Below are 57,671 nucleotides of genomic sequence, written 5' to 3'. Positions count from 1 at the left end.
TGCGGCTGCGCCTCGGGACCGGCGTGACCGCGCTGCACGGCGAAGGCGCGGTGACGGGCGTCGAACTCTCCGACGGCACGGTGCTGCCGGCAGACGTCGTGCTGGTGGCGATCGGCGCGCGGCCCGCCACCGGCTGGCTCGACGGCTCCGGGGTGCCGGTGGACGACGGCGTGGTCTGCGACGCCACCTGCCGGGCCGCCGACGGCGTGTACGCGGCAGGCGACGTGGCCCGGTGGTTCAACCCGCACTTCGGTGGCCTGATGCGGGTCGAGCACCGGATGAACGCCACCGAGCAGGGCATGGCGGTGGCCCGGAACCTGCTCGGCGCGCAGGTCCCGTTCGCCCCGGTGCCGTACTTCTGGACCGACCAGTTCGACGCCAGGATCCAGGCGTACGGCGTCTTCCCGGCCGAAGCGGAGATGGTGGTGGCGCACGGCGGCATCGCCGAAAGGAAGTTCGTGGCGCACTACCACGCGGACGGCCGGGTCGTCGGTGTGCTCGGGTGGAACATGGCCAGGCAGCTGCGGATGGACCGGCAACTGATCCGTTCGGCCGCCTGAACTCGTCGCCGGCACCTGCTCCCCCGCGTCACCGGGACCTGCGGCCCGCACCGGCCGAAGGTCTTCGCGGAACCACCGCCATGTCGCCGTGGTGGGCGCGGTCGCCATCGCGACGATGCTCCTCGCCGCGCGCCTCATCGGGCGAAGAAGGGCTGAGTTCGGCCGGTCGCGGCCGCCCCGTGCAGGGCGGCCGCGACCGCCGTCAGACGGCCCGCGCGATGGCGATGTTGCCCGCCAGCCGGTCCCCGGCCTCGTAGATCATGTACTCGCGGCCCTGGTACGTGCCGAACGAGGGCGCGGCCGCCCTGCCGTTGTCCGGTGAGCCGGACACGGAGTCGTGGAAGACGCCCAGGTGCCTGCGCAGGGAGAAGTCGCGGCCCACCTCGGTGATGAGGATGTTGCCACCGCTGCCGATGTCGGTGTTGTAGACGACGTAGACGCTGTTGTTGCGGAAGAGCAGGTGCGGGCCGCCGACGTTGACCGCGCCGACGTCCTGGTGGCGGATCAGCGGGGTCTGGGAGAAGGTCCAGTCGCGGGCGTTCGGTGACCAGCCCCAGCCGATGTCGCGGTGGTTGGAGCGGTTGTTGAGCATGAACACCATGACGTAGCGGGCGCCGCGGGCCGTCAGGTCGTGCCGGAACACCCTGGCGTAGGAGGTCTCCGTGGTCCCTTCGGGCTGCAGGCGCGTGGAGAGGACCTCCTTCTCGTAGGTGAAGTTGATGCCGTCGGCGGAGCTGGCCAGGCGGGTCACCGTGTTCTCGCCGTGGAAGTAGAGGTACATGCGCTTGACGTCGTCGTTCCACATCGCGTGCGGCGACGACACGTGCGACACGCTGTACTCGCCGGGCCAGTTCCTGGTGATGATGGGATTTCCCGGGTATTCGGTGAATTCCTCGTCGAGGGTGTTCGCATAGGCCAGGCAGATGCCGCCCGGTGCGTCGTGCGGCGCGTAATAGAGGTAATAGGCGGCACGCGCGCCGGGAATCCGGTCTTTCGTGCCCCGGATGGTGGGGAAGATCAGTTCGTTCGTGGGGTTGTAGCGGAGTTTGCTCTTGACGAGCGCGAGCCTCTGGTACCGGTAGTCCGGGAAGCCCGCGGGGGCCGCGGCGGCGGGGGCGGCCGTGCCCGCTGTGCCCGCCAGCAGTGCCGCGCTGCCGAGCAGCAGCCGGCGACGGTTGAACGACATGGGAATGCTCCTCGGCGCTGGGGAACTCCTTGGTGGACGGACCGGGCCACCGTGGCGGCCCGGTCAGGTGGTGCTCAGTAGATGGCCACGCCGTAGGCCCGGAGGGCCTCGGTGACCGGCTGGTAGAACGACCGCCCGCCGCTCGTGCAGTCACCGCTGCCGCCGGAGGTCAGGCCGAGCGCGGTGTCGTCGGCGAACAGCGGTCCTCCGCTGTCGCCGCCCTGCACGCAGACAGTCGTGCCGATCATGCCGGTCACCGTCGTGCCGTCGACGTAGTTCACGGTCACGTTCAGACCGGTGACCTTGCCGCGGTGGAAACCCGTGGTGCTGCCGCTGCGGCCGACGGTCTGGCCGACGACCGGGTCGCCGGCGCGGGCGATGTCGCGCTGGCTGCCGTTGTAGAGGTTGACCGAGCCCGGCCGGTTGATGCTGCTCGTGTAGCGGAACAGGGCGTAGTCGTTGCCGGGGAAGCTCGTTCCCACGCGGGACGCGATGACCTGACCACCGGAGGTGCTCCAGGTGGAGGTGGCGTTGCCGCAGTGGCCCGCGGTGAGCAGGAAGGCGGTGCTGGTGCCGGGCGTCTTCACGTTGAAGCCGAGCGAACACCGCACGCCGCCACCCAGGATGGCGTCGCCGCCCGTGATCGTCGGCCGGAACGAGCCGCCGACCTGCTCCAGCCTCGCGGTGTCGCCGAGTCCCGCGACCACGTTCCTCAACCGCGCGAGCGCGTCGCCGGTGACGGTCGTGTCGGCGGACACCACGACCTGGTTGGTGACCGGGTCGACTCCCCATGAGGTGCCGGGGATCTTGGCCGTGCGGTCCAGGACTTCCGTGGTGGCGTCGAGCGTCGCGGCGCTGTGCTCGACGACCCGAGCGCGTGCACCGGCCGCGGTCACGGCCTTCGCCGCGGTCGCGTCGGTGACGGTGACGACGAGCTGCCCGCTGTCGTCCACATAGGACCCGGCGCTCGCGGGCCCGAGCCTCGCGTGCAGGGTGCCGGCGAGTTGAGCCGGCTCGGCCCGGGCGATCGGCGCGCTCACGACGAGCCCCGCCGCCAGGGCTGTGACTGCGGCCAGGGTGAGGGTGGCAGTGCGACCCATCAATTCTCCTCGACTGTTCCGTGACGGAAGGCGGGGCGGCTCGCCTGGCTACGGACAGACAGAGTGCTCGTTTCCCAGAAATGCGTCCAGACGATAATTTTTATTTGTCGCGCATTGGCGTCTTGATTGGCTCGGAGAAAGCCCGTCGCTTTCGATTCGGAAGTTCGGCCGCACCGGCTGCGCGGCGGTGGCCAAGACGGCTAGCGTGTCTTCGGCCACTCGAGGACTGGAGCGCTCGGCGATGAAGTACACCGTCTCGTTGGAGATCGCCCTGCCGCGGGAGCGGGTAGTCCAACTGCTCGCCGACCCGCGGCACCTGCCCAAGTGGTTGCGGGGCCTGGTCGTGCACGAGCCGTTGAACGGGGTGCACGGGGAACTCGGCACCCGGTCGCGCGTCGTGCTGCGGACGGGCCGGCAGGAGTTCGAGGCCACCGAGACGATCACGCGCCGGGAACCGGTGGACCTGCACGCGATCCCGCAGGACGTGGTCGTCCACTTCGAACGCGAGACCGTCGCCGAGGGCATGTGGAGCGTCACGCGCGACCGCCTGACCGAGATCGGCCCGGAGGCGACGCTCTGGGTGAGCGAGAACGAGTACCGGTTCAGCGGCGTGCTCATGCGGGTGGTGGGGCTGGTGGTGCCCGGCACCTTCCGCAAGCAGTCGCTGCGGCACATGCGGGACTTCAAGGCGTTCGCCGAGGACGGCCGGGACGTGCGCGACACCGACGTGTGACGCGGCCCGTGTTTGCCTGCGCGCTGCCGGGCTAACTCCTCCGCACCGGAACGAGACCCAGCGGAGGCGACACGGGTGCGAACCATGCCTGCGGACGAGCAGCTCGTCGAAACGGCGGACGAGGTCTTCGGCTGGACCGAGCTGCGCCGGGAGCAACTGCTCGGCATGCGGCACCTCCTGGACGGCCGGGACGTGCTGCTCGTCATGCCGACCGGCGCCGGGAAGTCGGCCGTCTACCAGGTCCCGGCGATCCTGCTCGACGGTCCGGCCGTGGTCGTGTCGCCGCTGATCGCCCTGCAACGGGACCAGGTCGCCTCGCTGCGGCGGGCCGGCGCGCCACCGGCGGAGGCGGTCAACTCGGGTCAGTCCGCGGAGGACAACGAGCAGGCCTGGCAGGCGTTCGACGAAGGCGGCACGAAGTACCTCTTCCTGTCACCCGAACAACTCGCGGACGCCGGCACGCTCGAGCGGCTGCACCGGGCGAGACCCTCGTTGCTCGTCGTGGACGAGGCCCACTGCGTGTCGGCGTGGGGGCACGACTTCCGGCCCGACTACCTGCGGCTCCGGCACGTGGTCGAGCGGCTGGGCCATCCGCCCGTGCTCGCGCTCACGGCCACCGCCAGCGGTCCGGTCCGCGCGGACGTGATCGAGCACCTCGGTCTGCGCGATCCCGCGGTGCTCGTCGCCGGGTTCGACCGGCCCAACCTGCACCTGGCCGTGCGGTTCGGCACCGACGACGACCAGCGCCGGCGCATGGTGACCGACTGGGTGGCGGACCGTCCCGGACCGGGTCTGCTGTACGTGCCGACCCGCAAGGACGCCGAGCGGTACGCGGACGACCTGATCTCCCGGGGCGTGGCCGCGGCCGCCTTCCACGCAGGCATGAAGGCCGCTGACCGCAGGCGGGTGCAGGACGCGTTCATGCGGGGCGACGTGCGCGTGGTCGCGGCCACCTCCGCGTTCGGCATGGGCATCGACAAACCGGACGTGCGGTTCGTCGCGCACGCCGCGACGCCCGGCTCCCTCGACGCCTACTACCAGGAGATCGGCCGGGCGGGCCGCGACGGCGAGCCCGCGGACGCGGTGCTCTTCCACCGGCCGGAAGACCAGGGCCTGCAACGGTTCCTGACCGGGAGGACCCTGGACCGCGAGTGCGTGCGCGAGGTTGCGGCCTTCGTGCGCCGACGGCGGACCGGCGTCGCGATCACCGACCTGGCGCGGCGGCTGGACCGGTCGCGCCGCAAGGTCACCGCCGTCGTGAACCTGCTGGAGGGCGCGGGGGTCGTGCGGACCGGTCACGACCGGGTCCGGTACGAGGAGGGCGCTCCGCCGCCCGCGAAAGCCGTCGCGGCGGTGGCCGAGGAGGCGGAGAGGCAGGAGCACCGGGACCGTTCGCGGCTCGAGGTCATGCACCGCTACGCCGACACGCGCGACTGCCGCCGGCGGTTCCTGATCGGCTACTTCGGCGAGGAGCTCGACCGGCCCTGCGGCCACTGCGACACCTGCGACGAGGGCGTGGCCGACGACGACTCCGTGAGCACCGAGTACCCGCCGAACTCCCCCGTGCGGCACGACCAGTGGGGCCGGGGCACGGTCGTGCACCACGAGGCCGACCGGTTGATGGTGCTGTTCGACGACGTCGGCTACAAGACGCTCTCCCTCGCTGCGGTGCGCGAGACCGGAGTGCTCACCTCGGTGTGACGCGCGGTTGGGCGTCGTCCGCGTGGGAACACCTGCGGTTCCGGAGTCGACCCGTCGCGAGGTGACCGCACACATGTCCGCAGACCAGTACACCCGCCAGGACCCGCGCGAGCAGTACCCGCGCCCCGGCCGCCAGGAGGGCCGGGAGCAGCCGCATCCCGGCACCGGCAGCCGGATGGGCCCCGAGCCGGACCACGGCGAGCGCACCTACCGGGGTGCCGGCCGCCTGCCCGACACCAAGGCGGTGATCACCGGCGGGGACTCCGGCATCGGCCGCGCCACCGCGCTGGCGTTCGCCCGCGAAGGCGCGGACGTGCTGCTCTCCTACCTGCCCGAGGAACAGGCCGACGCCGAGCGGACCGCCGAGCTCGTGCGCGACGCGGGCCGCCAGGCCGTGCTCGTGCCGGGTGACCTGCGCACCGAGGACGCGTGCCGCGAGCTGGCCGGGCGCGCCGGGGAGGAGTTCGGGCGCATCGACGTGCTGGTGAACAACGCGGCCTTCCAGATGGCGCAGAGCGACGGCCTGCTGGGGATCAGCAGCGAGCAGTTCGACCAGGTCTTCAAGACCAACGTGTACGCGCTGTTCTGGCTGTGCAAGGCGGCGGTGCCGCTCATGCGACCCGGTTCCGCGATCATCAACACGTCGTCGATCCAGGCGTTCACGCCCTCGCCGGAGCTGATGGACTACGCCGCCACCAAGGCCGCGATCGTCAACCTCACCAAGTCGCTGTCCGCCGACCTCGTCGAGAAGGGGATCAGGGTCAACTCGGTCGCCCCCGGTCCGGTGTGGACACCTCTCATCCCGGCGACGATGCCCGCGGAGAAGGTCGACGAGTTCGGCGCTCAGACCCCGATGGGACGCGCCGGGCAACCGGCGGAGCTGGCGCCGGTGTTCGTGTTCCTGGCCTCGCAGGAGTCGAGCTACGTGACCGGGGAGGTCGTCGGCGTCACCGGGGGCCAGTTCCTCAACTGAGCACAGCGTCCACCACGTGGTACTTCCCGCTTGAGAAATACCTATCCGTGACCTACGGTCGAGCCGTGCACGGTGATCACGCCCCGGAGACGGCTGCGCCTGGTCCGGGGCGCAGGCTGTTCGCCCTGCTGCTCGTCAACGCCGTCCTGGCGCAGGTCGTCACGTTCGTCCTGCGCCCCGCCGCCACGTACCGCGCGATCGAGCTCGACGTCCCCAGCGGCTGGCTGGGGGCGCTGACCGCGCTGTTCGCCGTCGTTCCGCTGGTGCTCGCCGTCCCCTCGGGGCAGGCCACCGACCGCTTCAGCGAACGGCGCGTGATGATCGCCGGAGGGGTGCTGATGACGGCGTCCGCCGTCGTGCTGCTGCTCGCCGGGTCGACCACGGCCGGGCTGGCCGCCGGGATCATCGTCCTCGGCACCGGACACCTGCTCTGCGTCGTCGGGCAGCAGGCCGCCGTCGCCAACTCCGCCCCGGACGGCAGGTTCGACACCGCGTTCGGCCACTACACCTTCGCCGCCTCGCTCGGGCAGGCCGCCGGGCCGGGCCTGATCATCCTGGCAGGCGGTGGCCGGGCGGTCCCCGACACCGGCCTGCTGTTCGCCGGTTCGATCGGCATCGGCCTGGTGCTCACGCTGAGCGCGCTGTTCATCCGCACGCCCGCCAGGCCGCCCGGATCGCGGGAGCAGGAGGCAGGCGGGATGCGGACGCTGGTCCGGCTCCCCGGTCTGCCCCGCGCGCTGCTGGTCAGCTGCGTCGTGCTCGCCGCCGTCGACATCACCCTGGTCTACCTGCCCGCGCTCGGCACCGATCGCGATCTCAGCGCGGGGTTCATCGGATTGCTGCTGACCCTGCGGGCCGTCGCGTCGATGACGTCGCGCTTCTTCCTCGGCAAGCTCGTCACGCTCCTGGACCGCCGGCGGCTGATGGTGGTCACGACGGTGCTGTCGGCGTTGTCCATGGCCGCTCTCGCGTTGCCGCTGCCGCCCGCCGCCCTGGCGTGCCTGGTCGTTTTCCTGGGTCTGGGCCTCGGCGTCGGCCAGCCGCTCACCATGGCGTGGCTGGCGAGCTCCACGCCACCGGGCCTGCGGGGCCGCGCCATGTCCCTGCGCCTCACCGGAAACCGGCTCGGCCAGGTCGTGCTCCCCAGCGCGGTCGGCGCCCTCGCGATCACCACCGGGGCCGCGGGCGTCCTCTGCGCCACCGCCGCGGCCCTGGGTGCCGCCGCCGCGCTCGCCGGCCGCCGCACGGCGGAGACGGCAGGCACCTCCTGAACAGTCCGCCGACGTCTTCCCGATCGGCGGCAGGCGCGGCGTTCAGGGCGTCGCGGTCAGCGGGAAGGTCACCCCGGTGAGGCGCTCCGACGTCTCCCACAGCCTGCGCGCGAGCACCGGGTCGCTGGCCGCCGCCGACCGGCCGACCAGCGCGGGGTGGCCGTGCATCTCGAACCGCCCGTCCGGGCCGACGTAGCTGGCGCCCGGCAGGTCCTGCGTCGCCGCGTACAACGTGGGGAGCGCGCCTTGCAGCTCCGTCTGCGCAAGGTAGCGGCCGGCCACGTGCACGAGCTTGACCAGGTACTTGTTGCGCCCTTTGGTGCCGAGGTTGGACGCCGTGTAGCCGGGGTGGGCGGACAGCGCGCGCACGGACGTCCCGGCCTCGCGAAGGCGCCGCTCCAGCTCCAGGGTGAACAGCAGGTTCGCGAGCTTCGACCGGCCGTAGGCCTTCACCGCGGTGTAGCCGGAGCGGGCGAAGTCGAGGTCGTCGAGGTCGAGCACGCCCGCCTTGTGCGCGCCGGAGGCCACCGTCACCACGCGGCCGGTGATCGACGGCAGCAGCAGGTTGGTCAGCGCGAAGTGGCCGAGGTGGTTGGTGCCGAACTGCAGCTCGAACCCGTCCGCCGTGTGGCGGTGCGGGGTCATGGCGACACCGGCGTTGTTGACGAGGACGTCGAGCTCGCCGTGCCAGCCCTCGGCGAACGCGCGGACCGATGCCAGGTCCGCCAGGTCCAGTTCGCGGACCTCGGTGGTGCCGGACATGGCGGCCGCCGCCCGTTCCCCGGCGGCGACGTCGCGCACCGCGAGCACCGTGCGCGCCCCGGCCGCGGCGAAGGCGGTGGCCGTGCCCCGGCCCACCCCGCTCGCGGCACCGGTCACCACGACGGTGCGACCGGTGAGATCGGGCAGGTCGTCGGCGGTCCACCGGTTCTTGGCCATGATCGCCAGCTTATTCGCCCGTTGCGGGCTCGGCGTGACAGGTCGGCGCGCGTTTCAGAAGGCGTACCGGACGCGCAGGTACGGCGCGTGCGCCTGCACGAGCGCCAGGAACGAGTCGAGGAGCTCCCGCTTGAGCCCGCGCCGGTAGCGGACGTTGACCCCACCGCCCTCGCTGCGCTTGACCTCCTGCAGATCGGGACGCCACAGCAGGTCCTCGGCGCGCGGGTGCCAGCGCAGGTTCACCTCGTGCAGCGGCTGGTTGTGGGTGAGCATGATGACCTCGGCGGCCAGTTGCTCGCGGGTGGCCGCCGACGTGGCGTCCCCGAGCGACTCGAGCAGCTGCCGCCAGTCCTCGAGCCAGCCGTCGTGCACGACCACGGGGCTGAGGTTCACGTGCACCTCGTAGCCCGCCTCGCGGAAGTCGTCGAGCGCGGCGAGGCGTTCCGCGACCGGGGTGGTGCGGATGTCGAGCAGTTTCGCGGTGCGTTCGGGCATGAGCGAGAACCGGACGCGGGTGCGACCGCGCGGATCCCACTCCAGCAGGTCGCGATTGACGTACTTGGTCGCGAAGGAGGCCTTCGCGCTCGGCAGACCGCGGAACAGCTCCACCAGGTCCCGCACGTTGTCGCTGACCAGCGCGTCCGCCGAGCAGTCCGAGTTCTCCCCGATGTCGTAGACCCACGCCCGGTCGTCGATCTGGCCCGGCTCGGCCATCGGCCCCTGCCGCGCGACGTGGCGGCTCAGGTAGCCGGTGATCTGGTCGATGTTCGCGAACACCGTGATCGGGTTCGAGTAGCCCTTGCGCCGCGGCACGTAGCAGTAGGCGCAGGCCATCGCACACCCGTTGGCCGTGGACGGCGCGATGAAGTGCGCCGAGCGCCCGTTGGGCCGCGCGCTGAGGGACTTCTTCACCCCGAGCACCAGCGCCTCGCGCTTGATCCGCACCCAGCGGCGGGCGTTGGCCTCGTCCCCGTGCAGCTCGGGGATGCGCCAGTGGCTGTCGACCTCGACCCGCTCCGCGTCGGGGAACCTGTCCAGCACCTCACGGCCGCGCGGCAGCAGCGCGGCGGCGGGCTCGACGTAGATCCGGGTCGGGCTCAGCAAGGGCGTCGGCGTGCTCACCCTTGCAGTGTCCACACGACACCGACAAAAACGCGGCCACCGCCCACTGCGGTGTCGTACGCCACGCGGGTGCCGATGATTTCTGCGCGCCGCGCCGGTCCGTACACCTCGAACCGACTGACGGAAGGATGACGCCATGCGGAAACTGATCTACGGCATGAACCTGAGCCTGGACGGCTACGTCGCCGCGGCGGACGGTGACCTCGGCTGGAGCCAGCCGAGCGACGAACTGTTCGAGTGGTGGCTCGAACAGGAGAAGGCGATCGAGCTGTTCCTGTACGGGCGCGGGCTGTGGGAGACGATGAGCTCCCACTGGCCGACCGGCGACCAGCAGCCGGGCGCCACCCCGGCGGAGGTCGAGTTCGCGCGGAACTGGCGGGACACGCCGAAGGTGGTGTTCACCTCCGCGGCGATCGACGAGTCCCGCTGGAACACCCGCGTGGTGACCGGCGACGCGATCGCCGAGATCACCCGGCTCAAGGCCGGGGACGGCGGCCCGATGAGGGTCGGCGGCGCAAGGCTGGGCGGGGCGGCGGTGCGGGCCGGGCTGGTCGACGAGTTCGAGATCGTCACGCACCCGGTCCTGGTGGGCGGGGGCGCGCCTTTCCACACCGCGCTGGACGCGTGGGTGGGGTTGAGCCTGGTGGAGACCCGGACGTTCCCCGGTGGGGTGGTGGTGACCAGGTACCGGAGGCGGTGAGGCGGCTCGGGCAGGCGGTGGGCCAGGCAGGCGGTGGGCTGAGCGGTCAGGGAAGGCGGAAGCGATCGGGCCGGCGGAGGTGGTCGGGCACACCCGGCACACGCGGCGCTGCCCCCGCCGAACGCGTCATCCGCCAAGCCGCCGCACCGCCCTGCGCAACCCCTCGTCCCTCCGCACCCACTCAGAATTCGCGGCGCACGCCGCGTTCGCCTGCCGGCACTAGTGCAGGAGGCCGCGCAGCGCCGTGGCCGCCTTGGTCAGCGCGGCGCTCACCACCGCCCAGTCGGCGTCCTGGCTCCAGGAGCTCAGCAGCGTCACGGCGTAGGTGTCACCGACCTCGACGAACCCCGTGCTGTTGAGCACGCGCCGGCCGTTCGCGCTGCCCCAGCCCTGCTTGACCGCCCACGTCGCGTCCGGCAGGCCGCTGGGGATGCCGAAGTACTGGTCGAACCCGTCCGCGGCGGCGCGCGGTGCGTCGGCCATCGCCGACGTGAGCAGTTCACGGTCCTCGGGTTCGAGGCGGCCGGCGATGTGGCGGTAGACGAGCGAGACGTCCGACGCGGACATCGTCGTGCTCCCCCACTGGCCCGCGGTCGCCGGTGGCCGGGTGTGGCGCAGGCCCAGTGCTGTGGCCTGGCGGGTGACGATCGCCGGCCCGCCTCCGCTCTGCCACAACCGGCTCGCCACACCGTCGTCGCTGCGCGCCAGCATCGCGGTGACGTCGTTCTCCACGCTGCCGGAGTTCGTGGACGTCCGCTGCAGCAGGTCCAGCGCGATGAGCAGCTTCACCACCGACGCCGTGGGCTGGGCGAGGTCGGCCTTCCAGGACAGGGCGGTGGTGCAGGTGTCGAGGTCCACGACCTCCATCGACAGCACGGGGTCGTGCCCGACGCTCAGCAACTCCTGGCGCGCCTTCTCCAGGACGGGCACCGGTCCTGCCACCGGTGTGAACTCCGTGCACTCGGTACGCCAGTCGTCCGAGCCGGATCGGCCGACCACCACGGCGAGGACCGCGACCAGCACGATCGTCAGTCCTATCGGGACAGTCCACTTCCTCCGCCTGCGCCGCTTCGGCAGTCGGCGGGTCACCATCTCCGGCACCAGGTCGAGCGTCGGCGAATTCGGGTCATCTCGGATGGTCATTTTTCGTCCACGTCAAATAGAACTCGTCACGGCGAGTTGGCTTTTCGGGTTCGGCGAAGCCGGAGGAGATCGGTGAGGCGGTCGTCAGCTCTGCCTGCGCAGGGCCCAGGCGGTGGCGGCCAGCAACAGCACCGCGAGGCCCCCGAAGATCGCGAAGTCGTACAGGTGCGCCAGCGGGGCACTGCTCTCGGGGATGACGGACGCGTACCTCTTCACCAGGCCGGCGTCCGAGGTGCAGGCCAGGTATCCCTCGGTGGTGTTCAGCGTTCCCGCCGGCGTCAGCTTGCAGGAGTCGGCCAGGGCGACGGCCTTGTCGGAGGGCACCGGCCGGCCGGCTCCGTCGAGCCAGCCCGAGTCGAGCACGACGCCGTCCGCGCGCAGGTCCGCGTTCTCGCTGGCCCCGGACTCCCTGCGCTGCGAGGGCACCAGCCGGTACGCCACCCCGGACAGGGCGAAGCGCACGACCACGAACGCGGCGAGCCCCGCGGTCATCGCCACCAGGGTGCGGCGGAACACCGCGCCGAGGAAGGTGCCGAGCGTGAACGCGAAGAGCGCGTACGCGACCGGCGAGACGTGGTCGATGCCGAAGTTCAAGGTGTACAGCGGACCGTTCATCCGCGGCCCCAGCGTGCCGGCCGCGCTCAGCCACCACCAGACCAGGTACTGCAGCACCACCAGCACGACCAACGCCGGCACCAGCGCCACGACCAGCTTGCTGAACATCCACCGGGTGCGGCTCACCGACTGCGTGAACGCCAGCACGTGCGTGCCCTGCTCGAGCTCCTGCGCGTACAGCGGAGCCGCGACGAACACGCCGATCAGCGCCGGCAGGACGATGATCAGGGCGCGCGCGGACTCGAACGCGGTGCTCCAGTCCGTCCGGAACGCCTTCTGCGCCCCGGGCGGAGCCGCACACTCCTCGATGGACAGCGCCACGCACCGGGCGAGCTGCGACGAGTTCAGGACGTCGATCATGTCGTACCGCAGCAGCACGATGACACCCGAGCCGACGACCAGCACTCCGAGGAGGATGAGCAGTTGCAGGCGCTGCAACCGGAACGCCGCCCAGATCATGCCGCCACCTCCGCCGGCACGTGCGGGGGACAACACCCGCACCCCCTCCGGTGCACGGTCAGAGTTCCTTCGCGTGGTCACGGCCGCCTCCTCTCACCATCGACCACGCCAAGGTAACACATTTCACTATTTAAATAGTGAACTAGGTGAGGTTCGCGACCCCGAGGCAACTCCGGAGCGGCTGCGACGTCCTGCGACGGCACTCAGGACGGACCTGGGACGGTCCACGAGCTTCTCACTCGGCCGGACGACGCCGCGAAGGCCTGGACGAGCAGGTCCGGCCGGGGTCGGTGGGGAGCGCTCTCGCCCTACCTCCGCCGCTCCCCACCCAGGTGGCCGAGACGTCTCCGAGCATTCTGTCCTCAGTGGACGGAAGCGCGGACGCGGGGAGTCCGCCCGGTGATCATGTTCGGCACCATCGGCTGCACAGGTCCGGGCGCGAGCGGAGGGTACACGCACCCAGGCGCACCACGGACCGCCAGGTTTCCTCCGCTGCGCGCGGGGTAGCCGGTCGCTCATGGTGACTCGCGCGGACGACGAGATCCGCGGCACGAGGACGATGCAGGCGGAAGCCGACATCGTCCTCAACACGGCGGCGGACCCGTCCCAGGAGGCGGCGTGGCTGCCGGACTGGCTGCGGGACTGCGAACTGGACCTGAACGCGGACGAACGCACCCTGCGCTGGGTCCGGGACGACGAGCCGCAGGGCTTCCTCGCGGCCCAGCCCCGCGGCGCGGGGTCGAGCGAGGTCGAGATGGTGACGTACCAGGACGTCGCCGGCATCGACGCGGTGCAGGCCGCTCTGGGCGCCCTGGAAGCCGCGGTCGCGGAGAAGCTCACGGCCGGCTGACCGGGCGTGCGCGACCGCCGCGCCGGGTATCCGGCGCGGGACGACCGGGCGCCGACCTGCCCGGCCGGACGTCCCAGATCTGGAGGTGCGGTCGTTGCCCGCCGACCGACGACGCTCTCCCGCCCGGCTGCCGATCGCCGCCGCCGTCACCCTCCCCGGCGCCTACCTGGGGGCCGCGGACTACCTGGGCGGACCGCACCCCGACCTCCCTCCCGCCGTGGCCGCGGCGGTGTTCGGCATCGCGATCGTCGGCGCGGCGTTCGTGCTCGCCTGGGCGGCCGAAGCCGCTCAGGTCGACGTCAGCGCGGGTCTGGCCATCGCCGTGCTGGCGCTGGTGGCGGTGCTGCCGGAGTACGCGGTGGACCTCGTGTTCACGTTCGAGGCCGGCCAGGAGTTCGCGGCGAACGGCACCTGCGCGCCGCCACCCGGTGAGGCGGACCCGTGTTCGCTCGCGCTCGCGAACATGACCGGCGCGAACCGGGTGCTCGTCGGGTTCGGCTGGCCGCTGGTCGTGCTCGTCGGCACCATCGCCGTGCGGCGGGCGCAGCGGGAGAGCAGGTCGACCCACGAAGGACGGATCGCGCTCGCGCCGGTCATGTCGGTCGAGGTGGTGTTCCTCGCCCTCGCCACGCTCTACTCCCTGACGCTGCCGCTGCGCTCCTCCCTCACGATGGTCGACGCGGCGGTGTTCCTGGCGATCTTCGGCGGCTACGCCTGGCGGCTGTCGAAGGCACCGGTCGAGGAACCGACCCTGCTCGGGGTGTCCGAGTGGGTCGGCCGGCAGGAGCGCCGGCCCCGGCGGTGGTGGGTGATCGGCATGTTCGCCTTCGCCGGGATCGTCATCCTCGCCACCGCCGAGCACTTCGCGCAGAACCTCGTGGACACCGGCACGAGCCTCGGCGTGGACCAGTTCGTGCTCGTGCAGTGGGTCGCGCCGCTGGCGAGCGAGTCGCCGGAGCTGATCGTGGCCTGCCTGTACGCCGCCCGCCTGATGGCCTCGCACTCGCTCGGCACGCTGCTGTCCAGCAAGGTCAACCAGTGGACGCTGCTCGTCGGCACGATCCCGATCATGTTCGCGATCTCGAGCGCCAGCACCCACGGGCTCCCGCTCGACGGCCACCAGCGCCTCGAACTGCTCATCACCGCCGCCCAGTCGTTGTTCGCGGTCAGCATCCTCGCCGACCTCGGCCTCACGACCCCCGGCGCCGCGACCCTGTTCGGGCTGTTCGCGGCGCAGTTCACCGCCAGCGTCACGCTGCCCGACAGCGCGAACCGGGTCGTGATCCTCGTGCTGTCAGCGCTCTACGTCGTGCTGGCGGCCGCGCAACTCCTGCGCCGCAGGCGGATCGGCGTGCGCACCGCACGGGACGGCGTCGCGACCCCGTTCCCCGAACTCGTCCGGCGAGCGGAGAAGTGACCGCGGCACGCACGGCCGGGATCACGTCACCGTCGTGGCGACCACGGCCACCGTCACCGCGGCGGTGGACGCCGCGATCGCCGCCGCCGTCCTCGTCACCGCGGCGCTCACCGCCTCCGCGCCCCAGTTTCCGCGCTCCAGCTCCTTCGCGCGCCGGGCGACGTCGCCGGACCACGCGAGCTTCGGCCGCAGGGCGGGGAGGGCGCCGCTCGCCGACAGCAGGGCCGTCAGCGCGGCCGTGCGGGGATCCGGGGTCTCGCCGTCGACCAGCACCGCGCGGATGCGCTGCCGGACCTCCTCCTCGTGACGGGTGTCGGTCGCGGGCAGCGTGGTCATCCGGAAGATGCCCAGCACCCGCTTCTCCTCCCTGGCGATGAGGCCGCGCTCGACGAGGCGGTCGACGACCCGGGACCACATGTCGGCGCCGATCCGCGCGAGGAGCGAGTCGACGGACCGGGGCTTCTCGGCCACCTTCTCGTAGCCCGACCTCAGCAGCGGGTCGTCCGGTGCGGTGCCGGCGGCGACGACCTTCTTGTCCCGCACCTCGACCAGGCCGGCGAGGGCCAGTTCGACCAGCACGGCGCCGCCCATCGTGTAGTGCAGCGTGCCGGCGGCGGCCGGGGTGCCCGACTCGTCGTCCATCAGGAGCAGGGCGAGGTCCTCGACGATCAGCATGTCTTCCTCTCTCAGAGCCAGTCGTGTTCTCGTGCGTAGCGGGCGGCTTCGTGCCGCGTCCTGGTCTGCGTCTTCTGCATCGCGTTGGACAGGTAGTTGCGGACGGTGCCGTCGGCGAGGTGGAGCTGCCGGGCCGTGTCGGCGACCGAGTAGCCCTCCGCGGTGGCGCGCAGCACGTCGATCTCGCGGTCGGTGAGCGGGCAGTCGTCGGCCACGGCGAGCGCGGAGACGTCCGGGTCGATCCACCTCCTGCCGCCGTGCAGCGCGGCGATCACCGACGTGATGTGGGCGGGGTCCGCGGACTTGCTCACGAACCCCTGCACGCCGAGCTTGAGGGCCTTGCGCAGCACGCCGGGGCGCGCGTGCCTGGTCAGCATGAGCACCACCTGGTCCGGGAGCACGCGGCGGATCTCCGCCACGGCACCCAGACCGTCCACACCGGGCATCTCGAGGTCGATCACGAGCACGTCGGGCCGGTGGTCGAGCGTGGCCGCGACGGCCTGCGCGCCGTCCTCGGCCTCGGCGAGCACGGTGATGTCGCCCTCCATCGGCAGCAGGGCCGCCATCGCCTTGCGCAGCAGGGCCTCGTCGTCGGCCAGCACCACCGTCGTCATCGCGCCACTCCCGCCGGGACGGTCGCGGCCGTCGTGAACTCACCGTTCTCCTGCTTCACCTTCAGCTCTCCCCCGAACCCCGCGAGCCGGTCCCTCAACGTGGACAGTCCCCTCAGCTCGGGCGGGCCGTCGCCGGACGCGCCGTCGTTGACGATCGTGATGCCGGACTCGGTGAGCGTGATCCGCACCTGCGCCGCCTGCGCGTGCCGCAGGATGTTCGTGGTCGTCTCCCGCAGCACCTGGCCGAGCAGTTCCCCTTCGGCCACGGGCGCCGAGCGCACGATCCGCACGCGGATGCCCGCCGCCTCGAACAGGTTCTTCGCGTTCTCCAGCTCCCCCGCGAGGTTGAGCCGCCGCTGCGCGTACGCGAGCTCCTTGGTCTGCCTGATCGTGTCGCCGACGAGAGCGTGGATCTCCCGCAGCTCCTCCTCCGCGCGCTCGGCGTCGCGTCGCACCAGTTTCCCGGCCAGCGCGGTCTTGAGCTTCACCACGTGCAGCGTGTGGCCCTGGATGTCGTGCAGCTCGCTCGCGAAGCGGATCCGCTCTCGCGCGACAGCCAGCTCCGCCTCGTGCTCGCGTGCCTCGTCCAGTTCGTCCAGGACGCGGTAGAAGGCGTCGTTGGCGAACATGAACGCAAGCGTGACCACCATGACGGCACCGGGGACCAGCACGAAGTGGAACGCGGTCGAGCCCGCGCTCGCCGGCGCCAGCGGGATCCTCGCCGCGCCGGCCGCCGCGACGAAGACGACGACCCCCGCCGCGGCCGGGATCCGGTGCCGCCGCATCTGCGGCACGATGAGCGGAGCCACGACCGTGATGCTGTAGAACGCCGTGGTGCTCCCGCTGACCAGCGCTCCGAAGACCCACACGGCGGCGCCGGTGGCCAGCAGGGGGACGGCGTGGGCGTTGATCTCGTCCCTCGCCCAGAGCACGATGGCGACGACGGACGTGAGCAGGCCGAGGACGAGCACGGCCGCCTCCCACCAGACCTGGGAGTCGAACACGACCAGCACCGTCCCGACCGGAATGATCACCGCGAGCTGCGTGGTGATGTTCAGCCTGCTCATCCGTCCCCGTGCGGACGCGGCGTAGCTGGGCGGTGCGGGCGTTGTCACCCGACCAGTATTTCGCCGGGTCCCGGACGGCACCAGTGACGCCACGTCATGCCTTCGGGGGCACGAATGTCACGGCCAGGTGGTGACGTGGTGACACTGCCCGCCGCGAGCCACGACCGGTGGAATCGACGCATGCCGACCACACCAGTCATCGAAGTGGACAGTCTCAACGTCGTCTACGGCGACTTCCACGCCGTGCAGGACCTGTCCTTCCACGTGCGGCGAGGCGAGCTCTACGCCCTGCTCGGCACGAACGGTGCGGGGAAGACCTCGACCCTGGAGACCGTCGAGGGCCACCGCAAGGCCACCTCGGGCACCGTGCGCGTCTTCGGGCACGACCCGGCCGACCGCGCCGCCGTGCGTCCAAGGATGGGGATCATGTTGCAGGACAGCGGTTTCACACCGGACCTTACGGTCGCGGAGTCCGTCCGGCTGGTCGGGTCCCTCACCCGGCGCACCGACGAGGTGGGTCGCGTGCTCGACGTCGTCGACCTCACCCGCAAGGCGGACACGCGGGTGTCGCAGCTGTCCGGTGGCGAGAAGCGGCGCCTCGACTTCGCCACCGCCGTGTACGGCACGCCCGAGCTGGTGTTCCTCGACGAGCCCACCACGGGCCTCGACATCCAGTCGCGCGACGACCTGTGGTCCACAGTGGACCGGATGCGCGAGAGCGGCACCACCGTCGTGCTGACGACGCACTACCTCGAAGAGGCGCAGCAGCACGCCGACCGCATCGGTCTCATGCACCGCGGCCGGTTCCACCGCGAGGGCACCGTCGCCGAGCTGACCAGGACGCTGCCGTCCGTCATCCGCTTCGGGCTCGCCGCGCCCGCTCCCGCGCCGCCCGCCGCCACGCGCGAGGAGGACGGCCGGTACCTCGTCGAGACGTTCGAACTGCAGCGGTCGCTGGCGGCACTGCTGCGCTGGGCCGAGGACCACCGCCTCGAACTGCGCGAGCTGGAGGCCGGACCGACCCGGCTCGACGACGTTTTCCGCGCCATCGGTTCCTGACTCCCACCTCCGTCCGGAAAGGACACTGCTGTGCTCCCGATCTTCCTCAGCGAACTGACCCAGATCTTCCGCAACCGGTCGGTGCTCGTCACGAGCTTCGTCATGCCCATCGCGGTCAGCGCGTTCTTCCTCTACCAGCACGACGTCTTCGCCCAGATCGGCAGCCTGGGCTACATCGCGGCGATCGTGATGTTCACGGTCTGCGCGTTCGGCCTCTACGCGAGCTCGGTCACCACGCTGGCCTCGCGGCGCCAGAACCTGTTCCTCAAGCGGCTGCGCTCCACCGCCGCGGGCGACGCGGGCATCCTCGCCGGGCTCGTGCTGCCCGCCACGGCGGTCGCGCTGGTCCAGGTCGTCGCGATCATGGCCGTGCTGGCCGCCGTCACCACGGCACCGGACAACATCGTCCTGCTGGCGCTCGCCGTCCTCACGACCACGCTCATGATGGTCGGCCTGGCGCTCGCCACCGCCGGGCTCACGAACTCGCCGGAGCACGCGCAGGTCACGACCCTGCCCGTCTGCCTCGGTGTCATCGCCGTCGCCAGCTGGGTCGGCATCTCCGGCACCGAGGAGCTGACGCTGCTCAAGCGGCTCCTGCCGGGAGGGTCGGCGACCGAGCTCGTCGTGAACGCGTGGTCCGGCGGTGTCGCGGTGACGGACTCCCTGCTCCTGCTGGCGCCGACGCTCGCGTGGGTGGTCGTGGCGGCGGCGCTCGCCTCCCGGCTGTTCCGCTGGGAACCGCGGCGGTGAGGTCCGGGCTATCCGGCGCCGTAGCAGACCAGGGGCACCATCGGGCCGGCGGCGCAGGCGTCCGCGAGCGCCCGCGCCGGTTCGCTCCCGGCGACGATCGCCCGGTGGTACTCGTGCATGACGGTGACCGCGACGTCGTCCGGCACGCGCGCGACGCTGGACACGACCGTGGTGGTCCCCACGTACAGCATGGCGGCGGTCAGGCCGAGGATCTCGTCACCGGCGCGGACCTCGGCCTGCCCGACGTCGCAGGCGGACAGCACGACGTGCCTCGGTGCCCGTTGCAGGCCCTGCAGCTCGTAGGCCAGCAGAGGGCCGTCGGCCAGGTCGAGGCGGGAGAACAGCACGTTCTCCGGCTCGTGGTGCCCGTGTGCCGCGAGGTGCGCGACGGTGGCGCCGTTCAGCGAACGCAGCGTCGCCTCGACGGTCGCCGCGGCCCCGGTCAGCCGCGTGCTGTGCGGGTACAGCCCGGCCAGCGCGGTGACCTCCGCCTCGGCCTGGTCGAGCTCGGGACCCGCGACCAGCAGCTCGCCGCCGTCGTGCGCGGGTCCGGCCGGCTGCCGGGCCGTCGCCCACACCGACGCCGACGGGGAGACGGAGATCGCGCGGCCGCGGAACGCGGGCAGCAGGCCCCACGGCACCGTCGTGAGACCGGCGCACGGCACCACCACGACAGCGTTGTCGTTGCCCAGCAACGACCGCAGCGGTGTCAGCAGCGCGTCCTGCAGCTGGTCGAGGTGCCAGCGCGCGGACTCCCGGAAGAGCCGGGTCAGGTCCGCGGGCAGCTGCCAGCTCGACATCGCGTCGAGGTCGCTGATCAGCCGCCGCACGGTCTCCGCCGCGGCCTCGCGCGAGCCGAGCTCGGTCAGCGTCGTGGTGCCGTTCCTGAGCACCAACGCGAACAACCGCCCGGCGCGGTGCACGTAGCTCACCATCACGTGGGTGCCGCCCAGCTGCTGGTGGACCGCGCCCAGCTGCACGAGGGTGAGGTGGCCCCCGGTGCCCTCCTGCTGCCAGCCACGCTCACGCAACGAGCGTTCCAGCTCGGCCACGCGGTGGCGCTGGTCGGCGCGGTGGAGCTGGCGCAGTTCCGCGATCATCTCCCGCGTGCTCTCCTCGGCGGGCGGCAGCACCGGCCGCGCGCGGAAGGCCTGCGCCCGGCAGCGTTCGGACCAGTCGAAGACCCGGCGGGCCGAGCCGCCGCGCAGGGCCGTGCCGAGCCCGGTGTCGGCGAGTTCCCCGCCCAGCAGGGACACCCCCGCGCGGAGCTCGACGCTGCCGAACCGGCGGCGGTGCCGGTCGAGCATCGCCAGACCGGCGCGCACGTGGGACAGCGCGGCCTCGCGCCGGCCCCGCGCACCCTGCAGTTCCGCCTGGGTGAGCTGGCGCAGCAGCCGCGTCTCGATCGGGGCTCCCGCACCGGGACGGGCGACGCGCGCCACCACCCGGCCCGCTTCGAGCACGCGACCGGCGGCGAGCAACGCGCGCGCCGAGAGCAACAGGGCCTGATCACCGTCGTAGCGCAAACCCAAGGCGTGCAGGCGACTCGCGAGTTCTTCCGCGCGCACGGCCAGTGCGCCCGGACGTCGTCCCCGCATCAGTTCCGCGCGCAGCGTCGTCATCTCCGCGACGGCCGCCCAGGCCGCGTCGCCGTGCCCGCGGAACCGGCGGGCCGCACGCCGTGACCAGGCGAGCGCGGTTGCGTGGTCTCCCATGGCGAGCGCGGCCTGCGCCCTGGTCAGTTCGGCCCACGCGTAGTCGACGCTGAAGCGGTCGCGCCGGAACAGCCCGAACGCGTCGGTGAGCTCGCGGTCGGCCTCGCGGGCGAGCCCGGCCGCGAGCAGAGTCCTCGCCTTGTCCATCACGACGACCGGGAGGTAGTCGGCGCCGTGCAGCCGGTACTGGCGCGACGCCTCGTCGAGCGACCGCAGCGCGAGCGGGATGTCGCCCGCCAGCAGGTGGCAGTAGCCGAGGTCGTGGTCCACCTTGGCGATCAGCAGGTGGTACCGGTTCGCCTCGGCGATCTGACGGCAGCGCCGGAGGTCGTCACGCGCGAGGCGCACCCGTCCGACGCCGAGCCGCAGGGTGGCCCGGTTCAGCAACGCGGTCGCGAGGGTGAAGTGGTCGTGGGCGCTCGCCAGCAACGGGATGGCGGCGTCGAACAACGGCACCGCCTCGTCCGTGCGACCGGCCCGTTGCAGCACAACTCCCCTGTTCTGCAACAGGATTCCCCGGTGCTCGGGGGCGATCATGCGCGCGGCCTCGTCGAGCAGCCGCAATCCCGCCTCCGTGTCGCCCTGCTCGGCCTCCGCGAGCCCGAGACTGATCAGCACGCGCCCGGCCAGCCAGTTCTCGTCGCCGGGCCAGCCGCTCAGCCGCAGCGCCGCGCGGAGCGTGCGCGCCCCCGCGGCGGGACGTCCGCTGTTGGTGAGACCGGATCCGTCCTCACGCATCCGCAGCACCCGGTCGACGGTCTGCTGCGGCAGCGGTTTCCGCTCCATCACAGGGCGAACGTCGGTGTCGTCACGGCGCGCAGCGCGGTGACGGGCTTCGCCAGCCGCACGGTCAGGTGGACCGGGGTGCGCGCCACCCCTTCCACCGCGAACCTGCCCCGCTCGTCCGCCCGCGTGACGATCACACCGGTCTGCGCGTGCAGTTCCACGCGGTGTTCCCCCGGCGGGGTGAGCCACCCGTCCAGCCGGACGGTGCCGTCCCCGTTGGGCTTCACGCCCAACGCGATCTTCATTCCCGGACTCTCGAACGCGAGCAGCCTGCGGCTTTCCTCGCCGCGTGTCACGGCGGCCGCGAGGTCCGGCACCGCGCGCGCGATCTCGGTCTCGAGGTGTCGCAGCGCCAGGGAGAACCGGATCTCCTCCAGCACCTCCGCGGGCATCGGGTCGATCGCCTCGTACAGCTCCCGCACCCCCGCGAGGATCAGGAAGTCCCTGTCGTCCAACGGTTCCGCCACGCCGTCGGGGTTCATCGCCAACTCCCGCCCTGGTCGGCGTCCAGCACCGACCTCAGCTGCGCCAGGCACCTGCCGCGCGTCGGCCCCACGCTGCCGCGCGCCATGCCCAGCGACCTCGCCACCGCGGTGTAGTCCGGCCGCTGGACGAACGCCACGATCCGCAGCAGGGCCTGACACCGTTCGGACAGCTGGGAAACGGCCTCCCACAACCGCCGCTGCCGGTCGGAGGACAGCGCGGTCTCCTCCGGCGAAGGCGAGTCGTCCACGACGTCGTGCCCGTCGAGCGGTTCTCCCGCGTGCGCCTTGCGCTGGGCCCGCCACGCCTCCCGTTTGGTGGTGGTGATCAGCCACCCGACGACGGCGGCCGGCTCGCGAATGTTCTCCACGTCCCGAAGGAAGTTGAGCCACGTCGTCTGCACGACGTCCTGGCTGGTGGCCCGGTCGAGGCCCTGCCCGCGGGCCACCTGCCACAGCAACGGACTCAGCTCGGCGACGAGCTCGTCCACGTGCTCGTGCGCTCCGGCGCGGACCGCGCGGACGAGGTCGGTGATCCTGGTACGTCTGGACGTCGGTGCTTCGCTGTCGTGCATGGCACACCACCCGCTGCGGTCGCTACATCTGAAGAACCGTCTTCACCGCCGCCCTTGCCCGGTCGAGCGTAGCCGCAGGGCCGATGTCGGACAGGCCGTTCGACCTGAGCAATCGGGCGATCTGCGCGGCCACCGCCGGAGCGGCGAACGAGGTTCCCGCCCAGATCGCATAACCCGACCGGAAGTCGTCCACCTCCAGCGACTCCCTCGTGCCCAGTTCGTCGACGGCGTTCGGCGCCACCACCTGGTAACTCGGTGATCCGCTGCCGTCGGTGTTCTCCGGGAACGTGCTGACGACCCCGGCGCCCAGCGCCCACGTCGTCACCCAGAGACCGTCGTTGGCGAACAACGCCTTCGTGCCGTTGGGGTTGCGCGCGCCGACGCTGACGACCGGCGTGTCCTCGTCCCGCTTCGCGAGCGCGGCCGGCATGAAGGGCCTGGAGCTGGCGTAGTTCCCCGCGGAGGCGACGACCACGACCCCGCGGGCGTGCAGGTCCTGGATCCTCCGGGTGATCTTGTCGTAGCCGGCGCCGAGCTCACCCTCCTCCTGGTATCCGCCCAGCGACAGGGACACGACGTCCACCATCCGCCCGGCCCACTCGGGTTTGTCCTCGTCGCTCGCGGTCTTCCACCTGTCCTGCGCCTGCGTCACCCTCGCCAGCAGGGCGGCGAGGGCGTCGTGCAGCACGTCCTCGTAGACCACCCCGTCGTTGTGCATCACGCGGATGGACAACACGTCGGCGTCGGGCTCGACCTGGTGGACGATTCCCATGATGAACGTGCCGTGGCCGGTGTGGGAGCTGAGGTACCCGGTCAGCGGCTCGCCGGTCGGCGGGTGGTCGACGGAGTCGTCGAGAAGTCCGTCGGAAACGGGGCTGTGCACCACTTTCTGGATGTCCTGGTCGATGTGCACGAACGGGCCGAGGTCGTTCTCGTCGACGACACCGAGCCAGCTGTTCTTCCCGATGCCGGTGTCCAGCACCGCGATCACCGGGCGCCGGGACGAGCTGACCGACCGCCGGGTGGCGGGGAACTGGACGGCGACGGGGATCCGCCAGTAGCCGAGGTTCCCGGGGTCCTTCCCGGGATCGGGGTTGCCTCCGATGGCGCCGGGCACGCCGTTGAGCACGCTCACGCCACCGATGCCGCCCATGGCGGAGCCGATCAGCAGGTGGTTGAGCGAGATCGCGTCGATCGCCGACTTGTGCGCCGCCAGCCTGTTGTCCCCCTCGAGCGTCGCGGACCGCAGCGTCTGCATCGCCGTCCACGCGTCGACCCTGACGGCGGACGCGGTGCCCTTCTCCCTGCGCTGCGCCCTGCGCTCCGGGTCCTTGTCCGGGACCAGCCGGTGGCGCAGCCCCGAGACCCCCTCGAGCATGAGGCCCAGGTCGAGGCCGAGCACGTTGTTGATGTCCTCCACCGGCGAGTCGGCGGGCAGGAGCAGTTCCGCCGCGCGGTAGGCGGTCGGCTGCGTCGCCACGTACCCGTCGACCCGCGCCGCCGTGGCGGGGTCGAGCATCAGGGCGCCGTGGTAGGACAGCACGCTTTCGGGCAGCGTCGTGAGGCCCTTCGACGAGTTGTCCGGCACCAGGTTCTTCCGCGCCGTCTCCTCGTCCTGAGATCTGATCTTGAAGTAGTTCTGGTCGTCGGAGGTCATGGTGTTCTGGGGTGGCGCGCGGCCGCGTTGAGTACGTTCCGGGGATAACGAGTCGGACACAGGACCTCCGCACCGCGATGAGTCCGGACCCGGCCGGCGGTCTGCCACCCCGTCCCCTGCCGCGCGTTCCGGAGGAAAGCCTTGAAACTGTTGCTCACCTCAGGAGGCGTGACGAACCCGAGCATCCGCTCGGCGCTCGTCCGCCTCCTGGGCAAGCCGATCTCCGAGTGCCACGCCCTGTGCGTCCCGACCGCGCAGTGGGGTCACCCGATGTGCGGCCCGGCATCGGTGCGGGGGTTCGTCGCCGCCCAGCCCTCGTGGCGGCACTTCTCCGGCCTGGGCTGGGCGTCGCTCGGTGTCCTGGAGCTGACCGCGCTGCCCTCCGTCGGCGCGCAGAGGTGGGTTCCGTGGGTCGAGGAGGCGGACGTGCTGCTGGTCGACGGCGGCGACGCGACCTACCTGTGCCACTGGATGCGGGAGTCCGGACTCGCCGACCTGCTGCCTTCCCTGTCCGGCAAGGTGTGGCTGGGCGTGAGCGCCGGCAGCATGGTCATGACACCGAGGATCGGGACGTACTTCGTGGAGTGGCCGTCCGCGCCCGACGACCGCGCTCTGGGGATCGTCGACTTCTCGATCTTCCCGCACCTCGGCGCCTTCCCCACGAACACGATGGCCGACGCGGAGCGGTGGGCCGCCGAGATCGGGGGCCCGGCCTACGTCATCGACGAGCAGACGGCGATCCAGGTCGCCGGCGGGGTCGTCGAGGTCGTCTCGGAGGGGTTCTGGACGAAGCTCGGGTCATAGCCGGACGTGCTCCTGGGCGGCGAGGCGCGCGAAGTCCTCGTCGGACAGCTCGACGCCGACGGCGTCGACGTTCTCCTGGAGGTGCTGCGGCGACGACGTGCCCGGGATGGGGAGCATCACCTCCGACCGGCGCAGCAACCACGCCAGCGCGACCTGGGCCGGCGTGACGCCGAGCCGGCGCGCCACCTCCGCCACCGGTGAGTCCGCGCGCAGGCTGGGCGCGATCGGCAGCCACGGCAGGAAGGCGATTCCGTGCCGTTCGCAGTGCGCCAGCACGTCCTCCGAGCGCCGGTCCGCGAGGTTGTACCGGTTCTGCACGCTCACGATCGGCGTGATCCGCTCCGCCTCGGTGATCTGGGCGGCGGTGACCTCGGAGAGCCCGACGTGCCGCACCTTCCCCTCGTCCTGCAACCGGCGCAACGCCCCGACCTGGTCCGCGAGCGGGACCGCGGGGTCGACCCGGTGCAGCTGGAACAGGTCGATGCGCTCGACCCGCAGCCGGCGCAGGCTCAGTTCGGCCTGCTGGCGCAGGTACTCCGGCCGGCCGAGCGGGATCCACTCGTCACCGGGGTGGCACTGACCGGCCTTGGTCGCCACCACGACGCCGTCGGGGTACGGGTGGAGGGCCTCCGCCAGCAGCTCCTCGTTGCGGCCGAGGTCGTAGGAGTCGGCCGTGTCGAAGAAGGTGACGCCGAGGTCGGCGGCGCGGCGGGCCAGCGCGTGCGCCGCGGCGGGGTCGTTCGCGGGCAGTCTCATGGCGCCGAAGCCCAGGCGGTGGACGGGCAGGTCGCCGCCGAGGACGAGGGTGTGCACGGGTTCTCCTTGTGTGGTCTGGTGCCTCCACACTGCCGAGGAGCAACCACTAAGACAATCGAAACATTCTTAGACCAACCGCGTAGCATCGCTAATGTGTTGAACCTGGAACGCCTGCGGACGCTCCACGCGGTGTCCACGACGGGATCGGTCCGCGGTGCCGCCGAAGCCCTGCACGTGACGACCTCCGCGGTGTCGCAACAACTGTCCAGACTGGAACGCGAGGTGGGCCAACGCCTGCTCGAACGCCAGGGCCGCGGCATCCGGCTCACCGACGTCGGCGACCTCCTCGCCGAGCACGCGGGCAGACTGCTGCGGCAGGTCGAGCTCGTCGAGACAGACCTCGCCGACCACCGCGGCGCCGTAGCGGGAGCGTTGTCGGTGGCCGCGTTCGCCACCGCGGCCCGCGGCCTCCTCCCACCGATGCTGCAATCGCTGCGGCACCGGCACCCGGACCTGTCGGCGCGGCTGGTCGAACTGGAGCCCCACGAGTCGATCGCTCAGCTGCGCCACGCCGACATCGACATCGCCGTCGTGCAGGACTGGCCGGAGGAACCGCTCACCATCCCGGACGGCATCTCGAGCGCCCCACTGCTAGAGGACGTCCTCGACGTGGCACTCCCCGCCCGGCACCCCCTCGCCGACCGGTCCGAGGTCACCCTGGACGCGCTGCGCGACGAGGACTGGGTGGCGTGGCCCAGCGACGAGATCTGCCACGGCTGGCTCGAGAACACCCTGCGCCGCAACGGGATCGAGCGCCGGATCAGGCACACCGCCTCGGAGCACTCCACCCAGCTCGCCCTGGTGGCGGCGGGCCTCGGTGCCGCGCTCCTGCCCCGGCTCGGCCGCGGACCCGCACCGGAGGGCGTCCGCTTCGTGCCGCTGCTGCCGGCGCCCCGACGGCGGGTGTTCGCGTTGTGGCGCGACAGCAGCACGAACCGCCCCGCGTGCCGGGCCGCGCTGCGCGCTTTGCAGGAGGCCGCTCGGCAGTGCGACACGGCGGGATCGTAGGTCGGCGAGCGGATCTACTGGGCCGCGCAGGAGTGCGACGCCACCGCCCCCGCGGTCCGGCGAGCACCCTGCCGCCAGGCCGCACAGCGATGGCGCGAGACCGGCCTCCGTCCCCTCGTGCGGCGCCGAGGCGACCACCCCGCCGCAGCCCCGCCCCCAGCCTGCTCAGCCCTCCCCCAAGCCGCCCCACAACGCCACCTGACCTGCCCAAACCACTATTCGATTTGACGGAGTGAGCACTCACTCCGCACCATGGGTGCATGACACCAGCATCCGAGGCCCGGCGACGAGCGCCGGGCATGAGCGCCGAGGACCGGCGCGCCATGATCGTGCACGCCGTGCTGCCACTCCTGGTCGAGCACGGCGCCAACGTGACCAGCAGCCAGATCGCCCGCGCCGCCGGCATCGGCGAGGGCACCGTCTTCCGCGCGTTCAAGGACAAGGACGAGCTGTTCGACGCCTGCACGGCCGAGGCGCTGCGGCCGGACCACGTGCTCGACGCGATCGCCGAGATCCCCCTCGACCAGCCGTTGGAGGACCGGCTCGTCGAAGCCGCCGAGGCCCTCGGCGCGCACCTCGAGCGGATGGGCGCGCTGATGAGCGCCCTGCACGCGTCCGGTCGTGCCAAGCGCCGCGACCCCGAGAACCGCACCGGCTCGTGGCGGAGCGGGCGGCGCGAGTCGATGGCCGCCATCCGAAGCGCGATGGTCGAGCTGTTCGCCCCGGAGCGCGACCGGCTGCGGCTGCCTCCCGAGCAGCTGGCCGGCCTCTTCCTGACCCTGTTGTTCGGCGGCCGCAGGCTGCCCGACGTCGACGCGCCCACCACGCGCCAGGTGGTCGACTTCTTCCTGCACGGCGCCGTGGAGGCTGGATGATGCCGGGCGGCATGGAGTTCGCGCTGGGCAGGCGCGGTCGCCGGCGGACTCCCACGACGGTGCCGGACAGCGGGCTCACCGGGCCGGTCGACATCCCGGAACCGAAGCCCGCCGACGAACCGAAGGACCTGCGCTCGCGGCTGAAGCGGGTGAGGACGTCCGTGGCGGGCACGGTCCGCGGGCTGCCGAAGGTCGCGAAGCTGACGTGGCAGGCCAGCCCGGTCCTGACCGTCCTGCTGGTGCTGATCACGCTCCTGTCCGGGCTGCTGCCGACCGCGACCGCGTACATCGCCAAGCTGCTGCTGGACTCCGTCGTCGCGGCGATCCAGAACCGCGGCACCACGGGCCACATCGCGAACATCGCACTGCTCCAGTTCGGCGTGCTCGCCGCGACCGCGATCAGCAGCGCGCTGACGTCGATCGCGCAGTCGCTGCTGCAGGAGCGCATGACGCTGACCATCCGCCACCGGGTGATGGCGCACGCCAGCGACCTGCACCTCGCCTACTTCGAGGGCTCCGCGTCGTACGACATGCTGCGCCAGGCGGCGCAGGAGGCACCGACGCGCCCGCTGTCGATGATGAACTCCGCGCTGGGGCTCCTGCGGACGCTGATCACGTTCACCAGCATGATCGCGCTGCTCGTCTCGATCAGCCCGCTGCTGGCCCTGGTGGCGCTCGTGGCGCCCATCCCGGCGTTCATCTCGCAGTCGAAGTACGGTTCGCGCGCGTTCTGGCTGACGCTCGTGATGTCGCCGATCAAACGCCGGATGGACTACCTGTCCTCTTTGGTCACGACGGACACCTACGCCAAGGAGACGAAGCTGTTCGGGCTCGGCCCGTACTTCGTCGACCGGTTCCGCCGGCTCGGCACCGTCTCCTACGAGCGGCAACGCAAGCTCACCGTCAACCGCAACATCAGTTCGACCTCGTGGGGACTGCTGAGCACGCTCGCGGGGTCGGCGATCACGCTGTACATCGCACTGGAAGCGGTGGGAGGACGGCTCACGCTGGGAGACCTGGCGCTGTACACGGCCGCGGCGGCGTCCGTGCAGACGTCGGTGTCCGGCCTGTTCACCGCGTTCTCGGGGATGTACGAGAACAACCTCTACCTCGACACGTTGTACCGGTTCCTCGACACCAGGCCGGAGATCACGGCGCCGCCGTCGCCACGCCCGATGCCGTCCACAGTGGAGGGACACATCGAGTTCGACGCGGTGACCTTCAGCTACCCCGGCGCCGCGGAACCGGCGCTCGACGACGTCAGCTTCGAGATCCGCCCCGGCGAGACGGTCGCGGTGGTGGGCCGCAACGGCGCCGGCAAGTCGACGTTGTTCAAGCTGCTCTGCCGGCTCTACGACCCGACCGGCGGCCGCATCCTGCTCGACGGCGTGGACATCCGCGAGTACGACCCCGTCGACCTCCGCACGCGGATCAGCGCGATGTTCCAGGACTACGTGACGTACCAGGGCACGGCGGCCGAGAACATCGGCCTCGGCGACCTGACCCGACTGGAAGACCGTCCGCACGTCGAGGACTCGGCCCGCCGCGCGGGCGCCGCTGAACGGATCGAGCGACTCCCCCGCGGCTACGACACCCCGCTCGGCCGCTGGTTCGACCAGGGCGTCAGCCTGTCGGGCGGCGAGTGGCAGAAGATCGCGCTGGCCAGGGCGTTCCACCGCGAGGCACCGATCCTGGTGCTCGACGAACCGACGTCGGCGCTGGACGCGCAGGCCGAGCACGACCTGTTCGCGCGCCTGCGGGAGCTGTCCGAGGGCCGGACGACGCTGTACATCTCGCACCGGTTCTCCACCGTGCGGCAGGCGGAGCGGATCCTGTTGCTGGAGCACGGGAAGGTCGCCGAGTACGGGACGCACGAGGAGCTGATGGCGGCGGGGGCCGGGTACGCCGAGCTGTTCACGCTGCAGGCGAAGGCGTATCTGGACGAGGTGCCGGGCTGAGCCGTTCCGCCGCGACGACAGGTGTGCAACGGTGAGCGGTCCGCCTTACGTCCACCCGGTGACCGAAGAACGCGTTCCGGGGGGTGAGCGCACATGGCGCAGATGCTCAGAATGGCCGCGGCACTCGGATCAGTGCTCGTCGTCGTGACGGCGTGCGCGGCCGGTGGCCAGTCGGCGGGGTCGACGCAGTCCGCGAACTCGGGAGGTGACGTGGTGGAGCAGGCCTCGGTACCCGCGTGCGGGGACCGGATCGACACCCTGCCCGGCAGGGTCGAGGGCTTGTCGGTCACCGGCGAGTTCCCACCGCGCACGGGGCGGGACGGCGACGGGACGTTCGCCGGGACCGTGACCGTCACCAGTACCGGGGCCGAGATCGCGGGGGTGGCGACACCCGAGGCGGACGTGTACGTCGCACGGGGAGGGGAGGTCGTGGCCACGCCGGTCGCCAAGGACTCGGTGGGGCAGGTGGTCGACCTCCGCGCCGGCACCGGCCAGGTGTTCACCGCCCGGGGCACCATCGCGCGCTGCGCGGGCGGCGGGGTGCTGGCGGCCGGGCGGTACGAGGTGTTCGCGGTGGTCGTCGTGAACCGCGACGACGGGCCGCAGGTGGTCGTCGCCGGAGGCCCGTGGCCGCTCGAAGTGACCTGACGCGCGAGGACGGCCGGGGAAGCACGCTCCCCCGGCCGTGTTCACTCGATCACCGGGTGCGGGTCAGGTCACGATCGAGACGCCGAACCTGGCCTGGACGCGGCTCCACATCTCGGCGTACCTGGTGGTACCGCTGGAGGCGATGTGGTGTCCGCGGATGTGCTTGTCGTCCGCGGACACGCTGAGCGCGTAGAACGGTGCGCCGGAGTCGCCGCCCTGCGGCAGGGTTCCGCCGCTGTAGACGATGACGGGCGACTTGCAACCGCTGGAGGTGCAGACGGTGCCGGTGATGCTGCTGACGGTGTGACCGCAGTGCTCACCGGTCGTCCGCCCGCTGTGGCAGTAGTTGTTGAAGCCGACGATCGGGTTGGCCGCCGACGCCACGTGGTGTCCGGTGGAGCTGTCGACACCGCCGACGTAGACGAACGGGGCGTAGGACTGGCCGCCGAGCAGGACCATGTCCTCGCCGGGCAGGCCGTTGCCGCTCGCGACGCCGACGACGCGGCCGCCGAGTTCGGTGACGGCGGTGGCACCGTTGGCGAAGCAGTGGCCCGCGGTGACCATGAACCTGGTGCCGGCCGAGTTCTGCACGGTGTAACCGGCCGAGCAGTGGCCGTTCGGGGCGGCGAAGGTGATGCCGGAGCCACCCCAGAACGCCGGCACGTCGTCCCGCCGGGTGAAGTCGTCGGTGGCGGTCTGCTTGCGGACCTCGACGAGACCCTTGCTGTTGTCGCCCACCAAGGAGTCCACGACGTCGGACGGCGCGTCCGTCTCGACGACCACCTTGCCGGTGAGCGCGTCGGCGTACGCGCCGAAGGTGTACTTGGTGCCCTTGGCCCGGACGTGCTGGAGGATCCGCGACTGGATCGCCGCGGACGCCTGGGTGGCCTCCGCGCTGACGGTCAGGGCGGCCTTGCCGGCGGCCAGGTCGGCCGCGACCGGCCGCTGGTCCCCCAGCTTCGCGGGGGTGTCGGGCTTGCCGTCACCCAGCGCCGGACCGGCGACGAGCCCCAAGGCGACCGCCGCTATGACGATCGAGGTCGAAATTCTTCTTCTCGGACGCACGCGTTTTCCCTTCCTGGACGGGAATTTCGTGAGCGGGAGACGCCCCCTCCGGGTCTCCCAGGAAGCTAGTGCCGCAGCACGACGACCAGATACGGCATTGCTGTCTTCCATTTCGGGAAAACGCGGCCGCGTCAACTCAAGCGCAGGTCAGAGCATCACTCATACAGGCGTTTAGCCGACATAAAAGCACCGAATAGCAGCCCAAAAGATTTTCGCAGGGTCCAGACGGTCGCACACGAAAATACGTGAGGCCATCCGGATGGAAATATTCGCACTGAAAACATCAACCTCGATCTTGCCGCGACGCCAGGCGTCTCGCACAGACCGCCCGAAGAGCGGCTGCAGGACCTCGGTCGCCGCGCTCAACGCCACCGCGAGACCAGCACCACGAGCGGCCGTCGTGTCGCGAGCACCGCACACCACACGACCGGCACCGGCAGCAGTCCGTTGAACAGTTCCGACACCCCGACCGGCGAGAAGCCGTCGAGGAGGCGAACTGCGTACCGACCAACGCCCAGCCCGGTTGCGAGCGCGGAGGGAACCGGCTTTCACCCGAACGTCCGCGCCGCCCACCACGCGCCGGCGCCCAGCACCACCGCCCTTACGACCGCGCCGCCTGCGGTCAGCGGATCGAGAACACGAAGACGACGGCGTCGAGCACCTGCCTCACGTGATCCACCCCAGCGCACCCCCACAAAGGAATCCGATGCGGCGCGGCGCACTGGGCGACGGGGTTCCCGCCGGATCGGCGGACGACCGGGAGCGCGGCTACCGAGGCCCCACGGCGAACTCACCGCGACATGGCGCTCGCCTTCACCGGCTCCTTCTGCCGGGTGTTCGCCGAGAAGTGGGCGACCGCGATCGCTCCGGCGATCGCCACGACGAACCCCGTGGTGGCGGCGGCCACGTACCCGTCGCGGACGGTGTCGCCGAGGTAGACCAAGCCGACGAACGACGACAGCGTCGTGTTGGTGGTGAACATGATCGCGGTCACCCCGGTCGGGCCTCCCCGCTGCAGGGCCATCGCGAACAGCGCCGCCGCGACGAGTCCGTTGAGGACGATCGACCACGCCGCCGGTTCCAGGACGAGCCGCCACACGGCGTCGGGGAGGTGGAGCGTCCGAGCCGAGATGCCGACGACGCTGTAGGAGACACCGGAGCCGAACGCCAGCGCCACCGTCGCCCACACGTGCCTGTGACGTCGTGCGTAGAGGACGATCGACGCCACTGGGATCGCGATGGCGACGAGGCCCCACCGCCACTGCGGCGGGAGGGGTTGTGCGGGACCCGGCTGCGCGGACACGCCGAGCAGGACCAGACCGGCCGCACCGACACCCAGCGCCGCCCACACCTGCGCACGCAGGTGGGAGCCCATGAGAGCGCTGATCATGGCGGTCACGCCGACGCTGAACGCCAGCATCGACTGGACCAGGAACAGCGGCAACCGGTGCAGGGCCGCGGAAGCGCACACGAAGCCCAGCAGGTTCACGCCCAGACCGAGGAAGTACAGCCACTGGCCCCGGAGTGCGATCAGATCGAGAGACCTTCCGCCGTACGCACCCGCACGCCGCACACCCATGGACTCCAGGATTGAACCACTGCCCGACGCCAGGGTCGCCAGCACGGCGAAGAGGTAACCCAGTGCCATTCGTCCATTGTGTCAGCCGCTGTCCGCGGCGGTTGCAACATCCCCGGAAGCGGGTGCGGGGATGTTGCCGGGCCGTCTACACGACACGGCGCCGCACCCGCCACACCACCACCCCGATCGCGACCGCGGCGACGGTGGCGAACAGGGCCGCCTCGACGATCTGGAACGCCCAGAACCGGTCGGCCGGGTGGTAGACCTCGACCTGCTGGACGCCCCGCGCGTGCAGGAACTGGTGGAGGTTGGTCCCGGCCCGGTCGGCGGCGGCCTCCAGCTCGAGGTACTCGCTCGAGGTCAGCCTGCGCCCGGCGGCGTCGGCGTAGCCGTGGTCGATCGTCCAGTCGGCGAAGCCGGGCCGGTGGCCCGCCCGGTCCTCGGAGCCGCCGGCGGGAACCGGCTCCACGCTGGTCAGCGGTGTGGCGTAGGCCGGACGGGCCAGCAGCCCCACCGCCATCCGCGCGGCGAGGAACGCACCGAAGGCGACACCGAACGCGGGCAGGCCGCGCCGAAGGACCGCCCCGGCGGCGGTGGCGATCCCGAACGCGAACAGCGCGTACGCCACCGGAACGAGTCCTTGCAGGTCGAAGGCGTCGTACTGGAACCGTCCCTCCCACGCGTCGAACGGCTGGCGGAACCACGTGAGCACTGCGGTGAACGTCCCGGTGAGCGCGGCGGTGACGCCGGCCAGTGCCGCGAGCTTGGCCGCCAGCCAGCGCGTCCGCGGCACGGCCTGCGTCCAGGCGAGCTGCCAGGTGCCGTCCTCCAGTTCGCGCGCGAGCAGCGGCGCGCCGAGGAACGCACCGATGACGACAGGCATCAGGTAGAAGGCCGCCAGGAGGTTCTCGACGAACCCGTACTCGTCGTCGAGCCGGCGGAAGGAGGCCACGCAGGCCTCGTCGAGTCGGGCCTCCCCCGCACACCGGGCGGGACCGCCGGGGAACAGGTCGTGGGCCTGCGTCCCGAGCACGAGCAGGGCGATGCCGAACACTCCGACGAGCAATCCCAGGACGCAGACCTCGGTCCGGTGCTGGCGCCAGATCAACCAGGTCATGCCGCTCCCACCGCCGTGACGTCCGCGCCCTGCCGGCGCAGGTACGCGAGCACCAGGTCTTCGAGCGCGACCGGCTGCGCCTGCCACCCCGGCGCGACCGGGAGCGCGCCGTCACGCACCAGCAGGGTCGTGTGCCGCTCGCTGTGGACGGTCTCCACGACCGCGCCGGACCGCTCGGGGTCGGTGGCCGTGCGCGGGCCGACGAGCAGCCGGTGCTCGGTGAGCAGGGTGTCGATGTCGCCGGTGAGCCTGACCCGGCCGTTGTCGAGCACGACCAGGTGATCGCACACGCGCTCCAGCTCGTGCACGACGTGGGAGGAGAACAGGACGGTCACGTCCCCTTCGGCCACCGCGCCCATGAGGACCTGCATGAACTCGTGCCGGGCCAGCGGGTCGAGGCTCGCCACCGGCTCGTCGAGGACGAGCAGGTCCGGGCGCTTCGCCAGTGCCAGGGCGAGCGCGACCTGGGCCTGCTGCCCGCCGGAGAGCGTGCCGGTCCTGCGGTCGAGCGGGATGCCCAGCTTCGCCAGCCTGCGCTCGGCCAGGCCCTGGTCGAACCGGAGGTTGCAGGCGCGGCCGAAGCGGAGCATCTCGGCGACGGTGAAGCGCTTGTACAGCGGGTGGTCCTGGGCCAGGAACCCGATCCGCGACAGGGTGCGCGGGGTGCTGGCGGTGACGTCGTGGCCGAGGACCTCCACCGTGCCGGCGCTCGGGGCCAGCAACCCGACGACCAGGTGCAGCAGCGTGGTCTTGCCCGCGCCGTTCGGCCCGACCAAGGCGATCACGCCGCCCGCCGGCAGGGCCAGGGTGCAGTCGCGCAACGCCCAGCCCTTCCGATACCGCTTGCCCACTCCGTCGGTGCGCAGCGCGAACTCGCTCGTCGTCACGCCACGCCCTCGTTCCGCATCTCCTGGTGCACGGAGGCGAGGAGCGCGTCGACCGCCTGTTCGTCGAGACCGGCCGCGTAGGCGCGGCGCAGCCAGGTCGTCAGGCCGCGGCGCAGCGACGTGTACGTCGACGCCGGCACCACGGCCGACTGCCGCTCGTCGACGAACGTTCCCTGGCCGGGCCTGCCTGTGACCAGGTTCTCCTGCTCCATCTGCCGGTACGCCTTGGCGACGGTGTTCGGGTTGATCGCCAGCTCCTCCACCACCTCGCGGATGAGCGGGAGGCGGTCACCGGGCTGGAGGAAGCCGAGCAGCACCGCCTGGCGCACCTGCTGGACGAGCTGCAGGTACGGCGGCACGCCGGAGCGGGTGTCGAGCCGGAAGACGAACACGAGGTCTCCTCACTGCTTTACTAGTACCATAGTAAAGCAGTGAAAGGCTTCGGATCACAGCGGTTCGACGGTGCCGTTGCGGCACGGTCCCTCGCGTACCGGCTCGGGCGCGGGAGCGGTTCAGCACGGCGTCCGCGCTGGAGGAGCTGTGGGACCTGCTCGGTGTGCTGCGCGGCGATCCGGAACGACCCCAGTCCTCGCACGACCGCCTGCCCGGCCTGGTCGCCGACCTCCGCGCCTCCGGGATGGACGTCGTGTTCGCGACCACCGTGGCCGGCGAACCACCCGACCTCCTCGGGCGAACCGGCTCCGCGTCGTCCAAGAAGGACTGACCAGCGTCGCCGAACACTCCCCCGGTGCCGGCGTGCGGGTCACTCCGGAGGGAACGGCCGGCGACGAACTGCGCGTGAACGTCCGCAACTCGCCCGCCACGGCACGGGTGATAGCCGACGCCACCGGGGGCCGCGGTCCTCCGCCTCACGCCGCGAAAGCCGTGATGCCGCGCGTGCCAGACTGCCCACTTCGACCGAACCCGAGCTCGACACCGCGCGGGCCATCGCGGACGGGCTGAGCAACCCGGAGATCGCCGAACGGCTGCACATCAGCGTCGCGACGGTGAAAGCGCACACCGGGCGGTGACGACGATCCGCCGTTGCCCGGCCGGACGCGTGTCACGACCAGTTGCCGAGCTCCGCGTCGATGCGGGGATCGGAGCGGACCCACACCTCGCCGGTGGCGGCTCCCGGCGGGGCGTCGACGCGTTCGAGTCCGAGCGTCCGCACCAGCTCCAGCAGGTCGTCGCGGGCCGGACCCGCCTCCTCGACCGTGCGGCTGTCGAAGAGGACGTGGTGCACGTCCCAGCGGTCGTTGTACCCGGAGTCCGCCCAGATCTCGCAGAACCTGGTCAGCGCCTCGCGGTCGAGTGGCGCGGCCTGCTGCCCGTCCGGTGCGGGCGTCGCCGCGAAACCCCTCGCGACGTCCTCCTGGCCCCACCACTCCCCGGCCTCCGCGACCGCCGCCGGGGTGAAGTCCGGTGGCGCGAGGAAGGGTTCGAGGAGCCGGCCGACGCCGGTGGCCTCGATGCCCAGCCCGTCCTCCTCCAAACGCGCCACCAGGCCGTCGGCCATCGCGCACGGGCCGGAGAAGGTGAAGATCCCGGTGGCGGCCACCGGTGTGCCGCCCCCGGGGTGCGCGGAGCCGGGCGTCGTGGCCGTTTCCGGCACGTTTCCCACCAGGGCGAGCAGGTCCGCCGGTACGCCGTCGTACAGGGCCGCGTCCTGTGCGGCCGCAAGAGCGCTGGACCGGTCGAACGTCACCACGAGGCCCCGTCCGTCTGCGGTGAACCAGGCGTCGACGGTGTCACCTGTCCCGTAGGCGTAGTGGGTGACGCCGGAGACCGTGACGGGCTCGCGTCCGTCGACGCGGGTCAGGACGTCCAGCCGGCGGCGAAGCTCGCGCGGGTGGGTCCGGCGCAGCACGGACCGGTCGAACGCGGAGCGGAGCTCCCCGCCGCGGTCGCGTTCCCGCTCGCCTCGGGCGACTCGCCGCTCACGATGGGCCGACCGGGCCCGCAGGAAGCTCTCGACGTCCGGGAGCCAGGGTCCGTGCGGGTCGAGTGCGGCGACCCCGCCGCGGGCGAACTCGGCCGCCAGCCTCCGGTGGTCGCCGCTGGAAGTGACGACCCGGTACTCGGTGCGCGAGTCCTGGAACCCCTGGATGCGGCAGATGGCCCCGACGTCCAGCAAGAACACCAACGCTTCCTCGCTGTCCGAGTCCTCCACGCAGAACGACGTGTTGTCCGCACCCCGGTGCCGGGCGACGAACTCCAGGAAGGCGTCCACAGCGGACTGGTTCCCGCCTGGGAGCCACTGCTGCTCGTTGTCCCCGTCGTCGCTGAAGGTCAGCGGTCTCGCCATCCGCCCATTGTGACAGGCGGTGATCGCGACGCCTTCGACGTCCTCGCCCGGAGCGGCAGGCTCGGCCTCTGCCGTGGGAGCACCACCCCACCTCCGATGGGTTCACCTGGGCGATCGCACACGAATTCAGCGATTACCGCCCAATGGGCGTGAAATTTACATTCCTCAGTACTCTAACTCTGGGTAGTCACGCCGGAGAGAGGTGCAGTGAAATGCGCGAGGTCAGAGCAGATCTTGAATCGTTCATCCAGACCTCGGAATTCAGCTGCCTCGGCGCTCGCGCGGCGTTGAAGAAGGGCTCGATCGTCCATCACCACTACCGCGCCCTGGGGGATCCCGAGTCGGCGCGCGCCCACCACGGCGACCTGCTCGAGTACGCCCGTGACATCCGGCCCACGTTGTCGGACAGGAGTTTCCGCACCTTCGTGTCGACGTTCGACGAGCCGGGCGGGACTCTCGACGAGCACGAGCACGAGCGCCTGCTGTGGCGCCACCTCCAGCTCATCCACGACATCGACAGCCTGACCCACGGCCTGGACGAGAACACCACTTCCGATCCGAGCGCACCGAACTTCGGTTTCCACGTGGGCGGGCACGCGTTCTTCATCATCGGCCTGCATCCTGGCTCGTCCCGCGCCAGTCGTCGTTTTCGCCTGCCCGCCCTCGCGTTCAACTCGATCGCGCAGTTCGCCGCGATGGGCGAGAAGTTCTTCTCGATGCAGGGGGCGATCCGCAAACGCGAGGTGACCAACAACGGCTCGGTCAACCCGAGCTACAGCACCTACGAGTACCAGATGCCGGCGAGGCTGTTCGCAGGCCGTTTCAGCGAGGAGGACTGGAAGTGCCCGTTCACCTCGCGGCACGAGCCGTCGTCGGCGAAACCCACCGCGGACCTGGTGCGGCGCGCACTCGCGGATCTGCGTGACAGCGGTTCGTGATCATCGGCCGGACTCGACGACCGGCATCGGAAGACCCGCGGGAGCATCGCGGAAGACGACGGACAGGGCGTCGTCGAGCACGCCCTGTTCCTCGGTTCGGCGGCGGACTGTGCCGCGCCGATCGCTCCCTCCACCGCGAGCAGACCGGCCGACGGCACGGCCACGACCAGCACCACCGTGTCCGCCGGCACGGTCACCCCGAGCCGTAGCGACGACGCCGTGCCCGAGCGGATCCCCGCCGCTTCAGCGGCCCGGCTCACCGTGCGGTACCTCCGCACGGCCGTCTCCTCGGCCCGCGGGCCGGGCACGAACCGCAACCCGTCACCAGGTCCGTCGCCGGCGCGGACGCGGCGACCAGGGCTTCCTGCTGCCCGGCCACTCAGGCGTGCCGGCAGCGGCGAGAGGTCGTCACCACCCGCCGTCACGATCAGCAGCAGCCCGAGCCGCACCTCGACACCGACCAGCACCGCGCAGCGGACGCCCAGGGCGGCGAGCGATCCGGCCAGACCCGAGATCCACACCACCCGCTCGCGAGATCTGGTCCGCGTCCGACGACGCGATCGTCAGCAGCTCACCCCGGTGCCGCACGGCCGCCGAACCGCCCACGCGCAGGATCCGGGCCCGAGCTCGACGCGCAGCGCGTGCGCCTCGCCGATGACCGCCCCTGTGCCGACCGGGCGGACCAGCGGTAGCACGTGTTCAGCGCGGCGAACAGCACCACCAGTCCCCCGACGCACAGCACCAGCGCGGTGACCTCACCGCCGCGTGGAGTTGGTCGGCACGAGAGGGTGACCGGTTCGGCGACACCGCCCCCTGCCGCGCACCGCGGGCTCGCCCGAGGTCACACGCACCGGGCGGTGTCGGTCGTTCGACCGACTGCGGGCGGCAGCACCGCCGGATAGGTTGCGAAGGACGCCCGGAGCAGCTGGAGGAGCACCATGACGACCACGCGGCGGATCCTCACCGGTCTGGCCACCGCAGGTCTCTTCGTCTCCGTCGTCGGCGCGGGATCCGCCACCGCCGCGACCAAGGGCAAGATCTACATCTCCAACAACTGCGGCAAGGCCGTCGCCACGACGATCCACCGCACCAGCGGTGCGATGATCGCGGGCACCTCGGCCGCGCCGGCAGGCAGCTACTTCGGCTACCCGGTCGACCCCGGCACCTACGTGGTCCGCGTGCCCGCCGGGAACCGCACCGTGACGATCCTCGACCTCGGCGGCAAGGCGCACACGGCCGTCGTCAGAGCTTGCTGAACCGTTCTGCCACAACGCGATGGCCGTCACCGGCGTGGTGACGGCCATCGCGTCAGAACGAGGTGCAGCCGCCGACTTCCCAGTCCCGCAGCGAGACGTCCGCCATGGCGGACGCGGTCACCGCGACGGCGGTGTCGACCGGCACCGGGACCATCGACTCGATGATCAGGACCGTGCCCCGCGCGAGGTCGTCCATCCGCCCTGCCCAGCCCGGCGGCAGCAGCGAGATCAGCCGCGCCGCCGCTATCGAGGCGTGGGGGGCCACGTCCGGGTCCTTGGCCCGGAGCGTCACCTGGAACGTTCGCGTGTGCACGGTGCTCACCTGACTCTTCGAGCTGTCAGCGGTGGGTCAGAGGGAGGCGCACTGCCACCCGTTGCTGTCGGGGCACTCCGAACTGGTGGTGGTGGCGCCCACCGCCTGCCAGCCGTTGCTCTCCTCGCTGGCGACGAACGCGATCAGCAACAACGCCGCGCCGAGCAAGATACCGGACAAACCGAGCGAGAGTTCGCGGCGCAGGGCGAGGTGGAACGACATTTTCTTCCCCCGGTGCAGTGACGGGTGGTTGTTGGACACCAAGAGATTCGCATTCTCCTGCTCGGCGCCGACAGATCCGCCACCTTCATCATGCTGTCCGGGCGGTGCAGCTTGCTGCCGCGTGATTGCGATTGATCACAGCCAGCCGCGATCTTTGGCGAGCAGAGCTGCCTGAAAGCGGTTCGATGCGCCTAAACGGGTCATGAGTTCGGCGACGTGCCTGCGGAACGTGCGCACCGACATGCCCATCTCCCGCGCCGCGATCTCGTCTTTGCTGGAATTGCTGAGAACGGTGAGGATCTTCTTCTCCAGCAGCTGGAGGTGTTCCTCGGTGGAGGGAGGTGCCTCGCTGGCCACGACCGGCCGGGCATCGCTCCACACCCGTTCGAAGAGGGCGATCATGCTCGTCACCAGGCTGGGCTGGCGGATGATCAACGCGCCGCGCGCGCTGTTGCCGGGGTCGATCGGGACGACGGCGACCGTGCGGTCGTAGATGATCATCCGTTCCATCGAGTGCTCGACCGAACGAACGTTCGCACCCGATGCCACGAGCTCCTGGACGTACCTCTCGGTGCGGTCGTCGGCCACCGCCTCGTGCAACACGATCGTCCGCATCCGGACGCCACGGCGCAGGCAGCGCAGGTCGAGCGGCCGGGCGGCCTCGATGTACGCGGCGGACAGGGGGCCGTCGGGCTGCATCGCCATCACCTCGCGGTGAGCGAAGAAGGCGAGGTCGTCCAGGCGGGCGCGGATCTCGTCGAGTCCCTCGATGCGTTCGATGTCCGACGAGACCGGGCTCAGCCTGCCCGCCTGCTGGTCCTCGAGGAGCAACGGGATGGCGGTCCGCGCGGCCGAGACGTTGCGCAGTTCCTCGTTGAGGGCCTCGATGCGGCCCTCGATCAGCTTCTCGATTCCCACGACCGGGTCCATCGCCACCACACCCCGGTCGCGGTGGTGGCGCACGAGACCGAGTTCCTTCAGCCTCTCGAACGCCCGGTCGATGGAGTGGCGATCTGTGTCAAATGTTATTTCGTCGAGGTCCGGCGCGAAATTCGGATGTCGCAGAAAGAACCGGTACAACATCTCCTCGATGGCCGTTAATCCCAGTTTGGACAGTACCTGTTCACCGGCCATCTGGTTTCCCCCGAACTATTTTCGCCGTGTATACCACGACCCAGGCGGCATCAAACGTACCACCTGCCCTCCATCAGGGAAGCCTATAGGCAAAAGCGGCTCGGACGAGTTCGAAATTGCCGGTCGCCGGCTCACCACCGGGCAGGACGAGGGTGTCCTCCAGTCCGATCCGGGTGTCGAGGCCGCGGGCGAGCGCGATGCGCAGGACCTCCCACGCGGCGCCACCCTCGCCGTGCAGCAGCACGGGGCGGTCGAAGCCGGCCAGCTCCTCCAGCGCCGTCTCCACGGCGGCGGACGCCGTCGCCGGGTCCTCGTCGGTGATCTCGGCCAGCACGCGCGTCACGAGGTGCGCGTGCGGCCAGTCGAGGAACCTCTTGGCGCCCTCCGTGCCGGAGAACAGCCCGGCCTCGATGCCGACTCCCTTGTCCAGCAACGCTTCCGCGACGATCTCGGCGCCGTCCTCGTGCCAGTTGACCGAGGCGTGGTCGGGCAGGACGGTCCACGACCTGATCAGTTCCGCCCGGCGGTGCGGGGAGGGGTCGATCCAGTCGCCCGTCGTCACGCCGACCGGCACACCCGGCACGGCGGCGCGCACGGCCTCGACCGCGGCGCCGACGTGCTCGGGGGACAACGTGTCCTGGTCCTGCGAGTCCTTCGGGTGGATGTGGACGTCCTGCGCACCCGCCTCGACCGCGGCCCGTGCGGCCTCAGCCAGCTCGGCGGGGGTGAACGGCAGATGATCGGACGCGGAGCGGGGCAAGGCCCCGTTGAGGCACACCTGAAGCACTGCCCGATGTTGGCACATGAGCGCGTGGCTCGCAGAGTTGTTCCACGCGGGCGAACCGCGCCACGAGTTCCCGCGCCCACTTCGTGATCGTGGCCGCGTCGAACAGGTCGCTCGAGTACTCGACGTACAGGGCTTCATCCGGCACGACGGCGACGTAGAGGTCCGTACGCGCACACCCGTCCACGTGCAGTGGTGTCACACGCGTCCGCGCTCCTCCCAGGTCCACGCTCGCCGGCGGAGCCGTCATGACGCTGAACAGCACGTTCGGCAGGGTCGCGGGTTCGTCGTCGGGCAACGCGGCCGCGAGCACGTCGGGCAGCGGCACGTCCTGGTGGTCCAGCGCGGCGAACAGGCGCCGGCCGACGTCCCGGACGAGGTCCTCCGTTCCCAGCCGGACGCGGATCGGCACGACGTCGCCGAGCAGCCCGACGACCTCGGCGGTGGCCGTCGTGCGCCGTGCACTGGAGAGCGGGAGCACCAGATCGTCCGTGCCCATCAGCTCGCCCGCCCAGGTCGCGAACTCCGCCGCCAGCACCGCGACCGGGGTGGTCCCCGCCGCGTGGGCCGTCCGGGTGAGAGCCGCCCAGGTGGTCCCGGGCAACGCCTCCCGGTGGAGCGCGCCGCGCCCGGTCGCCCGTCCCGGCCGGTCGGCCGGCAGTGTCCACCGCACCTCGGCCCCGGACAGCTCGCGCCGCCAGAAGTCCAGGTCGCGCTCGGAGGGCTCGGGCCGGTTCCGCACCACGTCGAGGAAGCTCGCGGGGTCGTCGAGCTCCTCACCGGCGTAGAGCGCGGACAGGTCCCGCCACAGCAACGGCATCGAGGCACCGTCGGCGATCAGGTGGTGCACGACGAGCACGAACACCCAGCCGCCGGCCGTCCGGGCGAGCGCGCACCGCAGCAGCGGTGCCATTGAGAAATCGAATGGGCGGTTCGCCAGCTCGGTGCACCACGCGTCGACGTCGGCGGGCTCCTCGACCGGCAGGGCGATCTCACCGGCCTCCGCGGCCACCTGCCGCGGCGGTGTTCCGCACACCCGTACGCGCAGCGCGTCGTGGCGGTCCACGAGCGCGTTCACGGCCCGCCGCAACCGTTCCGGGTCCAGCTCACCGGTGACGTCCACCCGGTAGGCCATGTTGTAGACCGCGGTGCCGAACGCGGTCTGCTTGCGCCGCAAACGCTCCTGCGTCGCGGTGAGCGGTGCCAGGTCCAGGCGTCGTGCCATCGCGCGCACGGTCGGCTGGGCGAAGAAGTCCGCCATGGAGCACGTGACTCCCAGCTGGGCCGTCGCGCGGTCCACCAGCCGGATGGCCGCGAGCGAGTGTCCGCCCAGTTCGAAGAACGGCGTGGTCACCGGCACCTCCTCCACGCCGAGTTCGGCGCACCAGAGGTCGTGGACGGCCTGCTCCGCATCGGTGGTCGGCCGGGTGTTGACGTCCAGGGCCACGGACGCGGGCTCGGGCAGCGCGGCCCGGTCGACCTTGCCGCTCGCGGTCATCGGCAGCCGCTCCAGCGCGACCCAGCGCGTCGGGACCAGGTACGACGGCAGCACCCGGCGCAACGCGGCGGCGAGCCGCAGCCACAGGCCCGGTTCGCCGGAGGCACGCACGACGTACGCCACCAGTTCCGCCTCCCCGCGCTGGTCGCGCCGCACGACCACGGTGGCGTCGGTGACCTCGGGCAGCGCGCACAGCGCGTGCAGCGTCTCCCCCGGCTCCACCCTGTTGCCGCGGATCTTGGCCTGGTCGTCGACGCGCCCGAGGAACGCGAGCCGCCCGTCCGGCCGCCACCGCGCCAGGTCGCCGGTGCGGTACCAGACCTGGCCGGACTGATCGCGCACGAACGACGCGGCGGTCTCGGCGTCGCGGTTGCGGTACCCGCGGGCCAGCACGAACCCGCTGAGCCAGATCTCCCCGACCGCGCCGACGGGCACCGGCACACCGTCGTCGACCACGGCCACGCGCACCCCGTCGATCGGCCGCCCGATCGGCGGGGCGGCCGGTCCGGCGGCCGTGTCGACCGGGTGGTCGGTCACGATGATCGACGCTTCCGTCGGCCCGTACTGGTTGTGCAGCGCGCACTCCGGGTGCCGTGCGAAGAACGACCTGACCGCGGGGGTGAGCACCAGGGGCTCGCCGCAGCACAGCACGACCCGCAGCGACGGCGCGGACAGCCCGGACTCCAGCAGGGCGTTGAGCGGCGTGAACGGCATGAGCAGCCGCTCCACCCGGTGCCGCCGGACCACGTCGGCCAGCGCCGCGTGGTCGTGCCGCACCGAGTCGTCGACGAGCACGAGCGCGGCCCCGGAGGCGAGCGTCGAGAAGATCTCCTGCACGCTGATGTCGAAACCGGTGGACGTCCAGCCCAAGGTCCTCAGTGGACGGTGCTGGCGCTGCTGCCAGCGGACCACGTTCACCGGCCCGCGGTGCTCGACGAGCACACCCTTCGGCTGCCCGGTCGAGCCCGAGGTGTAGAGGCAGTAGGCGAGGTCGTCCGGCTTCACCGGGGGCAGCGGCACGGGATCGGCAGGGGCGGTGATGTCCTCGACCCGCAGCGTGGTTCCGGCGTCGAGCTCGGACCCGGCCGTGGTGAGCAGGACCCCGGCCCCGCTGTCGGAGATCAGGAACCTGCCGCGGGCGACCGGCAGCCTCGGTTCGACGGGCAGGTAGGCACCACCGCTCTTGAGCACCCCGAGCAGCGCCGCGACCAGCTCGGGTCCACGCGGCAACGACACCGCGACGATCTCGCCCGGTCGCGGGCCCAGCGCCTGCGCGATCTCGTCGGAACGCCGCTGCAGCTCGCGGTAGGTCCAGCTGCCCCAGTCACCGGTCAGCGCGACGTCGTCGGAGTCGCCGACCAGCTCGTGCAGGCACGCGTCCGGTTCGGGCACGGTGGCCCCCTGCCAGGACTCGATCTCGGCCCGGTCGGCGGGGCCCGCCGCCGTCAGTTCGGCGACCGTCACGTCCACGGAGGACACAGCGGTCTCCAGCACGTCGTCCACGCCCGCCAGCAGGCGGCTGATCGTGGCCGGGGCGAAGAGGTCGGTGCGGTACTCCGCGACACACCGCAGCCCGTCCGCGCTCTCGGTGAAGTAGAGCGAGAGGTCGTACGCGGACCGGCTGATCGGCGGGTCCAGCACCGTGGCCGTGAGGGGCCCGAACCGCACGGGCTGCTCGGTCTCGTACTCCACGAGCACCCGGAACAGCGGTGTGCCCTCGCCGTCGCGGTCGGGGTTGACCGCCGCCACCAGCTCGTCGAACGGCACGCCGCGGTGCTCGAACGCGGCCAGCGTCCCCGCCACCACCCTGTCCAGCACCTCGCGGAACGTGCCGGAGGTGTCGACGCGCAACGGCACCAGGTCGAGGAACAGCCCGATCGCGTCCTGTGCACCCGGCGGGCGGGAGCTGATCGCGGTGCCGACGACGACGTCGGTCTCCCCCGCGTGCCGGCCGAGGACCGCGCTCACCGCGGCCAGCACGACCATGAACGGTGTGGCCTTCAGCCCCGGGTCCTTCGGCACGGTGCGGAAGACCCTGGTCACCGCCGCGCCCTCACCGGTCGGCTCGGCCGGTGCCGGGAAGTCGGCCGGCAGCCGCAGCGGGCGCGCGCCGTCGAGCAGGTCCCGCCAGTGCTCGACGTCCCCGCCGGGTTCGGCAGCGGGCACCGGCACGAGCGGCGGCAGCGGCACGCCCTGGTAGTGCGCGGCGATGTCGCGCAGGAGCACACCGGTCGACGCCGAGTCGAACACGATGTGGTGCGCCACGACGTGCACCAGGTGCCGGTCCGGAGCGGTGCGCAGCACCGCCACCCGCAGCAACGGCCCGGTGGCCAGGTCGAACCGCACCCGTGCCGCCTCGGCCGCCATGCCGGCGATAGCGCTGCGTTCGGCCAGACCGACGGCCTCCTCGAACGCCCACTCGACCCGCGGTTCCGGCCGCACCTCCTTGAACGGCACGCCGTCCTCGGCGCGGAACACCGTACGCAGCGCGGGATGCCTTTCGACTGCACGGAGAACCGCCTTGCGGAACAGGTCGGCGTCGAGCTCGCCGTCGATCCTGACGAGCTTCGGCTCGTGGTAGAGCCCGCTGCCCGGTCGCAGCTGGTCCATGAACCAGATCCGCTGCTCGGCGGGCGTCAGGGCACGACGGGCCACCTTCTCCGCGCGCAGCAGGTCCAGGTGCCGCAACCCGTCGAGCACCCGTTCCCGCGGCAGCCCGAAGTCGACGAAGCAAGCGATCTCGTCCGCCCCGGCGGCCACGAGGGTGCCGGCCACCCGAGCCGCGTCGGCGACGGACCCGATGAGCGCGCGGGACTCGGAGTAGCGCTCGAACGCCTGGCGCAGCACGAAGTCCGAGTCCTCGTCCGGCATCTCGGTCAGCCCCAGGCTCTGCGCCTGGCCGGCGAGTGCCAGTGACGACCTCAGGTACCGCAGGAACGGCTCACGGGCCTCCTCGCGGGCCGTCTCGCCGTCAGCGCCGAGGTAGGTGTGCACCAGCACGACCACCCGGCCGGCCTCGGGGTCCAGGCCGGCGTCGGCGCGGGCCTTGCGGTAGCGGGAGATGTTGCGCGCCAGGTCCTCGACGGACTGGGTCATCAGGTTGGTCAGCACGCCGAGCCCGGCCTCGCCGGCCTTGACGTAGCTGTCCGGATTCCCGGCGATGGCGGTGAACATCGGCGGCACGTCCTGGATCGGGCGCGGTTGCAGCCGCACGGCCACGGGCTCCCCGGTACCGGACTTCGCGGTCACCTCGGCGCCGGACCACAACGCGCGGACCGTCTCCATGTGCTCGTACATCAGCTCGCGGTTGCGTGCGTACGCCTCCGGGGCGAGCGCGAAGTCCTTGGCGTGCCAGCCGCTCGCGAACCCGAGTCCGACGCGTCCGCCGGAGAGGTTGTCGACGACGGACCACTCCTCGGCGACCCGGATCGGGTTGTGCAGAGGCAGGACGACCGATCCCGCGTTCAACCGGACGTGCTCGGTGCGCGCGGCGATCGCGGCGGCCAGCACCGACGGGTTCGGGAAGAGCGCGCCGAACGAGTTGAAGTGCCGCTCGGGCAGCCACACCGCGTGGAAGCCGTGCTCGTCGGCGAACTCCGCGGCGGCGAGCACGAGCCCGTACTTGTCCTGCTGCGCCTCGTCGGGGTAGTCGCCGAAGAACGACAGGCTGAAGTCGCACGAGCCGGACGACACCGGGACGAGCGGCGGTTCCTCCGCCTCCTCGACCTCCTCGACTTCATCGGTGACGAGGTCCCCACCGAGGAGCGTGGCCACGTCACGCGGGGTCGGCGCCACGGTGAACAGGTCCTTCACCGGCAGGCGCACGCCGAAGTCGCGCTCGATCTCGCTGACCAGTCCCATGAGGGCGAGCGAGTCCGCGCCCAGCGCGAGGAACGTCTCGTCCACCCTGGGCTCGCCGGTGAGTCCGAGCCGCGTCGCGGTCAGCCTCCACAGCCCGCCCAGGACGTCCGCCGGACCGGTCTCGACCGGCGCGACGGCCCGCCCGCGCTCGAACGGGTAGCCGGGCAGCCAGATCCGCCTGCCGGTCGCGACCCCGGAGAGGTCGACGTCGGCTCCGGCGGTGTACGCCGCCGCGAGGGCGTCGAGGGGACGCCCTCCGATCCACCGGGCCTCCGGTTGCTCGGCGCGGCCCAGCCGGCAGAGCACCGAGTCGGTGCCGATCTCGATCCGCGGCCCGCTGTCCCCCAGTTCCGCGAGGCACAGGTCGAACCGCATCGGCTGCCGCAGGTGGTCGGTGAGGTGCGGCACGTCCACCACGGACCCGACGGGCAACCGCACCCCGTCGACCCCGCGGACCAGCGGAACGCGCAGCGGCGTGAACTCGGCGTCCGCCAGGAGCCGCGCGAACTCGTCGACGACCGGTTCCACGAACCGCGAGTGGAACGCCCTGTCCACCCCGAGCCGCGTGCACGGCACCCCGGCACGGCGGGCGGCCTCCTCGATCGCGTCGGTGTCGCCGGACAGCACGTGGCTGAACGAGCCGTTGACGACGGCCAGGTCGGTGCCGCTCGCCCGAGCGACGGCCTCGGCCTGCTCGCGGGTCGAGTGCACGGCCACCATCCCGCCCGGCCGGGTGCGGTCCGTCAGCGCGCCGCGGGCGACCGTCAGCCGCAGCCCGTCGTGCCGGGAGAGCCCGCCCGCCACGACCAGCGCCGCGTACTCGCCGATGCTGTGCCCGACGACGACCTCGGGCTCCACACCCCACGAGCGCCACAGTTCCGCGAGCGCCACCTGGTACGCGAACATCGCGGGCTGCACGGCCAGTTCGGCGGTGGGATCGAGCAACGCACGCAGGTCCGTGGTCTCGGACAGCTCGTCGACCACCGCGCGGAACACGGGGAACTCTGCGTACAGCTCCGCCGCCATGCCCGCACGGGCCTGGCCCTGTCCGGGGAAGGCGAAGACCACGGGACCGGAGGCGGGCTCGGTCAGCGGAACGTCCAGCGCGCCGACGAGGCCGGCGGTGGTCTCGGCGGTCACGGCCAGCCGGTGCCGGTGGCGCGGACGGGCGGCGAGCGTGGTGGCGACGTCGGCGACCGCGAGGTCCGGGTGGGCGGTGAGGTGGGCCTTGAGGGCGGTGACGGATTCGGCGAGGGCGTGAGGGGTTCGGGCGGACAACGGCACCACGGCGGCGCCGCAGGTCTGCCGCGGTGAGGGAACAGGCGGCTGTTCCACCACGACGTGGGCGTTGGTGCCGCCCACGCCCAGAGCGGTGACACCCGCCCGCCGCGGTTCTGTTCCATCCCAACGACCACCTGCTGTGGCCAGCTCGAACGGCCCGAGGTCCAGCGCGGAGTTCGGCTCCCCCACGCCCGGCGTCGGCACGATCTCGCCGTGCTCCAGCATCAGCACGGTCTTGATCAGTCCGACGAGCCCGGAGCACGTGTCGAGGTGCCCGACCGAGGCCTTGGCCGACCCGAGCCGCACCGGCCCGGGGTAGACCTCGCGCAGCGCGGACACCTCGATCGGGTCGCCCAGCGCGGTCCCGGTGCCGTGACACTCCACGTAGGACACCGACGAGGGTTCGACCCCCGCTCGCTTCACCGCGAGGCGGACGACTTCGGCCTGCCCGCTCACGCTCGGCGCGGTGAACCCGGCCTTCGCCGCGCCGTCGTTGTTGACCGCGGAGCCGAGGATGACGGCGTGCACGGCGTCCCCGTCGGCGAGGGCCTGGTCGAGGCGCTTGAGCACCACCGCGGCGACGCCGTTCCCGCCGACCGTGCCGTCCGCCTCCGCCGAGAACGGCCGGCACGCGCCGGTCGGCGACAGGATGCCGTCGGGATGTGCCTCGTACCCGGCGTCCTGCGGCAGGTGCACGGCGGCGGCGCCCGCCACCGCCACGTCGGAGTCGCCGGTCAGCAGCGACTGCACCGCGAGGTGGACCGCCACCAGGCCGGTCGAGCACGCCGTCTGCACCCCGATGGCGGGACCGGTCAGCCCGAGCCGGTGCGCGACCCTGGACGCGAGGAAGTCCGGCTCCACCCCGATCGCGATCTGCATCGCGGCGGGCACGTCCGCGGCGGACAACGCGTCCTGGTGCCCGTACAGGTGCATGCCGGAACCCGCGAAGACACCGACCCGGGACGACGTGCCGAGGCACCCCGCGTCCTCGAGCGCGCGGTAGCACTCCTGCAGGAAGAGCTTGTGCGCCGGGCTGGTCAGCTCGGCCTCGGCCGGTGTCATGCCGAAGAAGGCGTGGTCGAACGCGTCCGCGTCGTTGATCGTGCCCATCGCGCCGACGCGGCCAGGTGCGTCGAAGCGGGTGATCGAGCACCGGTCGGCGCGCAGGTTCGCCCAGAACTCCGCCACGTCGTCCGCGCCCGGCACCCGTGCGGCCATGCCGATCACAGCGATCCGGGTGTCCGTGGAGACCGGCTCGGGCGTCACGGGCACCGACTCCGCGCCCTCCAGGTACCGCACCAGCGCGGCGATCGACGGGTGGGCGAAGAGCGCGGTCTCCGGCAGCGTCACCCCGAGGTCGTGTTCCAGTTCGGTGCGCAGCCGCGCGAGCGTCACGGACGTCAAACCCAGGTCGTAGAAGGCTTTCGACGGATCAGCGGGCTCACCGCTCACCCGCTCGACGGCCGCGCGCACCACCGACGGCACGTCGGCGAGCAGCCGGCCGATCTCCCCGCGGCGGATCTTGCCGCCGCCGGTGCGCGGGAAGCGCGCGGGATCGACGACGACCACCCGTGCCACCGGCAGCCGCAGCCGCGCGAACACCGCGGCCCGGATCTCCTCCACCGGCACCGGATCGGCCGATCCGAAGACGAGCACGAGGTCCTCGGTGGCCAGCCGGGCGTTGGGCACCCCGCACGCGGCGACCCACCCGGCAGGTGCGCCCGCGTCCACCGCGACTGCCTCGATCTCGTGGCAGAAGTGGTTCTGCCCGTTGACGATGACGACGTCCCGCGCCCGCCCGGTGATCACGACCTGCCCGTCCAGCACGTACGCGAGGTCGCCGGTGTCGAACCACTCACCCGCGGGTTTCTCCTGTCCGACGTACCCCGGCGTGACCCGTGCCGACCGCACCTGCAACGCGCCGATCCGCCCTTCCGGCAGCACTTCCCCGCCGCGCACGACCCGGACGGCGGCTCCCGCGGCGGGCGGTCCCACCGGCACGAACTCCACGCACGGCCGGGACTCCCCGTCCGGCGCCAGTTCCAGCTCGCCGGCGAGGCTGTCCCGCACGACCCGGTGCACGCCGTCGGAGAACCGTCCGATGGTGATGCCCGTGCACGTCTCGGTCATGCCCCACGCGGGCCGCAGCACCGACTCCGGCAGTCTCAGACCGGCCGCGAACCGGCGCATCAGCTCGGCGGGGATCTGCTCACCGCCGCTGACCAGCGTCCGCACGTGCGACAGGTCCCACGAACGTCCCTCCGAGGAGTCCGCCACCAGCCGGTAGGCGAACGCGGGCGCCCAGCTGTGCTGTGCACAGTGTTCGACCAGGAGGTCCATCCACCGCAACGGATCCGACGTGACGAGGTCCGTTGCCACGTGCACGTTGGAGGCGCCGGTGAAGACCGGCAGCAGGTGGTAGAGCAGCAGGGCGCCGCTGTGGTCGAGCGGCAACCAGTTCAGCGTCGTCTCGCCGGGGCGCAGGTCGAGGCTCTCCCCCGCCCCCACAGCGAACTCCGCGAGCCCGCGGTGCGTCAGCGGGATCGCCTTCGCCGCACCGGTGCTCCCCGACGAGAGCAGCACCAGCGCCTCGCCGTCGTCGGCGCGCCCGAGCGGCTGGGGCGCGCGTCCGAACACCGGCACGGGTACCGCCCCGGCGAGCACGCAGGCCCAGAAGGCCGGGAAGAACTCCTGCAGCGGCAGGTCCGCGAGGACCACCCGCGAGCCGGGTTCGACGTCTGCGGACAGCTCGGTCGCGCGGGCGAGCAGCGAGGCGTAGGTGAGCGTGGTCGTGCCGGCCGCGGTCACCGTGGTCACCCCCGCACCGGGGAACCGGGCGGCGGCCCGGCGCAGGGCCGAGGCCAGGTCGAGCGGGAATTCCGCCGGGAACCTCAGCTCGGGTCCGCGGCACAGGGAGGTGGCCATGTCGGTCCTTCCACAGGTCAGGTGAGCCGGCGGGACACCAGTGCCAGCGCGAGCGCGCAGACGACGGCGACGGTGTGGAACCCGGCGACGACTCCGAGGACGGGGAGCGTGGGCAGCAACGCGGAGGCGACGAGGGTCCCGGACGCGAAACCGGCCGTCTCGGCCGTCGAGGACAGGCCGAACAACCGCACCCGGAGGTCGCCGTGGACCTCCTGCAGCCGGGACGTGTAGACGATCTCGGTGAGCCCGTCGGAGAAACCGGCGCACACCATCACGAGGATCAGCACCGGCCACGGCGGGCCGGTGAACGCGAGCACGAACGACGCCGACATCACGCAGGTGCCGACGACGAACGCGGTGGTGCTGTGGGCGAAGCGAGGCGCGACGAACCGCGCGGTGAACGCGCCGACCGCCCACGAGGCCCAGAAGCCGCTCATGAACACGGCGGCGTCCGCACCCGCGACCGCGGAGGCGTGCACCGGAAGCGAGAGGTTGTGCGAGGCGGACCCGAACGCGTCGGCCGCCCGCACCGCCACGAGCACCGTGATCGCGGGTCCGACCGCGCGCAGCAACGACACCGAGGGCCCGGAAGCACGCCGCACCGGTGGCAGGGACTCGTTCCACCGCAACCGGGACACGACGAACGCGGAGAAGGCGAAGGACGCGGCGTTGACGGTGAAGGCCAGGCCGAAACCGCCGAACGCGATGATCGTGCTCGCCGACGCGTACCCGGCGATCACCGCCAGCGCCCGCCAGGTCACCAGCCTGCCGTTCGAGCGGGCGTTCTCCCCCTCCGGCACCAGGTCCGGGACGCTGGCCCGCACGCACACGTTCGAGACGGAGTTGCCGGCGCCGAGCACCAGCGCCGTCACCACGAGACCGGGCAGCCCCGCCGAGGAACCCAGCGCGGCCAGCGCGCACATCACCAGTGCCTGAGCGAGGTCGCTCGACACCATGAGGCGCCGCAACCCGAGCAGCCGCACCAGCGACGGCGCGACCAGCCCGCCCGCGAACCCCGCCGTCAGCCGCGCGGCCATCACCAGGCCGAGCCCCCACGCGCTGCCCGTCACCGCGTAGGTGAACAGGGACAGCGCGACGAGGTTGAGGAAGTTCCCGAACGCCGACACCGACACGGCGGTGACCAGCGCGGCGAACCGGGCGGGTGGCGCGAGCAGGGTGGTCATCGTCAGCCCAGCGTCCGGCGGGCCGCGGTCGTGAGCGGCACGACCCACGCCGAGCGCGCGAGTTCCGCCGCGCCCCGGCGCTGCTTGACCTGGCCGGACGAGATCGAGAGGTCGAGCGAGCGGACGCCGGCCCCGGCGGCCCACCGGATCACCGCGTGGAACACCGCGCCGAAGTAGACCGGCGCGCCCGCGGTCGCCTCGTCGTCGAACCCGGCCTGCCGCACGAAGGCCGTGGAGCCGTGGCGGACGACGGACGCGAACCCGACGCGGTCACCGTCCCGCCGTGCCTCCACCAGGAACGCGTCCTCGCCGAGGCACGAGAGGTAGGCGCGGTGCAGGTTCGCGGCCTCGGAGGACCGGTAGTCGTTGCCGTACTTGTGGTACAGCCCCAGTTCCAGCGGCACGATCCAGTCGACGTCGGCCTCGCTGAGCGGACGCACGTCGTAGGTGACGCCGGCCTCGTCGAGCTTGCGCACGTCGGCGAGCTCCTTGTACCGCTGCTTGCGCGGCAAAGAGGCCAGCCAGTCCTCGAAGGACTCACCCGGCAGGTCGAGGCGGTAGGTGGCGTGCGAGGGCACGCGAATCCCGCCGTGCGCTTGGAAAGCAGCGGCGAGTTCGGTGTCGGAGTCGTCGCAGTAGAGCGCCGCGACCGTCGCGGCACCGAGGTCCGCGGCCGCCTGCGCCGCCGCCCCCACGAGGGAGGTGAGCTCTCCCGCCCGGCCGGGCCCGGCGTCCACCAGGAACCGGCTGTGCCCCGGCCGCCTGCCCCCGAGCAGGTAGCACGGCAGCACGTCGGCGGCAGGCCGTTCCAGGGCCTCCAGGAACAGGTCGAGGCGGGCGATCGGCCACGGGTTGCTGCGCTCGTCGAAGTGGTACGCCGCCGCGAACCCGCCGCCGGGCGCGAACACGTACAGCGGTGGCACGTCGGCCACCTGCTCCTCGACCGCGAGCCACCGCCGGGAGGCGTACAGGTGGTCGGTGGCGTCGATCCGGCTCAGAGCCGGATCGGGCAGTGCGGCGAGGTTGTGCGTCGCGCCGCCGAGGACGCGTTCCGGTGCGGTAGTCATGACTCCTCCTCGTGGGCGGGTGTCACCGCGGCCATCCCGAGCCCGGCGACGAGGACGAGGGCTCCGGCGGCGATCAGCACGACGCGGGGCGAGGAGATCGCCCCGAGGCCACCGGCGAGCGCGGAGCCCAGCGGCAACCCGCCGAACGCCAGCAGCCGGTACGCGGCGGTCACCCTGCCCAGCAGGTGGTCCGGCACCGCGCGCTGGCGGTACGACACGGTGATCACGCTGCCCAGCACCAGGAACCCGGTGCCGGCGATGCCGAGGACGACCAGCGGCAGGCTCAGCGTGAGACCCGCGGTGGCGATGCCCACCGCCAGCACGCCCTGACCCACCAGCAACGTGCCGCGGTTGCCCAGCCACCGGACCAGCGCGGGCGCGCAGAGTCCCAGCACCAGGCCGCTGATGCCGGACGCGCCGATCAGCAGGCCGTACTGCGCGGCGGTGAGCCCGAGCGGCCCGTCCCCCAGCGCCACGATCGGCAGGGCGGTCTGGAACGCCGCGTACCCGGCGTTGACCAGGCCGACGCCGAGCGCGTACACCGCGAGCCTGCGCCGGGTGAACAGGAACGCGAGCCCTTCGCGCACCGAGAACTTCGCCGGTGCGGTGGAAGGTTCGTCGCGGGTCACCAGTTTGACCGCGGAGACCGCCGCCGCCGTGTAGAGCAGGGCGACCGCGCCGAACGAGAACCCGAGCGCGATGCCCGCGACCAGGCCGCCGACCGCGGGCCCGACCAGGAACCGCGTCACGAGCTCGGTGGCCTGCATGCGGCTGTTCGCGCGTTCCAGCTGGTCCTTGCCCACCACACGAGGAGTGATGCTGTGCATCGCCGTGTCGCCCGCGGTCTCCGCGACACCCAGCACGAACGCGATGGCGGCCAGCGCGAGCACACCACCGCCGAAGACGACGACCGCCGCGCCGCACAACAACATCAGCGTGCGCACCACGTTCGCGATGATCATGATCTTTCGCCGGTCGAACCGGTCGACGAGCACTCCCGCGTGCAACGCCGTCAGCGCCCACGGCAGCCGCGCCGCCGTGTAGACGGTGGCCACGGCGGCCGGCCCGCCGCCGAGCTGCAGCGCCGCGATCGGCAGCGCCACCTGGTAGACGCCGTCGGCGAAGGTCGCGCTGCCCGCGCTCGCCCACAGCCACTGGAACGACCGGGGCAACCGGGAGGGCCCGGCCGCCGCGGGGGCGGCGGCCGGTGCGGTGGTGGTCATGATCGAGCCACCTTCTCCTCGAAGCGGCGCAGGAACTTCTCCCGGTCGATCACCGCGCGGACGTGTGTTCCGCGGTACACGACCTCCACACCGTCGTGCGCCCGCACGGCGAACGTCAGCATGCGTCCGTCCACTTCGGTCACTTCCGCGGTCACGGTCACGGTCCAGCCCTCGGGGGTGGCGGCGACGTGCTGCGCGTTGTCGTGCTTGAAGCCCACGGTCATCTCGGAGGGCTCCAGCGCGTCTCCGATCACCTTCATGCAGGTGACCTCGGCCAGCCACAGCAGCACCGGTGTGGCGAGCACCGGGAGGTCGTTCTCCCAGTGGGTGGCGCAGTCCTCGGCGCGCACGACGTGCTCGCGCACCGCCGTGGCGCCCACCGCGAACCGGTCGCTCATCGCACACCGCGCAGGGCGTTGATCTGGTTCATGATGTTCTTGCGCTGCATCTCGGAGGTGCCGCCGGCGATCAGCGTGCCGAGCGCGTCCTGCACGTCGCGAGTGCTCTCGCCGCGCATGTAACCGACGTGGCCACGCAGCCGCATCAGGTTCGTCGCGGCCTCGACCAGGCCCTCCGAGCCCACGAGCTTCGCCACCGAGCAGCGCAGCGACGCCTCGGGGTCGCGGTCGACCAGCGAGTCGATCGCGGCGAGCGACACCGCGCGGGCCACCTCGATGGTCACGCGGATGTCGGTCACGCGGCCCTGCACGTACTGGTGGTCGATGATCGCGGAGCCGAACGCCTCGCGCCGCTCGCAGAAGTCCAGCACGCTGTCGAGTCGCGGCTCGAGGTAGGCGGCCGCGACCAGGCCGTACAGCGCGCGGTCGAAGCTGATGACGTCGTAGAGGGTCTGCAGGCCGTCGCCGGGAGCGCCGAGCACGGCCTGCTCGGGCAGGAACACCTCGTCGAACTGCAGCGGCCCGGTCGGGCTGGTGCGCAGGCCGAGCAGCTCCTCCGGGATGCCGCGGCGGACACCGGGCGCGCGGAAGTTGACCAGGAACAGCGTGATGTCCCGTTTGCCGAGCTCGGGCACCCGGCCGAGGACGAGACCGCGGTCTGCCACGGGGGCGTTGGTGATGTGGTTCTTGGCCCCGTTGAGCCGCCAGCCGTCGTCGGTGCGGCGCGCGGCCGTGCTGGTGCGCGCCACGTCCGACCCGCCGCGGGTCTCGGTCAGCGCCGTGGCACCGACCGCGCCCCGCAGCAGCGGCGGCAGGAAGTGCTTGTGCGCCCACTCGTCGCCGTGCAGCACGAGGGCGCGCACCAGCCCGACGTGCGCGATCAGCGACAACGTGAAGCCGAGGTCGTCGCTGCCCTTGGCCACGCCCGCCACCGCCACCGCGAGGTCGCGCCACGTGCCGCCGCTGCCGCCCAGCTCGTGCGGCACGCCGATCTTGAACAGGCCGTGGTCGGCGAGCTGCCGCCACGACATCCGGTCGAACGCCTCCGCCTCGTAGGCGCGTTCGGCCCTGGGCGCGACGATCAGCCGCGAGAGTTCGGCGAACTGCTCGTCCAGCGGCAGTGTCGGCGGCTGGATGAGTGCGATGGACATCGGGAAGGCCTTTCTGCCGGCTAGGAAAAGGGGTGGTTCAGTACCAGCGCAGGACGACGGCGCCCGCGGTCATGCCACCGCCGACGGAGGCGAGGACGACGACGTCGCCGCGCTTGACCCGCCCGGCGGCGACCGCCTCGTCGAGGGTGATCGGGACCGAGGCCGCGGCGGTGTTGCCGTAGCGCTCCACCGTCAGCGCGACCTTGTCCTGCGAGATGCCGACGGCGGCGCCCACGGCCTCGATCAGCCGCGCGTTGGCCTGGTGGGTGATCATCAGGTCGACGTCCTCGACGCCGAGGTCGGCCTGCAGCAGTGCTTCCTTGATGGCCGCGGGCAGCTGGGTGGTCGCGAACTCCCACACCTTCGGGCCGTTCATGTGGAAGTAGTGCCGCCGCGCGGAGACGGTCGCGTGCGACGCCGGCTCGGCGCTGCCGCCAGCGGGCACGCCGACCACCTCGGCCTGCGTGCCGTCGGCCATCAGGTGTGCGGAGAGCACCCCGTAGCCTTCGGGCACCTCGCCGAGCACCACGGCCCCGGCACCGTCACCGAAGAACACGCTGGTGGTGCGGTCGGTGGGGTCGAGGATGCGGCTGTACGCCTCGGCCCCGACCACCAGCATGCGGCGGTACTGCTGGGGGAAACCGCGCATCATGCCGACGGCGGCGGTGAGACCGTAGACGAACCCGGTGCAGACCGCGGAGACGTCGAACGCGGTGACCGCGCCCATGCCGAGCTTGGCCTGCAGCACGCACGCCGTGGCGGGCTGGATGTGGTCCGGTGACGAGGTGGCCACGACCAGGCCGTCGATCTGGAGCTGGCTCAGCCCGCCGGAGTGCAGCGCGCGCATCCCCGCGATCGTGCCGAGGTCGGAGCTCGCGGCACCGTCCTCCGCCCGCCGCCGCTCGCGGATGCCCGTGCGGGACACGATCCACGCGTCGGTGGTGTCCACGACGGACTCGAGTTCCTTGTTGGTCACGACCCTGCGGGGCAGGAACGAACCGGTGCTGAGAATGCCGATCGCCATGTCGACGCTCCCCCGGATCAGGCCGTGACGCCGTGCGTGGACAGGAACGAGCGGTAGGCGGCCGCGAAGCGGTCGACCATCTCCTCCAGGTCGGCGTCGGTGCTGACCAGCGGAGGCGCGAAGACCACGGTGTCGCCCGCGAACCGCAGCAGCACACCGTGCTCGGCCGCGGCCGTGACGAGCTCCTTGCCGGGGTCG

General features: G+C 71.8%; 49 protein-coding genes and 2 pseudogenes (2 of these 51 only partly in view). 19 read left to right on the top strand and 32 right to left on the bottom strand.

Features of this window, described 5'->3' with window-relative positions:
- Positions 1-560, top strand: the 3' portion of a protein-coding gene (locus ND450_RS05810; RefSeq protein ID WP_253325121.1) for an NAD(P)/FAD-dependent oxidoreductase. Its footprint begins 604 nt before the window's first position; only the last 560 of its 1,164 coding nucleotides appear in the window; the start codon falls outside the window, past its left edge; its stop codon occupies positions 558-560.
- Between the two features lie 202 nt (positions 561-762).
- On the opposite strand, the gene ND450_RS05805 is transcribed toward ND450_RS05810, so the two are convergent.
- On the bottom strand, positions 763-1,746 hold the full coding sequence (locus tag ND450_RS05805; protein WP_253325120.1) for a hypothetical protein: 984 nt from the start codon (positions 1,744-1,746) through the stop codon (positions 763-765).
- A gap of 74 nt (positions 1,747-1,820) precedes the next feature.
- Positions 1,821-2,846: a S1 family peptidase gene (locus tag ND450_RS05800; RefSeq protein ID WP_253325119.1), complete on the bottom strand. Its 1,026-nt coding sequence runs from the start codon at positions 2,844-2,846 to the stop codon at positions 1,821-1,823.
- Positions 2,847-3,087: 241 nt separating this feature from the next.
- Here ND450_RS05800 and ND450_RS05795 point away from each other — a divergent pair, with 241 nt between their 5' ends.
- From ND450_RS05795 to ND450_RS05780, 4 genes are all read left to right on the top strand, one after another.
- Entirely contained in the window at positions 3,088-3,579 is a 492-nt protein-coding gene (locus tag ND450_RS05795) for an SRPBCC family protein (RefSeq protein ID WP_253325118.1), read from the top strand.
- A gap of 84 nt (positions 3,580-3,663) precedes the next feature.
- On the top strand, positions 3,664-5,280 hold the full coding sequence (locus tag ND450_RS05790; protein ID WP_253325117.1) for an ATP-dependent DNA helicase RecQ: 1,617 nt from the start codon (positions 3,664-3,666) through the stop codon (positions 5,278-5,280).
- A gap of 73 nt (positions 5,281-5,353) precedes the next feature.
- Positions 5,354-6,253, top strand: a complete 900-nt coding sequence (locus ND450_RS05785) for an SDR family oxidoreductase (protein WP_305885209.1) — start codon at positions 5,354-5,356, stop codon at positions 6,251-6,253.
- 65 nt (positions 6,254-6,318) lie between these two features.
- On the top strand, positions 6,319-7,524 hold the full coding sequence (locus tag ND450_RS05780) for an MFS transporter (RefSeq protein WP_253325116.1): 1,206 nt from the start codon (positions 6,319-6,321) through the stop codon (positions 7,522-7,524).
- Positions 7,525-7,566: 42 nt separating this feature from the next.
- Here the strand turns inward: ND450_RS05780 and ND450_RS05775 are convergent, their stop codons facing one another.
- The gene (locus ND450_RS05775) at positions 7,567-8,463 is read right to left on the bottom strand and encodes an oxidoreductase (protein WP_253325115.1); all 897 of its coding nucleotides are present in this window, start codon (positions 8,461-8,463) and stop codon (positions 7,567-7,569) included.
- A 54-nt stretch (positions 8,464-8,517) separates the two neighbouring features.
- Complete coding sequence (locus ND450_RS05770; RefSeq protein ID WP_253325114.1) at positions 8,518-9,585, bottom strand: spore photoproduct lyase family protein; 1,068 nt, start codon at positions 9,583-9,585, stop codon at positions 8,518-8,520.
- Positions 9,586-9,721: 136 nt separating this feature from the next.
- Here ND450_RS05770 and ND450_RS05765 point away from each other — a divergent pair, with 136 nt between their 5' ends.
- Entirely contained in the window at positions 9,722-10,285 is a 564-nt protein-coding gene (locus ND450_RS05765; RefSeq protein WP_253325113.1) for a dihydrofolate reductase family protein, read from the top strand.
- Between the two features lie 219 nt (positions 10,286-10,504).
- Here the strand turns inward: ND450_RS05765 and ND450_RS05760 are convergent, their stop codons facing one another.
- A complete protein-coding gene (locus ND450_RS05760) occupies positions 10,505-11,428 on the bottom strand; it encodes a hypothetical protein (protein ID WP_253325112.1) in 924 nt (307 codons plus the stop codon).
- Positions 11,429-11,512: 84 nt separating this feature from the next.
- On the bottom strand, positions 11,513-12,502 hold the full coding sequence (locus ND450_RS05755) for an ABC transporter permease subunit (RefSeq protein ID WP_253325111.1): 990 nt from the start codon (positions 12,500-12,502) through the stop codon (positions 11,513-11,515).
- Positions 12,503-13,019: 517 nt separating this feature from the next.
- On the opposite strand from ND450_RS05755, the gene ND450_RS05750 reads away from it, so the two are divergent.
- A complete protein-coding gene (locus ND450_RS05750) occupies positions 13,020-13,352 on the top strand; it encodes a hypothetical protein (protein ID WP_253325110.1) in 333 nt (110 codons plus the stop codon).
- A 94-nt stretch (positions 13,353-13,446) separates the two neighbouring features.
- Positions 13,447-14,769, top strand: a complete 1,323-nt coding sequence (locus ND450_RS05745) for a sodium:proton exchanger (protein WP_253325109.1) — start codon at positions 13,447-13,449, stop codon at positions 14,767-14,769.
- Between the two features lie 21 nt (positions 14,770-14,790).
- On the opposite strand, the gene ND450_RS05740 is transcribed toward ND450_RS05745, so the two are convergent.
- From ND450_RS05740 to ND450_RS05730, 3 genes are read right to left on the bottom strand one after another with little or no spacing between them, the layout of a single operon-like run.
- On the bottom strand, positions 14,791-15,444 hold the full coding sequence (locus tag ND450_RS05740) for a GPP34 family phosphoprotein (protein ID WP_253325108.1): 654 nt from the start codon (positions 15,442-15,444) through the stop codon (positions 14,791-14,793).
- 11 nt (positions 15,445-15,455) lie between these two features.
- The gene (locus ND450_RS05735) at positions 15,456-16,058 is read right to left on the bottom strand and encodes a DNA-binding response regulator (RefSeq protein WP_089925298.1); all 603 of its coding nucleotides are present in this window, start codon (positions 16,056-16,058) and stop codon (positions 15,456-15,458) included.
- The gene (locus tag ND450_RS05730) at positions 16,055-17,173 is read right to left on the bottom strand and encodes a sensor histidine kinase (RefSeq protein ID WP_371927665.1); all 1,119 of its coding nucleotides are present in this window, start codon (positions 17,171-17,173) and stop codon (positions 16,055-16,057) included. The genes ND450_RS05735 and ND450_RS05730 overlap by 4 nt, the downstream gene beginning before the upstream one ends.
- A 132-nt stretch (positions 17,174-17,305) precedes the next feature.
- On the opposite strand from ND450_RS05730, the gene ND450_RS05725 reads away from it, so the two are divergent.
- Positions 17,306-18,184 carry an ABC transporter ATP-binding protein gene (locus ND450_RS05725; RefSeq protein WP_253325107.1) on the top strand — a complete coding sequence of 293 codons (879 nt, stop codon included), beginning with the start codon at positions 17,306-17,308 and terminating at the stop codon, positions 18,182-18,184.
- Between the two features lie 30 nt (positions 18,185-18,214).
- On the top strand, positions 18,215-18,934 hold the full coding sequence (locus ND450_RS05720; protein WP_253325106.1) for an ABC transporter permease: 720 nt from the start codon (positions 18,215-18,217) through the stop codon (positions 18,932-18,934).
- 8 nt (positions 18,935-18,942) lie between these two features.
- Here ND450_RS05720 and ND450_RS05715 read toward each other — a convergent pair whose 3' ends face one another.
- From ND450_RS05715 to ND450_RS05700, 4 genes are read right to left on the bottom strand one after another with little or no spacing between them, the layout of a single operon-like run.
- Positions 18,943-21,435 (bottom strand): CHAT domain-containing protein, encoded by a 2,493-nt coding sequence (locus tag ND450_RS05715; RefSeq protein WP_253327864.1) that lies wholly within the window; start codon positions 21,433-21,435, stop codon positions 18,943-18,945.
- Positions 21,435-21,917: a hypothetical protein gene (locus tag ND450_RS05710; RefSeq protein WP_253325105.1), complete on the bottom strand. Its 483-nt coding sequence runs from the start codon at positions 21,915-21,917 to the stop codon at positions 21,435-21,437. The genes ND450_RS05715 and ND450_RS05710 overlap by 1 nt, the downstream gene beginning before the upstream one ends.
- The gene (locus ND450_RS05705; RefSeq protein WP_253325104.1) at positions 21,914-22,492 is read right to left on the bottom strand and encodes an RNA polymerase sigma factor; all 579 of its coding nucleotides are present in this window, start codon (positions 22,490-22,492) and stop codon (positions 21,914-21,916) included. Before ND450_RS05705 ends, ND450_RS05710 begins: the two co-directional genes overlap by 4 nt.
- 22 nt (positions 22,493-22,514) lie before the next feature.
- Entirely contained in the window at positions 22,515-24,149 is a 1,635-nt protein-coding gene (locus tag ND450_RS05700) for a S8 family serine peptidase (protein ID WP_253325103.1), read from the bottom strand.
- Positions 24,150-24,290: 141 nt separating this feature from the next.
- Here ND450_RS05700 and ND450_RS05695 point away from each other — a divergent pair, with 141 nt between their 5' ends.
- On the top strand, positions 24,291-24,953 hold the full coding sequence (locus ND450_RS05695) for a Type 1 glutamine amidotransferase-like domain-containing protein (RefSeq protein ID WP_371927664.1): 663 nt from the start codon (positions 24,291-24,293) through the stop codon (positions 24,951-24,953).
- Here the strand turns inward: ND450_RS05695 and ND450_RS05690 are convergent.
- The gene (locus ND450_RS05690; protein ID WP_305885208.1) at positions 24,948-25,766 is read right to left on the bottom strand and encodes an aldo/keto reductase; all 819 of its coding nucleotides are present in this window, start codon (positions 25,764-25,766) and stop codon (positions 24,948-24,950) included. The two genes, ND450_RS05695 and ND450_RS05690, sit on opposite strands and share 6 nt — an antisense overlap.
- A 96-nt stretch (positions 25,767-25,862) precedes the next feature.
- Between ND450_RS05690 and ND450_RS05685 the strand changes: the two genes are divergently transcribed.
- From ND450_RS05685 to ND450_RS05670, 4 genes are all read left to right on the top strand, one after another.
- Positions 25,863-26,777, top strand: a complete 915-nt coding sequence (locus ND450_RS05685) for a LysR family transcriptional regulator (protein ID WP_253325101.1) — start codon at positions 25,863-25,865, stop codon at positions 26,775-26,777.
- A 299-nt stretch (positions 26,778-27,076) separates the two neighbouring features.
- Positions 27,077-27,652, top strand: a complete 576-nt coding sequence (locus tag ND450_RS05680; protein WP_089925272.1) for a TetR/AcrR family transcriptional regulator — start codon at positions 27,077-27,079, stop codon at positions 27,650-27,652.
- 11 nt (positions 27,653-27,663) lie between these two features.
- Positions 27,664-29,610, top strand: a complete 1,947-nt coding sequence (locus ND450_RS05675; RefSeq protein ID WP_253327862.1) for an ABC transporter ATP-binding protein — start codon at positions 27,664-27,666, stop codon at positions 29,608-29,610.
- Positions 29,611-29,703: 93 nt separating this feature from the next.
- On the top strand, positions 29,704-30,258 hold the full coding sequence (locus ND450_RS05670; protein WP_253325100.1) for a hypothetical protein: 555 nt from the start codon (positions 29,704-29,706) through the stop codon (positions 30,256-30,258).
- Between the two features lie 63 nt (positions 30,259-30,321).
- On the opposite strand, the gene ND450_RS05665 is transcribed toward ND450_RS05670, so the two are convergent.
- From ND450_RS05665 to ND450_RS05645, 5 genes are all read right to left on the bottom strand, one after another.
- Complete coding sequence (locus tag ND450_RS05665; RefSeq protein WP_253325099.1) at positions 30,322-31,323, bottom strand: S1 family peptidase; 1,002 nt, start codon at positions 31,321-31,323, stop codon at positions 30,322-30,324.
- A gap of 790 nt (positions 31,324-32,113) precedes the next feature.
- Entirely contained in the window at positions 32,114-32,971 is an 858-nt protein-coding gene (locus ND450_RS05660; RefSeq protein WP_253325098.1) for a hypothetical protein, read from the bottom strand.
- 76 nt (positions 32,972-33,047) lie between these two features.
- Positions 33,048-34,019 (bottom strand): ABC transporter permease subunit, encoded by a 972-nt coding sequence (locus ND450_RS05655; RefSeq protein ID WP_253325097.1) that lies wholly within the window; start codon positions 34,017-34,019, stop codon positions 33,048-33,050.
- On the bottom strand, positions 34,016-34,906 hold the full coding sequence (locus tag ND450_RS05650; RefSeq protein ID WP_253325096.1) for an ABC transporter ATP-binding protein: 891 nt from the start codon (positions 34,904-34,906) through the stop codon (positions 34,016-34,018). The genes ND450_RS05655 and ND450_RS05650 overlap by 4 nt, the downstream gene beginning before the upstream one ends.
- Positions 34,903-35,298 (bottom strand): GntR family transcriptional regulator, encoded by a 396-nt coding sequence (locus ND450_RS05645; protein WP_253325095.1) that lies wholly within the window; start codon positions 35,296-35,298, stop codon positions 34,903-34,905. Before ND450_RS05645 ends, ND450_RS05650 begins: the two co-directional genes overlap by 4 nt.
- Positions 35,299-35,462: 164 nt before the next feature.
- Between ND450_RS05645 and ND450_RS05640 the strand changes: the two genes are divergently transcribed.
- Positions 35,463-35,630, top strand: coding sequence for a hypothetical protein (locus ND450_RS05640; RefSeq protein WP_253325094.1), 168 nt, complete (start codon positions 35,463-35,465; stop codon positions 35,628-35,630).
- An 80-nt stretch (positions 35,631-35,710) separates the two neighbouring features.
- Positions 35,711-35,928 (top strand): annotated as a pseudogene (locus tag ND450_RS05635) (LuxR C-terminal-related transcriptional regulator); the annotation flags it as partial.
- Positions 35,929-35,969: 41 nt separating this feature from the next.
- Here the strand turns inward: ND450_RS05635 and ND450_RS05630 are convergent.
- A pseudogene (locus ND450_RS05630) lies at positions 35,970-37,259 on the bottom strand (DUF6357 family protein); the annotation flags it as partial.
- Positions 37,260-37,426: 167 nt separating this feature from the next.
- Here ND450_RS05630 and gntA point away from each other — a divergent pair.
- Positions 37,427-38,152 (top strand): guanitoxin biosynthesis heme-dependent pre-guanitoxin N-hydroxylase GntA, encoded by a 726-nt coding sequence (gntA, locus tag ND450_RS05625; RefSeq protein ID WP_253325092.1) that lies wholly within the window; start codon positions 37,427-37,429, stop codon positions 38,150-38,152.
- A gap of 938 nt (positions 38,153-39,090) precedes the next feature.
- On the top strand, positions 39,091-39,408 hold the full coding sequence (locus ND450_RS05620) for a hypothetical protein (RefSeq protein WP_253325091.1): 318 nt from the start codon (positions 39,091-39,093) through the stop codon (positions 39,406-39,408).
- A 52-nt stretch (positions 39,409-39,460) separates the two neighbouring features.
- Here the strand turns inward: ND450_RS05620 and ND450_RS05615 are convergent, their stop codons facing one another.
- The 12 genes from ND450_RS05615 to ND450_RS05560 form a co-directional block, all read right to left on the bottom strand.
- Positions 39,461-39,721, bottom strand: coding sequence for a hypothetical protein (locus ND450_RS05615; protein WP_253325090.1), 261 nt, complete (start codon positions 39,719-39,721; stop codon positions 39,461-39,463).
- Between the two features lie 36 nt (positions 39,722-39,757).
- Positions 39,758-39,943, bottom strand: a complete 186-nt coding sequence (locus ND450_RS05610) for a hypothetical protein (RefSeq protein WP_253325089.1) — start codon at positions 39,941-39,943, stop codon at positions 39,758-39,760.
- Between the two features lie 135 nt (positions 39,944-40,078).
- On the bottom strand, positions 40,079-41,077 hold the full coding sequence (locus ND450_RS05605) for a hypothetical protein (protein WP_253325088.1): 999 nt from the start codon (positions 41,075-41,077) through the stop codon (positions 40,079-40,081).
- Positions 41,078-41,150: 73 nt separating this feature from the next.
- A complete protein-coding gene (locus ND450_RS05600; RefSeq protein WP_253325087.1) occupies positions 41,151-41,864 on the bottom strand; it encodes a 3-keto-5-aminohexanoate cleavage protein in 714 nt (237 codons plus the stop codon).
- A complete protein-coding gene (locus tag ND450_RS05595) occupies positions 41,785-51,426 on the bottom strand; it encodes a non-ribosomal peptide synthetase/type I polyketide synthase (RefSeq protein WP_253325086.1) in 9,642 nt (3,213 codons plus the stop codon). Before ND450_RS05595 ends, ND450_RS05600 begins: the two co-directional genes overlap by 80 nt.
- A gap of 17 nt (positions 51,427-51,443) precedes the next feature.
- Complete coding sequence (locus tag ND450_RS05590; protein ID WP_253325085.1) at positions 51,444-52,610, bottom strand: MFS transporter; 1,167 nt, start codon at positions 52,608-52,610, stop codon at positions 51,444-51,446.
- Between the two features lie 2 nt (positions 52,611-52,612).
- Positions 52,613-53,677, bottom strand: coding sequence for a GNAT family N-acetyltransferase (locus ND450_RS05585; RefSeq protein WP_253325084.1), 1,065 nt, complete (start codon positions 53,675-53,677; stop codon positions 52,613-52,615).
- On the bottom strand, positions 53,674-54,900 hold the full coding sequence (locus tag ND450_RS05580) for an MFS transporter (protein ID WP_253325083.1): 1,227 nt from the start codon (positions 54,898-54,900) through the stop codon (positions 53,674-53,676). Before ND450_RS05580 ends, ND450_RS05585 begins: the two co-directional genes overlap by 4 nt.
- A complete protein-coding gene (locus tag ND450_RS05575; protein WP_253325082.1) occupies positions 54,897-55,298 on the bottom strand; it encodes a thioesterase family protein in 402 nt (133 codons plus the stop codon). The genes ND450_RS05580 and ND450_RS05575 overlap by 4 nt, the downstream gene beginning before the upstream one ends.
- Positions 55,295-56,449, bottom strand: coding sequence for an acyl-CoA dehydrogenase family protein (locus ND450_RS05570; protein WP_253325081.1), 1,155 nt, complete (start codon positions 56,447-56,449; stop codon positions 55,295-55,297). The genes ND450_RS05575 and ND450_RS05570 overlap by 4 nt, the downstream gene beginning before the upstream one ends.
- Before the next feature lie 37 nt (positions 56,450-56,486).
- Complete coding sequence (locus ND450_RS05565) at positions 56,487-57,473, bottom strand: 3-oxoacyl-ACP synthase III family protein (protein WP_253325080.1); 987 nt, start codon at positions 57,471-57,473, stop codon at positions 56,487-56,489.
- Positions 57,474-57,490: 17 nt separating this feature from the next.
- A protein-coding gene (locus tag ND450_RS05560; RefSeq protein ID WP_253325079.1) for an aminotransferase crosses the window boundary here: on the bottom strand, positions 57,491-57,671 show its final stretch. 1,148 nt of this gene lie beyond the right edge of the window; 181 of the gene's 1,329 nt are visible here — the last part of the coding sequence; its start codon lies beyond the right edge, outside the window — the gene reads right to left on this strand; it ends in the stop codon at positions 57,491-57,493.

This window comes from Lentzea sp. HUAS12, assembly GCF_024125735.1.
Taxonomy (GTDB): domain Bacteria; phylum Actinomycetota; class Actinomycetes; order Mycobacteriales; family Pseudonocardiaceae; genus Lentzea; species Lentzea albida.
Note: the sequence above shows the minus strand (reverse complement) of the source record. Positions and strands in the feature narration are given on the sequence as shown.

What these genes read in the sequence shown, in the direction of transcription:
- ND450_RS05750 (WP_253325110.1), top strand. Translation starts at nt 13,020, where the DNA reads ATGGTGACTCGCGCGGACGACGAGATCCGCGGCACGAGGACGATGCAG.
- gntA (WP_253325092.1), top strand. Translation starts at nt 37,427, where the DNA reads ATGCGCGAGGTCAGAGCAGATCTTGAATCGTTCATCCAGACCTCGGAA.
- ND450_RS05660 (WP_253325098.1), bottom strand. Translation starts at nt 32,971, where the DNA reads ATGGCACTGGGTTACCTCTTCGCCGTGCTGGCGACCCTGGCGTCGGGC.
- ND450_RS05795 (WP_253325118.1), top strand. Translation starts at nt 3,088, where the DNA reads ATGAAGTACACCGTCTCGTTGGAGATCGCCCTGCCGCGGGAGCGGGTA.
- ND450_RS05590 (WP_253325085.1), bottom strand. Translation starts at nt 52,610, where the DNA reads ATGACCACCCTGCTCGCGCCACCCGCCCGGTTCGCCGCGCTGGTCACC.
- ND450_RS05785 (WP_305885209.1), top strand. Translation starts at nt 5,354, where the DNA reads ATGTCCGCAGACCAGTACACCCGCCAGGACCCGCGCGAGCAGTACCCG.
- ND450_RS05580 (WP_253325083.1), bottom strand. Translation starts at nt 54,900, where the DNA reads ATGACCACCACCGCACCGGCCGCCGCCCCCGCGGCGGCCGGGCCCTCC.
- ND450_RS05605 (WP_253325088.1), bottom strand. Translation starts at nt 41,077, where the DNA reads ATGGCCGGTGAACAGGTACTGTCCAAACTGGGATTAACGGCCATCGAG.
- ND450_RS05755 (WP_253325111.1), bottom strand. Translation starts at nt 12,502, where the DNA reads ATGATCTGGGCGGCGTTCCGGTTGCAGCGCCTGCAACTGCTCATCCTC.
- ND450_RS05715 (WP_253327864.1), bottom strand. Translation starts at nt 21,435, where the DNA reads ATGGAGCGGAAACCGCTGCCGCAGCAGACCGTCGACCGGGTGCTGCGG.
- ND450_RS05710 (WP_253325105.1), bottom strand. Translation starts at nt 21,917, where the DNA reads ATGAACCCCGACGGCGTGGCGGAACCGTTGGACGACAGGGACTTCCTG.
- ND450_RS05800 (WP_253325119.1), bottom strand. Translation starts at nt 2,846, where the DNA reads ATGGGTCGCACTGCCACCCTCACCCTGGCCGCAGTCACAGCCCTGGCG.
- ND450_RS05565 (WP_253325080.1), bottom strand. Translation starts at nt 57,473, where the DNA reads ATGGCGATCGGCATTCTCAGCACCGGTTCGTTCCTGCCCCGCAGGGTC.
- ND450_RS05675 (WP_253327862.1), top strand. Translation starts at nt 27,664, where the DNA reads ATGGAGTTCGCGCTGGGCAGGCGCGGTCGCCGGCGGACTCCCACGACG.
- ND450_RS05700 (WP_253325103.1), bottom strand. Translation starts at nt 24,149, where the DNA reads ATGACCTCCGACGACCAGAACTACTTCAAGATCAGATCTCAGGACGAG.
- ND450_RS05585 (WP_253325084.1), bottom strand. Translation starts at nt 53,677, where the DNA reads ATGACTACCGCACCGGAACGCGTCCTCGGCGGCGCGACGCACAACCTC.
- ND450_RS05790 (WP_253325117.1), top strand. Translation starts at nt 3,664, where the DNA reads ATGCCTGCGGACGAGCAGCTCGTCGAAACGGCGGACGAGGTCTTCGGC.
- ND450_RS05610 (WP_253325089.1), bottom strand. Translation starts at nt 39,943, where the DNA reads ATGTCGTTCCACCTCGCCCTGCGCCGCGAACTCTCGCTCGGTTTGTCC.
- ND450_RS05595 (WP_253325086.1), bottom strand. Translation starts at nt 51,426, where the DNA reads ATGGCCACCTCCCTGTGCCGCGGACCCGAGCTGAGGTTCCCGGCGGAA.
- ND450_RS05775 (WP_253325115.1), bottom strand. Translation starts at nt 8,463, where the DNA reads ATGGCCAAGAACCGGTGGACCGCCGACGACCTGCCCGATCTCACCGGT.
- ND450_RS05670 (WP_253325100.1), top strand. Translation starts at nt 29,704, where the DNA reads ATGGCGCAGATGCTCAGAATGGCCGCGGCACTCGGATCAGTGCTCGTC.
- ND450_RS05805 (WP_253325120.1), bottom strand. Translation starts at nt 1,746, where the DNA reads ATGTCGTTCAACCGTCGCCGGCTGCTGCTCGGCAGCGCGGCACTGCTG.
- ND450_RS05705 (WP_253325104.1), bottom strand. Translation starts at nt 22,492, where the DNA reads ATGCACGACAGCGAAGCACCGACGTCCAGACGTACCAGGATCACCGAC.
- ND450_RS05740 (WP_253325108.1), bottom strand. Translation starts at nt 15,444, where the DNA reads ATGCTGATCGTCGAGGACCTCGCCCTGCTCCTGATGGACGACGAGTCG.
- ND450_RS05575 (WP_253325082.1), bottom strand. Translation starts at nt 55,298, where the DNA reads ATGAGCGACCGGTTCGCGGTGGGCGCCACGGCGGTGCGCGAGCACGTC.
- ND450_RS05570 (WP_253325081.1), bottom strand. Translation starts at nt 56,449, where the DNA reads ATGTCCATCGCACTCATCCAGCCGCCGACACTGCCGCTGGACGAGCAG.
- ND450_RS05765 (WP_253325113.1), top strand. Translation starts at nt 9,722, where the DNA reads ATGCGGAAACTGATCTACGGCATGAACCTGAGCCTGGACGGCTACGTC.
- ND450_RS05760 (WP_253325112.1), bottom strand. Translation starts at nt 11,428, where the DNA reads ATGACCATCCGAGATGACCCGAATTCGCCGACGCTCGACCTGGTGCCG.
- ND450_RS05735 (WP_089925298.1), bottom strand. Translation starts at nt 16,058, where the DNA reads ATGACGACGGTGGTGCTGGCCGACGACGAGGCCCTGCTGCGCAAGGCG.
- ND450_RS05655 (WP_253325097.1), bottom strand. Translation starts at nt 34,019, where the DNA reads ATGACCTGGTTGATCTGGCGCCAGCACCGGACCGAGGTCTGCGTCCTG.
- ND450_RS05680 (WP_089925272.1), top strand. Translation starts at nt 27,077, where the DNA reads ATGAGCGCCGAGGACCGGCGCGCCATGATCGTGCACGCCGTGCTGCCA.
- ND450_RS05725 (WP_253325107.1), top strand. Translation starts at nt 17,306, where the DNA reads ATGCCGACCACACCAGTCATCGAAGTGGACAGTCTCAACGTCGTCTAC.
- ND450_RS05620 (WP_253325091.1), top strand. Translation starts at nt 39,091, where the DNA reads ATGACGACCACGCGGCGGATCCTCACCGGTCTGGCCACCGCAGGTCTC.